The organism is Mesorhizobium sp. B2-3-5 (genome assembly GCF_006442395.1).
Taxonomy (GTDB): domain Bacteria; phylum Pseudomonadota; class Alphaproteobacteria; order Rhizobiales; family Rhizobiaceae; genus Mesorhizobium.
On sequence record NZ_VFVX01000035.1, the window covers coordinates 1 to 55,791 of the forward strand.

Genomic DNA, 55,791 nt, shown 5'->3' on the forward strand with positions numbered 1-55,791 from the left:
CACCTTCTCCCACAAGGGGAGAAGGCAAGGCGCTGCGTCACCCGCCGGCCTTCACCTTCTCGAACATCTTGGCGACATCGTCATTCTGCTTCATCGGGCCGGTGAAGATCGTGCTCTTCAGCATGACTTCCGGATCAGACGGCAGTTGCAGCTTTTCCAGTTCCTCTTTCGGCACGCCAGCAAAAGCGGTGCCGAGCGAGCTGCCATAGCCGTAGGACTGGATCAGGAACTTGCCCGACTCGGCGTCCAGCCGGCTGTTGATGAAGTCATAGGCGAGATCGACGTTCTTGGCGTCCTTGAGCATGACGAAACCGCAGGCCCAGGTCAGCATGCCTTCCTTCGGCTTCATGAACTCGACCGGCACGCCCTGCTTCTTCAGCGAGGTGGCCGATGCGTTCCAGGTCATGGCGGCGACCAGCTGACCACTGGCCAGCGCCTGCTCGACCGACGTCATGTCGGTGGTGTAGCTCGACAGCAGCGGGCGCTGTTCGCGCAGCTTTGCCGCGACCTTGTCCATCTGCTCCGGGGTCATGTCGAAGGGGTTCACGCCGGCGAGCAGTGCCGCCACGATCGGCGTGTCATGCACGGCGTCTATGGTCGCCATGCGGCCGGCATATTGCTTGTCCCACAGAAGTTTCCAACTCGCTTCGGGGTTCTTCACCAGATCGGTGCGGTAGAGGATCGAGGTGTTGCCCCAGTCCCACGGCACCATCCAGACCTTGCCGTCGCCCGCCTGCAAATCGGGCAGGTTCTTGAACACGGGGAAGATCGAATCCCAGTTCTTGATGCGCTTGGTATCGATCGGCTGCAGCAGGCCTTCCTTGTTCCAGCGCGCCACCTTGTCGTAGCAGGGATGCGCGATGTCGGGGCGGAAACCTGCCTTGACCTTGGTGAAGGCATCGTCATCGTCACCGAAGATCGAGGCCTCGACGCCATCGGGATGGGCGGTAAGGAAGCTCTTGTTGAAGTCGGGCAGCTCATACCCCGACCAGGTGAAGTACTGCAGCTTCTCGGCGGCCAGCGCCACGGTCGACGACAGTGCGAGCGCCAGTGCGGCAAGGCCGGCCCGGGCCTTGTGTCCGGCTATCGATTTCAGGTGGAATGCCATTTTCGTTCTCCTCTTCCTTGTTGTGGTTGGCGTGTTGTGATCAGGCTGGATTGACGGATGTCCGGCGCACCGAACCGAGCCCGCGATGCCGCAGGATCTCGGCGGTACCGGCGATGATGAAGGACACGGCCAGGATCATCGTCCCAAGCGCCATGACGGTGGGCAGAGACCGTGGGAAGCGCAGCTGGCTCCAGATGTAGAGCGGCAGTGTCGGCTCGGTGCCGGCAAGGAAAAAGACGACGATGAATTCGTCGAAGGAGATCAGGAAGGCGAGCATGAAGGCCGACAGCACGGCGGGCAGGCTGAGCGGCAGCATGACGCGCCGGAACGTCGTCCAGTCGGAGGCGCCAAGGTCGAGCGCCGCCTCGCGGACGGTCTTGGGGATGGCGGCGAAGCGGCTGCGCATGACGACCACGGTGGTCGGCAGCGCCACCAGTATATGGCCGAGCACGATAGCGACACGCGACGGTCCCAGGCCGACGAGGTTGACCAGGATCAGCAGCGATATGCCGACGATGACGCCGGGAATGAGGATCGGCAGCCGTGCGATGGCGCTGATGGTGGCGGCCAAGGGCGAGCGGCCGTAGAGGTCCATATAGGATATCGTGATGCCGCACAGCGTGGCGCCGAAGGCCGCGATGGCGCCGATGACGAGACTGTTCAGGAGCGCGCCGGACAGGGCGGAATTGCCATAGAGCGTCGCGTACCACTGCAGCGTGAAGCCCTGCAGCGGAAACGCCGCCTGGATGGAATCGTTGAAGGAAAACAGCGGGATCAGCAGGACGGGGAGATAGAGAAACACCAGGTAGGCGAGCACATAGAGGCCAAGGCAGCGGCCATTTCGTTGCGTGCCGAGGCGTTCCACTCTCATGTGCGGCTGCCAAACCTGCGGTCGGCGCCGCGTGCGACCAGCACCACGACCAGGATGACCAGCATGACGCAGACCGACAGTGCCGCGCCGAACGGCCAGTCATTGGCCTTGCCGAATTGCGACTGGATCAGCGTACCGATCATGGTGCTGGCCGGTCCGCCGACCATGGCCGGCGTGACATAGTCGCCGACCGTCGGCACGAAGACCACGAGGGCCGCGGCCAGGATGCCCGGCATCGAGTTCGGCAGCACGACCCGGCGAAAGGACGTGAACGGCCGCGCGCCAAGGTCAGAAGCGGCCTCGATTAGCGATTTCGGAATGGTCTCCAGCGCCACATAGATCGGCAGGATGGCGAAAGGCGCATAAGCGTGGGCAAGCGTGACGACGACAGCGGCCGGCGTATTGAGAAACTCCAATGTCGGCTGGGACCAGATACCGCTCTCGATCAGCGCCGAGTTCAGGACGCCGTTATAGGCGAGCACGATCTTCCAGGCGAAGACGCGCAGCAAGTAGCTGGTCCAGAACGGTAGTGTCACCAGGAACAATAACAGGCCACGCCGCCGCCCGGCATGGAACGCAAGGTAGTAGGCGACGGGATAGGCGGTGACGACCGTGGCCAAGGTCACCAGCCCGGCAATGATCAGCGAGCGCAGCGTCACCGTCCAGTAGAGCGGATCCGAAACCACCGTGACGAAATTCGCCAGGCCAAAGCCGCTGCCCAGCAGCGAACCGTCATTGCCGCGGAAGGCAAGGAAAAGCACGAGGCCCAGCGCAAACAGGATCAGCAGGAAGGTGACCAGCGCGCCCGGCAGCAGCATGGCGAACCGGAAGCCTGACGAAGACCGGGCCTCGGACACCCGTGCCGCAACTAGGGTCGACATCGACCGGCTCACCCAAGTTTTGAAATTACCAAAGAGTTTTTCATATTCGTGAAACTGTCAAGTGAAATCCCACAAGTGGATTTGTGACCGGCATCCACCGAAACCGTTTCGACAAAGTTTGAACGGGCCACATGAAATACCCAGAGGTTTCATATTCTTGAAAAGAACCAGTCGAGTTTTGACAGTGACCGCCGCAGACCCCCTTGTCGGAAAGCCGGAATTTCATGGACAAGACAGCTGTCTGAAATCGCCATCGAACGGGATAGACCTTTGGACGGAATCCGGGGAAAGTGCCGCGCCGACCCGGCAAGCCCGCATTTCGATGATCAGAGGACCGCACGCATGACGAACCCGACGCATCTGCCTATTGAGGGCCTTTTTGTCGGCCGCGCCAGGAGCAGCGATGCCTCGCATCCTCTGGTGGTCACGGTGCGGGATGGTACCGTCTTCGACATCACATCGAGCGCGGCACCGACGGTGCGTGACGTCTGCGAGATGGCCGAACCAGCAAGCCACGTCCGTTCGGCCAAGGGCAAGCCGATCGGCTCGCTCGACGATATCGCCGCCAACAGTTTCGAGGCCACGCGTGATCCGGCAAAACCATACCTCCTGTCCCCGGTCGACCTGCAGGCCATCAAGGCATCGGGCGTGACTTTTGTCGTCAGCCTGCTCGAACGGGTGATCGAGGAGCAGGCGCGCGGCTCGGCGGAAAAGGCCGACGCCATCCGCGCCGACATTGCCGGGCTGATCGGCCATGACCTTTCGAAGCTCAAGCCCGGTTCGCCCGAAGCGATGGAGATCAAGGCCAAGCTGATTTCGCGCGGCGCCTGGTCGCAATATCTGGAAGTGGGCATCGGCCCGGATGCGGAAATCTTCACCAAGTGCCAGCCGATGGCCTCGGTCGGCTTCGGCGCCGATGTCGGCCTCCATCCGGTATCGACCTGGAACAATCCGGAGCCGGAGATCGCCATGATCGCTGCCAGCAGCGGCAGGATCGTCGGCGCCACCATCGGCAACGATGTCAATCTGCGGGACGTCGAGGGGCGTTCGGCGCTGCTGCTCGGCAAGGCCAAGGACAACAATGCGTCGGCTTCCCTCGGTCCTTTCATCCGCCTGTTCGACGACGCATTCTCGATCGATGACGTGAGGCGCGCCGTCGTGCGCCTGAAGGTCGAGGGCAAGGATGGATTCTCGCTGGAAGGCGCAAGCTCGATGGCCGAGATCAGTCGCTCGCCCGAAGAACTGGTCGCCGCCGCCATGGGTCCGCACCATCAATACCCGGATGGGCTGGCGCTCTATCTCGGTACCATGTTCGTGCCCTCGAAGGATCGCGGCGAAAAGGGCAAGGGCTTTACCCACAAGGTCGGCGACATCGTCACCATCTCGTCGGAAAAATTCGGCGCGCTTGTCAACCGGGTGCGGCTGTCACCCGATTGCCCGCACTGGACCTACGGCGCCAGTCATCTGATGCGCGATCTCGCCAAGGCCGGTCTCATCTAGCTGTGGCGCAACCGGCCTGCCGAACGGTCAGGACGGTTGCTCGGCTGAGCCTCGACGCCAACCATCCCGCTGCCCGGAAAAATCACCGCAACTGATGCAATCTGATGGGTCCGTTGATGGCGCCCGGTCAGCCGCCAACTACATCTGCAGATGGAGGCTTGCCATCCGTCGAAAAAGGGAATGCTCTTGGGCATCCGAGCGGCGCTGGCAAAAGACGGCTGAAGCCGGAACAAGGGACGGATCATCTTCAACCGGGAGGAAATCAAATGCTGACGAGACTAAGACTTGTGCTCTACGGCCTGCTGGTCGCGCTGACGGTCCTACCGGCAGCCGCGCAGGCCAAGACGTTCTACTGGATTTCACATGGCGGCCCGGCCGATCCGGTCTGGACCTACTTCCTTGCCGGCGCCAAGCAATGGGCCAAGGATACCGGCAACACCGTCAACACCTCGTTCCACAATGGCGACGTCGCCTCCCAGCAGGAAGCGGTTCGCGCCGCGATCTCGGCCAAGGCCGACGGCATCGTCACCACCAGCCCCGATCCGGGCAGCCTCGTCGAAATCGTCAAGGAAGCCCGCACGGCCAACATCCCGATCATCAACTTCAACACGCCCGATCCCAAGGCCAACTTCAATGCCTATGTCGGCGGCGACAACGTCACCTTCGGCAAGCATTGGGCGCAGTACCTGGTCGACAAAGGGCTGGTGAAGAAGGGCGACTTCGTCTGGATGCCGGTCGAGATCCCCGGCGCCACCTATGGCGTCCAGGAGGAGGAAGGCATCAAGAGCGTCTTCGGCCCGCTCGGCGTCACCTATGAAGTAACCGAGGCGACACTCGACCAGGCCGAGGTGATCAACCGCATGGTCGACTACCTCACCGCCCACAAGGGCAAGGTGAAGGCCATCATCGGCCTCGGCGACCTCGTCACCGGCTCGATCAAGCGGGTGTTCGACCAGGTCGGCATCAAGCCCGGCGAAATTCCGGTCGTGGGCTGGGGCAATTCGCTCGACACCACGCAGGAAGTGCTGAACGGCTACGTCAATGCCGGCCAGTGGCAAGACCCGCAGGCGACCAGCTATGTCGCGTTGTCGCTGGCCAACATGGCCGCCAGCGGCATTCCTCCAGGCTTCAACGTCATCACCGGCGCGCTCTATGAAAAAGACACCGCCGGGGTCTACGACAAGATCCTGTCCGGCAAATAAACCCGCGATCCCTGGCGCCGCGCTCTTCTTGAAGCGCAGCGTCAGGAATCTTCCCTGCGCCGCGAGTTGTCCCACCTGCGGTGGGAATCGCGGCACCTTCCAAACATGTCGCGGGTTGCCTGTGGAAAATCATTCGCTCATCCAACGCCTGATCGCGCGGCCGGAATTCGGACCCCTCGTTCTACTGGTCGTCGAAATCGCCGTTTTCTGGAGCATCAATCCCGATTTCCTGTCGCCGCAGAACATCTCCAACACGCTGGCCTTCACCGTCGAACTCGGCCTGATCGCGCTGGCGATGACATTGCTGATGACCTCAGGCGAATTCGACCTGTCCGTCGGGTCCCTGTTCGGCTTCTCGCCGGTGCTGATGTGGACGCTGTTCAATGGCGGCGTCACCTCGCTGGAGATGGGCTTCGTCGTCGCGCTGGTGGTCGCCGCCCTCATCGGCCTGGTCAATGGCTGGTTCGTCACGCAGCTCAAGATCCCGTCCTTCCTGGTGACGCTCGGCATGCTTTTGGTGGTGCGCGGCAGCGCCCTTTTCATCACCGACGGCTTTCCGCAGCGGACCTGGAGCGCCGAGGGCAGCTGGCTGGCGGAAGCGCTGGTCGGCGACTTCTTCATCGGCCCGTTCCGCATCTACATGTCGCTGTTCTGGTTCATCGCCGCGGCGATCGCACTTGGCTATGTGCTGACGCAAAGCCGGACCGGCAACTGGATCCAGGCGGCGGGCGGCAATCCCAACGCGGCGCGCGCTCGCGGCGTCAACGTCAACCGCGTCAAGGTCGGCCTGTTCATCCTGTCCTCGGTCATGGCCTCGCTTGCCGGCGTCATCTCCTCGCTGCGCACGTCCGCCGCCAACCCAAACAGCGGCACCGGCTACGAACTCGAGGTGATCGCCATGGTGGTCATCGGCGGCACGGCGCTCACCGGCGGGCGCGGCACCATCATCGGCACGGTGCTCGGCATCTTGATCCTGCGCGTGATGCGCAACGGCATCGTGCTGATTGGCGTGCCCGGCCTTGCCTACAACATCTTCATCGGCGCGATCATCCTTGGCATGATGGCGCTTCATTCATGGCTGGAACGCCGGCATCAGGCAGGGACTTGAACCATGGCTGAACCGCTCATCCGCATGCAGAACATCCGCAAGTCCTACGGCCGCGTGCAGGCGCTGGTGGATGCCAATTTCCACGTCAACGAACGAGAGATCGTCGGCCTGCTCGGCGACAACGGCGCCGGCAAATCGACGCTGATCAAGGTGCTGTCCGGCGCCGTGCCGCTGACCAGCGGCGACATCTTCATCCGCGGCAAGAAGGTGAACTTGCGCAGCACCAGCGACGCGATCGCCAACGGCATCGAGACCATCTACCAGGACTCCGCACTGGTCACGCAATTGTCCATCGCCCGCAATCTGTTCCTGGGGCGAGAGCCGATCAAGCCGCCGCGCTTCCTCAACCGCATGGACCAGGAGGCGATGAACATGGTCGCCCGCGACCTGCTCAAGCAGGTTGGCATCTCCAAGAACATCCCGCCGACGACGCCGATCGGCTCGCTTTCCGGCGGCGAGCGGCAGGCCGTGGCGATCGCGCGCGCCATGCATTTCGACAGCGACCTCATCATCCTCGACGAGCCGACCAACAACCTTGGCGTGGCCGAAACACAGGGCGTGCTGAGTTTCGTGCGCAACGCACGCGATTCCGGTCATTCCTGCATCTTCATCGCGCACAACATCCACCATGTCTTCCAGGTGGTCGACCGCATCGTCGTCATGCGCCGGGGCAAGGTGGTCGCCGACGACATCGATCCGAAGAAGACCAGTGTCGCGGAAGTCGAACGGATCATCACCGGCATGTCGGACAAGGAAATCCGGGACGCCATCGCCGACGGCAAACCGGCGCACTGAGGACGGCAGAAGCCGTCCTGTCGAAAACCGTCGAATGCGAATACGGATGATGGTGGGCAATCATCCGTCCGCTCAGATCGCATCGCTTCTCACATCACCCGTCTGGCGCGCCAACGCGTCGGCGCATAGGGTTGCGGCATGAAGGCTACCGTCACCGATATCGCCAGGAACTGCGGGCTCTCGACGGCGACAGTCGACAGGGTGCTCAACAATCGGTCCGGAGTGAGCGCCGCCAACCGGCAGCGCGTCATGGAGGCCGCCAAGCAGCTTGGCTATTTGCCGGTCGCCGATCAGGTGACGCTTCCCTCCAAGCCCGCAAACCTCGAATTCTTCCTGCCGATCGGCAGCAACGCCTTCATGCAGGATTTGGCAAGGCACATCGAGGACTATGCGTCGCGCCTGCCGCTGGTCGCGTCCTGCCGGATCCACAACCTCGCCGGCATCTCGCCGAACGCATTGCAGACAGCCGTGGAAAACCTGTCGCTGAGGGCCAATGGCGTCGGGGTCATCGCCATCGACCATCCATGGACCCGCAACATCCTGGGCGACATTGTCGAAGCCGGCATCCGCCTGGTGACGCTGGTATCGGATATTCCGGCCGCCCCCCGCTCGGCCTATGTCGGCATCGACAACCGGGTGGCGGGGCGAACGGCGGCCCTGTTGATGGGGCGTTTCCTCGGCGGACGCGAGGGTCAGTTGGCCATGGTCGTCGGCTCGCGCTCCTATCGTGGGCATGAAGAACGCGAAATGGGTTTCCGCTCGGTGCTTGGCGAGGAGTTTCCCAACCTGACCATCAGCAGTGCCGTCGAGATCAACGACGAACCGGATGCCAGCTACGCCGAGACGATGAAGGCGCTGCACGACGAACCGGAACTGCTCGGCATCTATTGCGTCGGGGCCGGACGCTCCGGTGTTGCGAAAGCCATCCGGGAGGCGCGGCCCAATCGCAAGCCGGTGTTCATCTGCCACGATCTGACCAAGGAGACGCGCGACTACCTCGTCGACGACCTCGTCGACGTCGTCATCGACCAGAATGCCAGGCTGATCGCGGAACAATCGGTCATCCGCCTGCTCGGCTCCATTGCGTCATCGGCACCCTATCTGACCCGGAAATTTATCGAGCCGCGGCTGATTTTTAGGGAAAACGTGCCGGTGCAGTGAGGTCGCACCCGAATATCAGGGGCGACACGGCAAATCTGCACAGCAGCTATGCACGATTCACAGTTGCCGAATCATTGGGCAATTCGTAGCTTCTGGTTGTCGGCCATCTACTCCTCCCAGATGCGATGCCGACGCTGAATGGGGTGCACCTCCTCCCGCGCCACATTCGAAATCGAGCCCGCTGCCACCTCCTCCCGGCAGCGGGCTTTTTTCGTCCAGCCGGCGGGAAGTGCGGTAGCACCCGGGCCAACAAAGGCGCCAGGCGTCGCCGCCGATGCGATCGGGAAATGACCGATAGCCGCGACGAATTTCAGCCGGCCGCAGCGCCCCGGAAGGAAACGATCAGTCCTTCCGCCATGCGCACGAATTGCGTGCTGGGGCCTTCGGTGCCGACGGTCTGCACGCTGACACGCGCGCCCTCGAACAGCAGCGACAGCGTATCGGCGAGAAGCTCGGCCTGGCCGATGCCGGCATCGCGGCACAGTCCGACCAGGCGTTCGCGCTGGGCTTCCTTGAGTTCCTTGATCACGCGCCTTGCCGGATGGTCCGGCTCGGTCAGCTCAGCGGCGGCGTTGGCCATGTCACAGCCACGGCCGTCGGTATTTAGCATGGCGGCCGCCTTTGAAACCCAGGCGTGAAGCTGCGCGAGCTTGTCGCCCGGATGCTCCGCTTCGAATGTTTCCCACATCGCACCGGCCTTGGCCGCATTGGCGCGCAGGCACTCGACGATGAGATCGTCCTTGGATTCGAAGTGACGATAGAGCGTCATCTTGTTCGTGCCGGCAGCTTCAGTGATGGCGTCGACGCCGACGCCCTTGATGCCGTGCTTGTGGAACATGTCGCGTGCCGTCTCCAAGATCCGATCCCGGGGACGAGAGCGCTCCACGACGCCGTCTGTCATCATGATCTCCTTTCGTTTCCAAAAAACCCTCGGCCACCTCTTGACTAGGGTGTTACCGGTCTGTAACTTCCAGAATGTTACTTACTGGTAACACCTATATCGTCCGCCGTCAATAACAAGGTCGTGATCTGGTCCTACCAGATCGAGACAGACGAAAAGATTGCCAATCATGCGGCCTCGGCCGGTGAAGAGATGAAAAACGGTTCGCGAGCATGGGCTGCGAATCGACAGACAAGGAGCCGGCCAATGTCACAGCGCCGCGATCTTACCATAGATGAAGCCGTCCGGGATCCGATGATCCGGCTGGTCATGAAAGCCGATGGCGTCGACCCGCGCGCCCTCGAAACGATGCTGCGATCGCTCGCCGATGCGCAGAACCGGGACGAACCGCTACTCCGCACGCTGGACAATACCGGGCGCCGCCAGCGGCTGTCCACCGTTGCCCGCGCATTCGGCAGGGCAAGAGCAGCAGGCGAGGCGTGTGTGTCGTGGTAAATTTCTTCATCCACCGTCCGATCTTCGCCTCCGCGATCGCCATCATCATGGTGCTCGCCGGGACGATTTGTTATTTCCTGCTGCCGGTCTCGCAGTTTCCCGACATCACGCCGCCCCAGGTCGTCGTCAGCGCCCATTATCCGGGCGCCAGCGCGCAAGTGGTGGCCGATACGGTGACAACGCCGCTGGAGCAGCAGATCAACGGCGTGCAAGGCATGACCTACATGTCGTCGACGAGCTCGAATGACGGCTCCTCGACCATCACCATCACCTTCGATGTCGGTTATTCCTTGAGCACCGCCGCCGTCGACGTCCAGAACCGCGTCTCGCAGGCGGCTTCGTCGCTGCCGGCGATCGTCAACCAGGGCGGCGTGACGATCAAGAAGCAGAACCCGAACTTCGTGCTGATCGTCAACCTCACCTCGCCCGACAATTCCGTCGATCCGGTGGCGCTTTCGAATCTCGCCTATCTGCAGGTTGTCGATCCGCTGAAGCGCTTGCCCGGCGTCGGCGACGTGCAGATCTTCGGCGAGCGGCGCTATTCGATGCGTGTCTGGCTCGATCCGGACAAGCTCGCCAACCTCGGCATCACAGCCGTCGACGTGCAGAACGCCATTTCCGAGCAGAATGTCCAGGTGGCGGCCGGCAAGATCGGCCAGTCGCCCGCCCCTGCCGGCACCGCCTTCGAGATGCAGGTCAACGCCGTCGGCCGCCTGAGCGATCCGAAGGAATTCGGCGACATCGTCGTGCGCGCCAACACGACCAGCGGCTCGCTGGTGCGGCTGCGCGACGTTGCCCGCATCGAGCTCGGCGCTCTGCAATATTCGTCCTCGGCCTTCTTCGGCAAGGACCCGACGGTGGTGCTCGCCGTCTACCAGATGCCCGGTTCCAACGCGCTCGACCTTCAGCAGCGCGTCAAGGATAAGATGCAGGAGCTGTCGACCCGATTCCCGAAGGGCGTCTCCTACGCCATGCACTACGACACGACGCGCTTCGTCTCGGCGTCGATGCATGACGTGCTGATCACGCTTGGCGAAGCCCTGGTGCTGGTCGTCGCGGTGGTGTTCGTGTTCCTGCAAAGCTGGCGCACGACCATCATCCCGACCATCGCCATTCCGGTGTCGCTGGTGGCGACGCTCGTGGTCATGGAGATGCTGGGTTTCTCTCTCAACATGCTGTCCCTGCTCGGCATGGTGCTGGCGATCGGCCTTGTCGTCGACGACGCCATCGTGGTGGTGGAGAATGTCGAACGACAGCTCGAGGCCGGACTGAGACCGCTGGCGGCAACCAAGGCCGCCATGGCCGAAGTCACCGGGCCGATCATCGCCACGACAGCCGTGCTGATGGCGGTGTTCATACCAGTCGCCTTCATTCCCGGCGTCTCGGGGCGGCTCTACAATCAGTTCGCATTGACGGTGGCGATTTCGGTCGGCATTTCCGCCTTCAATTCACTGACGCTGAGCCCGGCGCTCAGTGCCGCCTTCCTGCGCCACCGCCAAGGCACGCAGTTCGTGCTGTTCCGCTGGTTCAACACCGGCTTCGACAGACTGTCGCATGCCTATGCCCACGGCGTGCGCCTCCTCGTCCGCTTGCGCTGGATCATGCTCGGCCTGTTCGCGGCCGGGCTTGTCGCCACCTATTTCGTGTGGCAGCGCCTGCCCTCGACCTTTCTTCCGGTCGAGGACCAGGGCTATTTCTTCGTCGTCATCCAGTTGCCGGACGGCGCCTCTCTGGAACGCACCGACGCGGTGGCGCAGAAGGCACGCGACATCCTGCAGGCGACGCCCGGCGTCGACATTGTCGGCTCGATCAGCGGCCTGAACTTCCTGACCAGTGCCGCGCAATCGAATTCGGCCGTCGAATTCGCCATCCTGAAGCCGTGGGAGGAGCGCGGCCCCGACCAGAGCGCCTCGAAACTCGTTGCCGACGTGCGGATGAAGCTTCTGCAGATTCCGGAAGCCTTCGCGCTCTCCTTCGATCCGCCGTCCATCCCTGGCATCGGTACGACCGGCGGCTTCGAATTCGTCGTCGAGGACCTCACCGGCCGGGGCAGCAATGCGCTCAACGACGCAACGCAGGCCGTGATAGCCGAGGCGCGCAAGCAGCCCGAGATCAATCCGCAGCAGCTGTTCTCGCCCTTCTCGACCTCGACGCCGCAGTTCAACTACGACCTCGATCGAGCCAAGGCGAAGCTGCTCGGCCTCAACCTGCCCGACGTCTTCAACACGCTGCAGATCTATCTCGGCTCGCTCTACGTGAACGACTTCAACCTGTTTGGCCGCACCTTCCGGGTGACCATCCAGGCCGACAAGGATGCACGCGCGGGTGCGGCAGACATTTCGCGGCTCTATGTGCGCAATGCTTCCGGCGGCATGGTGCCGCTCAGCACCCTTGGCAAGCTGGTACCGTTCGTCGGTCCGGAGACCGTGCCGCATTACAACAACAACGCCTCGGCCACGATCAATGGCGGCGCCGCGCCCGGCTTCTCGTCCGGTCAAGCTGTCGCTGCCATGGAACGGGCGGCCGCCACCGCGCTGCCCAGGGATTTCGGCTTCGAATGGACCGGCATCACCTTCCAGGAACTCAAGGCAGGATCGATCGCGTCCGTCGTCTTCGGGCTCGCCATCGTCTTCGTCTTCCTGATCCTGGCGGCTCAATATGAGAGCTGGGCGATGCCGTTCATGGTGCTGCTGGCGGTGCCGCTCGCTCTGTTTGGCGCGTTCGCCGCACTTTGGGCGCGAGGCATGCAGATCGACGTCTACTCGCAGATCGGCTTCGTCATGCTGATCGGCCTGGCGGCCAAGAACGCGATCCTGATCGTCGAGTTCGCAAGACGGCGGCGTGAGGAAGGCTTGAGCATCGTCGAGGCGGCCATGGAAGCCGCGCGGCTCAGGTTGCGGCCGATCCTGATGACCGCCTTCGCCTTCATCCTCGGCGTGCTGCCGCTGATGTTCGCCACGGGTGCGGGGGCGGCAAGCCGCCAATCGATCGGCACCACCGTGTTTGGCGGCATGGTCGCCGCGACCATCCTGTCGCTGGTGTTCGTGCCGGTCTTCTACGCGGTCATCGAACAATTCCGCGAACGCCGTGGCGGTGATGAGCCTGCCGCCACGCACACTGAACCAACCGCCGAACACGCCTTCCCTCCCCTGGCGCAAGCGGCCGAATAAGATTGGAGACTGATCATGCGTAAATGGAAAATCGCGTTGGGAACGGCTGTCGCGCTGGGCGCGATCTCCGTGGCGAGCGTCCACCTGCTCGACATGGGTAACCTCAGATTGGGCGGCGCCACGGCGGGAGCGGCAACGCCAACTCCAGCGGCGTTCGTTATGCCGGTGCCGGTGGCAAGCGTCGTGAAGAAGACGATCCCCATCTATCTCGACTACGCCGCCCGCATCGAGCCAATCCGCAGCATCACCTTGCAGGCCAGAGTGCCGGGTTATCTGCAAGAACAGACGGCGCAAGACGGCGCCGATGTGCGGCAGGGCGATCTGCTCTACAAGATCTCGCCCGACGACTTCCAGGCCGCGCTCGACCAGGCGAACGCCCAGGTTCAGCGCGACACGGCGACGCTCGATTATGCGCGGTCCAATCTCGGCCGCGGCTCCGAACTGGCCAAGAGCGGCTATCTGGCCAAGGACAGCTTCGACCAGCGCACCAGCACCTTGCGCGAGGCGCAGGCGGCGCTGGCGCTCAACCAGGCGGCCGTGCGCACGGCCGAGCTCAATCTGAGCTATTCGGAAATCCATGCGCCATTCACCGGCCGCCTGGGCCGCAATCAGGCCTCGGTCGGAACGCTGGTCAGCGTCGCCGGCACGGTGCTGAACACGCTGGTGCAGCTCGACCCGATCTACGTCACCTTCAATCCGAGCGAGACGGACCTGGCGCAGATCGAGGAAGCTCGCGCATCGGGGCCGATCGAAGTCGAAGTCCTGCTGCCGGGCGCCACGGAAGCCAGCCAGAAGGGTCAGCTGACCTTCATCGACAACACCGTCGACCACTCGACCGGCACGATCACGGCCCGCGCCACCATCGGCAACGCCAAGTTCACCTTGCTGCCGGGCCAATATGTGCGCGTGCGGCTGCACGTCAAACAGCAGCCCGACGCGCTGATGGTTCCTCAGGTCGCGCTCGGCTCGAGCCAGCTCGGCAAATATCTCTATGTCGTCGGCAAGGGCAACACGGTCGACCAGCGGCTGGTTTCGCTCGGACCGACCAGCGGCGACCAGATCTCCATCCTGAGCGGTGTCGCCGAAGGCGACCAGGTGATCACGGGCAATCTGCAGAAGATCGGACCCGGAATGCTGATCTCCCCACTGCCACAGAAACCGGCTACCTGACTTCCCCCGCAGGCCCGGTTTCCGCGCGGCGCCCTCGACCCTTTCTCAGGTCGTGGGCGCCGTTTTCACGAGCAGGCCGACAAGAGCGGCCACGCCGGCGCGGTCGGCCTTGGCTGGCGGCATGAAGGCGCAATAGGGATGACCAAGGCGCACCGAGACCGACGACAGCGCGATCAGGCGCCCGACGTCCAGATCGGCCTGCGCCATTATCCGCTGGCCAAGGGCAATGCCGAGGCCGAGCCTCGCCGACGCGATCGCCAGGCTGGACAGGCCGACGCGACGGCCATGCGACGGGTCTGGCGAGCGGTTGCCGCCGGATGCCGCGAACCAATCCGCCCAGGTCGGATGCGAGGCATAGTTCGGACCCCAATTGGTGTGGATGAACAGGCTCTCATGCAGATCCACCAGACCTGTGTCGCCATTGCCATGCCGGTGCCAGAACTCTGGAGCGCAGACCGGCAGCAGATCATCATGGACAAGGCGGACCATCCGCAGGCCGGGATAGTGGTAGTCGCCATAGGAGATGCGCAGATCGACACCTTGGCGCGTCAGGTCGACCGGATCGTCTTCCGCCCGCACGTCGATCGCCATGTGCGGGAAAGCTTCAAGTAGTGCGGCCAGTCTCGGCGCAAGCCACAATTCCGCCAGCGAGAACGGCACGCTGACCACAAGCCGTGTTCTCAAGCCGCCTTCCAGCATTCGCTGGCCGATGGCGGCAATGTCGCCCAACGCCCGCGCGGTCTGCGGATAGATGGCATGGCCGGCATCGGTCAGCGTGATGCGGTTGCCGGTGCGCACGAACAATTGCTTGCCGAACCAGGTCTCGAGATTGCGGATCTGCTGGCTGACCGCCGCCGAGGAAACGCCAAGCTCACTCGCGGCCAGAGTGAAGCTGCCGGCGCGGGCCGCGACCTCGAAAGCCCTGATCGCATTCAGCGGCGGCAGGCGGTCCACGTCAGGCTCCATAAGTTTTTCTTGGCCATTCCTAATAATTTTCGGCGTTGAGGGAAAGAATTTTTTGCCGTCTTCTGTGCCCGACCGATGGAGCACGCGACATGAAAGACATTCTCGATCTCGACTGTTATCCGCTCGACCGCGAAGGCAGCGCCGGATGGAACCGCCTCGTAGAGCGGTCCATCGCAGCGCTCGAAGCCGATGGCATGTTCAATCTCGAAAGTTTCTTGAGGCCCGGCGTCGCCGAGCAGGCGGTGCGGGAAATCAAGCCGGTGATGGACACGCAATCTCATGTCCACAAGCGGATGCACAACATCTACTTCAAGCCCGATATCCCCGAACTCGCGCCCGATCATCCCGCGCTGCGCAAAGTCGAAACCATCAGCCACACTGTCTGCGCCGACCAGATACCCGGCAGCACGGTGATGGCGATCTACGAGTATGAACCGCTGGTGCGGTTCCTGGCCGCGACGATGGGCAAGGAGAGGTTGCATGTCATGCAGGATCCGCTGGCCCGCGCCAATGTCATGGCCTATCGCGCCGGCGAGGCGCTGAACTGGCATTTCGACCGCTCCGAATTCACCACGACGCTGCTGCTGCAGCAGGCGCAACGCGGCGGCGACCTGGAATACCGCACCGATCTCAGATCGGACGACGACCCGAACTACGAGGGCGTCGCCAAGCTGCTCGAAGGGCACGATCCCGAGGCCAAGATCCTGCGCATGAAGCCGGGAACGCTCAATGTCTTCCGCGGCAAGAACACCGCGCACCGCGTCACCACTGTCGAAGGCGAACGCGAACGCATGATCGCGGTGTTCTCTTACTATGAAAAGCCGGGGGTGGTGTTCAGTGCCGAGGAACGGATCGGCTTCTACGGCCGGGCCGCCTGAGCCGCTCCAGGCACATGCGGATCGGATTGTCGGCAAAATTGAAGAATCCGAAAATGACGCCTTGTTAGATTGTCGACAACCTGATTGTCTTCCCTTCTGTTCTCGCTGGAGCGGCCGAATGGTGAAGACGGAGTTCAGCCCGATTGCCGATACGACGCGCCGCGCCGAAATCGTGGCGCTGCTGCGGCGCGCGATCCTGACCGGCCAGCTAGAACCCGGCCAGAAGCTCAACGAGCTCAGGATTTCCGAACAGATGCGGGTCAGCCGTGCGCCGTTGCGTGAGGCGATGCGCGAACTGGTGCAGGAAGGCATCCTGACCAGCATTCCCTACGCCGGCACCTTCGTCATCGACGTCACCGCCAAGGACATCGACGATGCCTATTCACTCAACAAGGTGCTGGACGAGTTCGCCATCGAACGGACCTGGAAGCTGCGCGACCAGCGTTTCTTCGATGAGCTCGACCGGCGCCACGAGGCGGTGAAGCAGGCGACGCGCGACCGCGACACCACAAGGCAGATCGAAACCGCGCTGCAACTGCACGGCCTGATTCACGAATGGGCCGATAATTCGGTGCTCCTGGAAACATGGCAGCGGCTGACCAGCCGGCTGCAGATGTATTTCGCCCTGCACCAGCAGGCACGCAAGGAAGCCGTGCCGGCCGAGGATGTCCATGAGACGTATGTGCGGCTGCTCAAAGGCGACGACATGCACGCTGCCCAGCGTCACGCCCGCGAGCATATCGACCTCGATTTCGAAGAGCTTCTAGCCTATGCGCGCGGCCTCGAAGCGCGCACGCCGAAAGGCTCCTGATCATCGCCCCTCATCGCTGAAAACGGACACCAAAGTGCAGATCGAAACCATCAAAGCCTATCATGTCGTGCAGCCCTTCGTTGACGGCCCCTACCGCATGTCCAAGGGACGCGTCGCCGATGCCTTCGACGCGGTGATCGTCGCCGTCACCTCCGACAGCGGTTTGACCGGATGGGGCGAGATGGCGCCGCTCGGCAATTTCTACTCGGCCGCGTTCCCAGCGGGAACACGCGCGGGCGTGCCGGAAATCGCGCCACATCTCATCGGGCAGGATCCGCGTGGACTGGCCAGCATCGGCCGGCTGATGGACACTGTGTTCAAGGGCCATCCCTACATCAAGTCGGCGCTCGACATGGCCTGCTGGGACCTCGCGGCACGCGCCGCCGACGTGCCGCTGGTCACGCTGCTCGGCGGCAAGGAGAGCGACACGGCCGAACTCTACAAGGTCGTCACGCACGGCACGGTCGATCAAATGGCGGCGCTGGCCAAGCGGATCGTCAAGGACGGCTTCCATCGACTGCAGGTCAAGGTCGGCGGCAATGTCCATGAAGATGTCGAGCGCGTCACGGCCGTTGCCGCTTCGGTGCCGAAAGGCACCGTCATCTTCTGCGACGCCAATGCCGGCTGGACGCCCTACCAGGCGCGCCAGTTCGCCGATGCCACACGCGCCATCGATTACACGTTCGAGCAGCCCTGCACGACGATCGACGAGAACATGTCGGTGCGCCGCATGCTCGACAAGCCGATGGTGCTCGACGAATCCGTCACCTCGCTGGAGGAGATGCTGGAAATCCATCGCCGGGGCGCGGCCGACGGATTGACGCTGAAGATTTCGCGGCTCGGCGGTATCACCAAGACCCGATTGATCCGCGACGTTGCCGTCGACCTCGGCTTCATGATCACGGTCGAGGACACTGGCGGCGCCGAGATCGATACTGCAGCGATGGCGCACCTGTCGCTATCGACGCCGGAGGAGCGCCGGCTGCATGCCATCGCCTTCCATGAATGGGTGACGGTGCGCACCGCATCGAACATGCCGCCGGTGACAGGCAGCCGCATGGGCATTCCGGACGGGCCGGGCCTTGGCATCGACGTCGTTCCCGAGCTCCTCGGCAAGCCCTTCTTCGAGATCGGCCGCTGAGATGAAGATCAGGCGCATCAAGGCAACGCCGATCAACTACCGGCTGGAAGCCCCTTACGTCTGGGTCTTCGGCGAACTCGACGGCTTCTCGCCGACCATCGTCGAGGTCGAGACCGAGGATGGGCTTGTCGGTCTCGGCGAGGCGCCGACGCCGGCCGCGGCCACGATCATCAATGACGTGCTTGCCCAACGACTGGTCGGTCGCGACGCTTTCGACATCGCCGGCGCCGAGCATGTCTGCCTGCCCTTCTGGGCCGGCGTTCAGTCGATCAACGACCGCGCCCGCATCATGGCCTTCGGCGCCATCGAGATGGCGTTGTGGGACCTGCGCGGCAAGGCGTGGGACCAGCCGCTCTATCAGCTGCTCGGCGGCGCGGTGCGCAAGGCCATTCCCTTCACCGACTATTTCTCGCTGCGCGGCGACGGCCCTGATGTGAAGGGCGAGACGACGCCGGAAGAGGTCGCGGACTATTGCGTCGAACTTCACGAGCGTCACGGAACGACCTTCTTCGAGGGCAAGTTCTCGACCGAAGACCCGAAAGTCTCCCTGAGGATGGTCGAGCTGATCCGCGAAAAGCTTGGCGACGATGCGATGATCCGCATCGACTCCAATCAGGCCTATTCGCTGGCGACCGCCAGGCGGCTGGCGCGGCCGCTGGAGGAACTCGGCGTGCGCAACTGGGAGGATCCGGTGGCCACGATCGAGGAAATGCGCGAACTGCGCCGTCATTGCTCGATCCCGTTCTCGACCCACAACATCGACATTGCGCGTGCCATGGACCTCAAGGTGCCGGACGCCTTCGTCGGCAACCCGACGGCGCATGGCGGCATCGGCCGCATGCTGCGCTTCGTCGGCGCCTGCGAGCACGCGGCCATCGACTACTGGTGCTATAGTGGTGACACGGGCATCGGCAGTGCCTGCTACCTGCATCTGTGCGCCGCGCTCGGCTGGATCAGGGAGCCCAACCAGTCGCTGTTTCGCATGCAGCCGATGGACATCATCGAGGAAGGGCCGTTTTCGCCGAAAGACAACGTGGTGGCGGTGCCGGAAGGACATGGCCTCGGCGTCACGCTGTCACAGGAGAAGCTTGCCGCCTGCCATCGCGACTTCGTCGAGAACGGGCCATGCAACAAATATCACGATCCGGAGAAGTCCGGCACTTACCGCAGATTGCCACTGAACTAGAAGGACGCTGAAAGCAAGGAGGACATATCGGAGGAAAAGGCGGCCACGGCTTCAATCGGGTCGCCTGGCCGACAGAAAATGCATCAAGAAAATCTGACCTTTCCGCCCCACGGAGCGGATGGACCAGTCAGAACCGCATGCTACAGTCCGTCGACCGATAGTGATGAATGCCTGGACAGGAGAACTCCACGGAACTCGTCAACTGGAATGCTTCGCCAACCACAACAACTGGGGAAAGGGCTTAGAACCCATGAGCAAGAACCACCGCATTCTCGATCTGATCCGCCGTAACCGTTCGCCGCTCGAAAACCATCTCATCGATGGCCTCGTCGACGGCCGCGTCAGCCGCCGCGACTTCATCCGCCATGGCAGCCTGCTCGGCCTGTCGCTGCCGCTGCTTGGCGGCATCACCACGGCCGCCGGCTTCGGCGGCATGCCATCGCTGGCGCGCGCCGCCGGTGCGGCTGGCGCCACACTCCGTGTCGGCAGCAGCGTGCCGGCCGCCGCCATCGACCCCGTCACCATCGCCGACGCCGGCGGGCTTCTCGTCATGCAGCAGGTCGCCGAATTCCTCTGCGTCGACGGTCCCGACCTGGTGCTCAAACCGGCCCTGGCCGAAAGCTGGAAGCCGAACGACAACGGCTCGGTGTGGACTTTCAAGCTGCGCAAGGGCGTGAAATTCCACTCAGGCGGCGAGATGAAGGCCGAGGACGTGGTGGCCAGCATCGACCGCCTCGCCGATCCAGCCAATTCGTCCAACGCGCTGTCGGTGTTCACCGGCATCTTGTCGAAGGGCGCCAGCAAGAAGGTCGACGACTACACGGTGGAATTTCATCTCGAAGCGCCCAACGGCAACTTCCCCTACATGCTGTCGTCCGACAATTACAACGCCGTCATCATCCCGGCGAGCTACAAGGGCGACTATGAAAAGAGCTTCGACGGCACCGGGCCGTTCAAGCTCGAGAAATACACGCCGAAGGTCGGCGCTTCCTTTGTGCGCAATGAGGACTACTGGGGCGAAAAGGCCCTGCCCGCGCGGACGGAGTTCACCTTCTTCACGGATATACAGCCGCAGATCCTGGCGCTGCAAGGCGGCCAGATCGATATCATCAACCAGATGCCGGTGCTCGCCGGCGTCGCTCTCCTCAACGATCCGAGTGTCGACATCATCAGCCTGAAGTCTTCAGCGCATCAGCAGTTGCACCTGCGCTGCGACGACGGCCCGATGAAGGACCCGCGCGTGCGCCGTGCCATCGCGCTCAGCATCGACCGCAAGAAGCTGGTCGCGGGCCTGATGAAGGGACGCTCCTCACCGGGCAATGACAGCCCGTTCGCCCCCGTTTATCCATCGACCGACCAGAGCGTGCCGCAGCGCGAGCAGGACATTGCGCAGGCCAAGCAGTTGATGGAAGCTGCCGGCGCCGGCAAGGGCTTCAAGATGACGCTCACCACCGAGCGCTATCTGGAGATCCCGGAATACGCGCAGCTCATCCAGAACTGGGTCAAGGAGATCGGCATCGAGCTGGAGCTCAACATCCTCGACCAGAGCGCCTACTACGGAGACGCGGTGTTCGGCAAATCGAACTGGCTGGATTCGGCGATGGGGATCACCGATTACGGCCACCGCGGCGTGCCCAACGTCTATCTCGCCGCTCCCCTGAAGAGCGACGGCACCTGGAACGCCGCGCATTTCAAGAACAAGGACTACGACACGCTGGCGACCAGCTACATCGCCGCGCTCGATCTCGAGGCGCAGAAGGCGACGGCGGGCAAGATCCAGAAACTGCTGCTCGAGGAAACGCCTGTCATCTTCGGCTATTTCTACGACTACCTGACGGCAACGGCGAAGGGCGTGGCGGGCGTGCAGCCTACCGCCATGTCGCAACTGTTCCTCGAAAAGGCATCGAAGGCCTGAGCGCGAGGAGACAAGCCCATCCCGCAACTGCCAGTCCCATCGGGGGCTGGCGCTTTCGCGGCCAGGCCGAGGCAAGGCGTTGCACGCCGGCCTGACGCGGACCCTCGCCTACGGGACGATTGATCGTTGACCGATCTGATGGAGTCCGAGACCCTGCTCACCACCATGCATTGGGGAACATACGAAGTCCGTGCCGAGAACGGCAGGCTCGTTGGCGTCGAGCCATGGAGCGGCGACCCCGATCCATCGCCGATCGGCAAATCCATGCTCGGCACGGTACAGGGAAACCTGCGCGTGGCACGTCCCGCCGTGAGGCGCGGCTGGCTCGAGGGAAACAGGTCCACCACCAACGGCCGGCGGGGCAGCGAGCCCTTTGTCGAAGTGTCGTGGGAAACGGCACTGGACATCGTGGCGGCCGAACTGGACCGGGTTCGCGTCGAGCATGGAAACAGTGCAATCTATGGGGGATCCTATGGATGGGCGAGCGCGGGAAGATTCCACCACGCCCAGAGCCAGGTGCACCGCTTCCTCAACACGATCGGCGGTTATACCAGTTCGGTGCTGAGCTATTCCTATGGCGCGGCCGAAATCATCCTGCCGCATGTGCTTGGCGGGACCGACGGCCTGACGGGCAATCATTCCACTTGGGACGGCATCGAGCAGCATAGCAAACTGATCGTCGCCTTCGGCGGGCTGCCTTGGCGCAACGCGCAGATACAAGGCGGCGGCGCGGCGCGCCACGAGGCTGCGGACGCCCTGCGCAAAGCCGTCGGCAATGGCGCCCGCCTCGTCAATGTTTCGCCGGTGCGCGACGACGCGCCGCGCAATGTCGATACCGAATGGCTGGCGCTTCGGCCGAACAGCGACACGGCGCTGATGCTGGCCTTGTGCCATGTCCTCGTCAGCGAACGCCTTCATGACGAGGGTTTTCTGGCGCGCTACTGCACCGGTTTCGAGATCGTTCGCGCCTACATCCTCGGGGAAAGCGACGGACGACCGAAGGACGCGCCATGGGCTGCCGCCCTGAGCGGCGTGGCCGAGGACCGGATCGTCGCCCTGGCCAGGGAAATGGCAGTCAAACGCACTATGTTGATGGTCAGCTGGTCGCTGCAGCGGGCCGACCACGGCGAACAACCTTACTGGGCCGCGATTACGCTTGCCGCACTGCTTGGCCAGGTCGGGTTGCCGGGCGGCGGATTTGGCTTCGGTTATTCGTCGACAAATGGCGCCGGCAGACCGGAGATGGGATTTCGCTGGCCATCCGTTCCGCAAGGCAAGAACCGCGTCCCGGACTTCATTCCCGTCGCCCGCGTGGCCGACATGCTGCTTAATCCAGGCGGGTCGTTCGAATTCAATGGCGCCGCGATGTCCTATCCCGATATCAGGCTCGTCTACTGGGCCGGCGGCAACCCGTTCCACCATCATCAGGATCTGAACCGTCTCGTCGAGGCATGGCAACGGCCTGAGACGATCATCGTCCACGAGCCTTTCTGGACGGCAACAGCACGCCATGCCGACATCGTGCTGCCGGTCACCACGCCGCTGGAGAGGAATGACCTCGCTTTTTCGAACCGTGAAAATCTGGTGGTCGCCATGAAACAGGCCATCGATCCGGTGCAGGAGGCGCGCGACGACCACCGGATCTTTGCCGAGCTGGCAGCGAGGCTTGGCGTGCGCGAGGCCTTCACGGAGGGGCGGGACACCGAGGAATGGCTTCGCCTGCTCTATGACCAGGCCAGGGAGAATGCGGGCGCCATCGGCGTCGACATGCCGCCTTTCGAACGCTTCTGGCATGAGGGTCACGCCGATCTCACCCGTCGCGTCACCTCGCAGACATTGCTGGGCTTATTCCGCTCGGACCCCGAGCGCCACCGTCTGGCGACCCCGTCTGGACGCATCGAGTTGTTTTCCTTGAAGATCGATGGTTTCGGCTATGACGACTGTCCCGGCCACGCGGTGTGGCAGGAGCCCAGGGAATGGCTGGGCAGCGACCTTGCGGAGCGGTTCCCCCTGCATCTCCTGTCGCCGCAGCCTGCGGACAAGCTCCACAGCCAGCATGATCATGGCTCGGTCAGTCGCGCGGGCAAGGTGTCGGACCGCGCACCGCTGTGGATCAATCCGGCCGATGCCGCGGCGCGCGGCGTACAGGACGGGGCGGTCGTCCTCGTTTCCAACGATCGCGGGTCGTGCCTGGCAGGCGCGGTGCTGACGGACGGCTTGATCCCTGGCGTGGTTCAGCTGCCGACCGGCGCATGGTTCGACCCTGCCGAGCCAGGACAGCCGCACAGCCTGGAAAAGCATGGCAACCCGAACGTGCTGACACCAGACCGGGGCACGTCGCGCCTTGCCCAGTCACCGACCTGCAATTCGACACTGGTTCAGGTGTCGCTGTTTGCCGGGGTCATTCCAGCGGTGACAGCCTTCGATCCGCCTGTCACAGTAAGTTCACCGAACCGCCTGGACGTGGCCGGGCCGAAACCTCGTTCATAAGGAGCCGATGCCATTCTCTCCTTCTTCGCCCGGCGTGTGTCGCTGTCGCTGATCACATTGTTCTTGCTCAGCATCATGGTGTTTCTGGGCGGCCAGGTGCTGCCCGGCAATGTCGGACGCGCCATATTGGGTCCGTTCGCCGACCAGCGGGCCGTGGACGCGCTCAACCACTCCCTCGGAGTCGATCGCCCGCTCCTCACCCAATACGCGACCTGGATCTGGAACTTCGTCCGGGGCGACATGGGCACCTCCTACATCTTCCGCTCGCCGGTGGCGCCGTTCGTCATCGACGCGCTCGGCAATTCGATGAAGCTGGCGGCGGTCGCCTTCGTGCTGGTGGTGCCGATCGGCATCCTGGGCGGCGTCATTGCGGCGCTCAACCTCAACCGGCCGCTCGACCGCATCATCAGCCTCGGCGGCCTGTCGGTGACCGTGCTGCCGGAGTTCGTCACCGGCATCATCCTGATCCTGATCTTCGGTGTGTGGCTGCGCTGGCTGCCGATCTCTGCGGCATGGCCCAAGGATGCCGGCTTCTTCACCCAGCTCTACTACCTCATCCTGCCCGCTTTGCCGCTGTTCCTGGTGTTGTTCGGCTATATCGCGCGCATGGCGCGCTCCGGCATGATCGAGGCGCTCGATTCTGATTACACGCGAACCGCCGTGCTGAAAGGCCTGCCATGGCGCACGGTGATCTGGCGCCACGTGCTGCGCAATGCGCTCTTGCCGACCATCACCGTCATTGCCACCCAGACCGGCTATCTCATCGGCGGTCTGGTGGTGATCGAGACGCTGTTCCGCTACCAGGGCATCGGCTCGCTGATCTTCACCGCCGCGCGCGGCAAGGACTTTCCAATGCTGGAATCGGGCATCCTCACCATCGGCATCGTCTATGCCGTGGCGACCTTGATCGCCGACTTCCTCTATTCCGTGCTCAATCCACGCATCCGGCTGGGGACAGACCAATGAGCGCCGTCCAGACCACCTCTCCCGTACGACAAGACGACACGCGCCGGCGCAGCCCGGCGGCGGAGGTCCTGTCCTCGCTCATGCGCTCCGGCACCTTTTTGACCGGTCTGGCCATCGTCCTGTTCTGGGTCGCCTGCGCGCTGTTCGGCGAACATTTCGCGCCCTATGATCCGCTTGCCGACGACATCATCAACGCGCTGTCGCCGCCTTCGGCCGAACACTGGTTCGGCACCGACCAGATCGGCCGGGACGTCTTCTCGCGCGTCATTGTCGGCTCGCGCGATATCCTGACCGTCGCACCGCTCGCCACCTTGCTGGCGACGATCGCCGGCACCGCGCTTGGCCTGCTTACCGGTTACTTCCGCGGCGTCGTCGACGATGTCGTCAGCCGCATCCTGGAAGCCTTCATGGCCATCCCCGTGGTCATCGTGGCGCTGCTCGCCATCGTCGCACTCGGCACCTCCAAGACCACCGTCATCATCGTCATCGGCCTGAGCTTCGCGCCGATCATCGCCCGCACGGTGCGCTCGGCGGTGCTGGCCGAGCGCGAACTCGACTATGTCGCCGCCGCACAGCTCCGGCACGAGAGCGCCTTCCACACGATGTTCGTCGAGATCCTGCCCAACGTCATCCCGCCGATCCTGGTCGAGACCACGGTGCGGCTGGGCTATGCCATCTTCGCCGTCGCCACGCTCTCCTTCATGGGCTTCGGCATCCAGCCGCCCTCACCCGACTGGGGGCTGTCGATCTCCAGCAATTACGGCATGATCGGAGGCGGCTTCTGGTGGACGGTGCTGTTCGACGCATTGGCCATCGCCTCGCTGGTGATCGGTGTAAACCTGGCCGCCGACGGCGTTCATGGAGCCTTCAATGACTGAACCCGCCAAGGCCCACAGCACGAAGACAAAGAACGCCAAGACCCAGAGCAAGGCAAAAAACGCGCTCGAACTCAAGGACCTGTCGGTCGCCTACCGCGTCGCCGGGCGCAACCGCGCGGTGCTGCGCAATCTGAGCCTCACCATCGGCCAGGGCGAGGCCTATGGGCTGGTCGGCGAATCCGGCTGCGGCAAATCCACCGTCGCGCTCACCGTCGTGCGCTATCTGCCCAGGAACGGTTCGATCACCGGCGGCGCCATCTCGCTCGACGGCAAGGACATCATGAAGCTCGATGCCGAGGCGCTGCGGCGTACCCGGGCCGAAAGCGTCTCCATGGTCTACCAGGATCCAGGCAAGGCATTGAACCCGTCGATCCGCATCGGCCGGCAGATGACCGAGATTTTCGAGCTTGGCGGCATTACTGGCCAGGCAGCCACCGATCAGGCGATTGCCATGCTGAACCGCGTGCGCATCTCCGATCCGGCAAGCGTCATGCAGCGTTACCCCCACCAGCTGTCGGGCGGCATGCAACAGCGCGTGGCGATCGCCATGGCGCTGGCCAACGATCCCTCCATGCTGATCCTCGACGAGCCGACCACCGGGCTCGATGCCACGGTCGAGGCCGAGGTGCTCGATCTTATCGCGCAACTGCGGCAAGAACTCTCGGCCTCGATCCTGTTCATCAGCCACAACCTCGCCGTCGTCTCCAATATGTGCGACCGCGTCGGCGTGCTCTATGCCGGCATGCTGGTCGAGGAGGGACCGACGGAGGTCGTCTTCAACGATCCCCGCCATCCCTATACCGTCGCCCTGCTGCGCTGCCTGCCGCGCGGTGGCCAGCGCAAGGACCAGGGCCGGCTCGACACCATTCCCGGCTTCCTGCCCGGCATTGGCGCCACGATAACCGGCTGTGCCTTCGCCGACCGCTGCGCGCTGTCGACCGAGCGCTGCCGCACCGAACTGCCGCCCCTCTATGATCTGAGTGACGAGCGCGGCAAACGCTTGTCACGCTGCCACTATCACGACAAGGCGCAAGCCCTGCCGCGCGCCACACCCAGCGATGTGGCGCCCGCGCCAAAGCCTGCGGCCCAACCTGTGTTGCGGGTGGCGGGAGTGAACAAGACCTATGCCAGCCATGGCCATCCCTTGCGCGCCGTCAAGGACGTCTCGCTTGATCTCAGGCCCGGCGAGACGCTGGGGCTGGTCGGCGAATCCGGCTCGGGCAAGACCACCTTTGCCAGGCTGCTGCTCGGCCTGGTGCCGCCCGATGATGGCGGCACCATCGAACTCGAGGGCAAGGCGTTGGCGCCGAAGCTGGAGAACCGCGGCGACGACCAGGTCAAGGCGATGCAGATCGTCTTCCAGAATCCGGATTCAGCACTGAACCGCTCGCATTCGATCCGCCACATCCTTGGCCGGGCATTGAAGCGGCTGGCCGGCCTGTCCGGCAAGGCGCTGGAGACTCGCCTCGACGACCTCGTCCGCTCGGTGCGGCTCACCGACCGGCATCTGGCCGTCAAGCCGCGCCAGCTGTCGGGCGGCTTGAAGCAGCGCGTCGCCATCGCCCGCGCCTTCGCCGGCGATCCGCGCATCGTCGTCTGCGACGAGCCGACATCGGCGCTCGACGTCTCCGTGCAGGCGGCGATCCTCAACCTGCTCGCCGATCTGCAATCGAAGGAAGACGTCAGCTACATCTTCATCTCGCATGACCTTGGCGTGGTGCGTTATCTCTCCGACAAGATCGCCGTGCTCTATCTCGGCCGCATCATGGAGCTCGGGCCGTCGGAGCAAGTCTTCTCCGGGCCGCACCATCCCTATACAGAAGCGCTGCTCTCGGCCGTGCCCAAGCTCGATCAGACCGAGACGGCGCGCATCCGGCTCGACGGCGAAATCCCCAGCGCCGTCAACCCGCCCTCGGGCTGCGTCTTCCACACGCGCTGCCCGCGCAAAATCGGCCCGATCTGCGAACAGCAGGAGCCACCGCTCGCCGAGGCGCAACCCGGACATTCCATCCGTTGCCACATCCCCTATTCGGAACTGGCGAGACTGCAGAAGGGTGTCGTCATCGAAGCAGCGTAGCGGCATTTCCTGCTCGCCATGCCGGCCCGTCACATCCGCCCGGTCATGCCCAGCGAGCGGTCGCCTTCCGAAAAACCCTGGTCGCTGCGCCAGTCCCCGGCCAGCGTGCGCAACCCGGTGAGCGCGACATCCAGGACATCCGAGGAAACCGGGTTCGACGGATAGGCAAGATAGATCGGCCGCTGGAACACCGGCGTGTTGTCGATACGCCGCATCTCGCCGCGCTCGATATGGCCGCTGACAGCGCTGAGCGGGAGATAGGCCGCCGCTTGCTGCGACAAGACATGCTGCAGCCCGATGAAGACCAGCCCAGCCGAAATCGCCGGCTTCACCATGCCGGCAAAGGCACGGTCGTGCTCGATGCGGAATTCCAGCCCCCAGTCCATCAGGATGTAATTTTCGGTCCATGGCTTCGTCTGCCTGGCATGCTGGACGAGCACGACCTGATCGACGGCGAGCGTCTCATAGACGATGCCTGGATGCGGGCGTGGCAGATAGAGGATGCAGATGTCGAGCAAGCCTTCCGCCAGCTGATCGATCGCCAGATCCGGGAAACTGCCTTCGAGCCGCAGCGCCACGTTCGGCCGTTCGGCACGCATCCACTCGACCCATGGCGAGATGATACGTTCCCACAAATAGGCGGGAGCGGTCAGCCGCAGCAGGCTCTCATAGCCATCGGGAACGGCGATGTCCTGCCTGGATTGCTCCCAGGTTCGGGTGATGGAGGATGCGTGCGGCAGGAACTGCCGGCCGGCCGGCGTGAGCGTCACACCATCGCGATCCCTGACGAAAAGCCGGCGCCCCAACTGCTCCTCCAGCCCCCTGATTCGCGCGCTGACGGTGGATTGGGCGAGGTTGAGCCGGCTGGCCGCGACGGTGAAGCTGCCATGTTCGGCAACCTCCAGGAAACTGCGCAGGTTCTCGGTATCCATGAATCACTCCTGCATCGAAAATTTCGATGGACCCCATCAAAAAATATCGCTTTCCGGTCGCGGTCAACAATGACCTAAATGGCCAATCCCCCAAGGGCAAGCGAGGAATGCAGCCATGCCAAGGCATTTCAGGATGATCGACGCCGCTCGCAGAAACCTCACCGCGATCGAAAATTCCGCTGTCGACGAATTGCTGGCCGGCAGGCTCGACCGTCGCGGTTTCCTGCGTCATGGCAGCGTGCTTGGCCTTTCCCTGCCGTTCCTGGGCAGCCTTGTCGCCGCTGCCGGTCTCGGCACGCAGCAAGCCCGCGCCGAGGGCATGCCGGGCGGCACGGTGCGCGCGGGCGTCGCTACGCCGGGCGGCGCGATCGATCCCGTCACCTATTATGACAGCGGCAGCTACCAGCTGGTTTTCCAGACCGCCGAATTCTTGTGCGTCACCCAGCCCGACCTCACCTTGAAACCGGTGCTGGCGGAAAGCTGGTCGCCGAACGAGGATGGCAGCGTGTGGACCTTCAAGCTGCGCAAGGGCGTGAAATTCCATAATGGCGAGGACTTCAAGGCCGAGGACGTCGTCGCGACCTTCGACCGGCTGGCCGACCCTAACGGCGCTTCCAACGCCCTTTCCGTGTTCAAGGGCCTGCTGTCGAAGGGCGGCACGCAGAAGGTCGACGATCACACCGTCGCCTTCCATCTCGACGCGCCTAACGGCAGCTTTCCCTATTCGGTGTCGATCGACAATTACAACGCCGTCATCCTGCCGGCGAGCTACAAGGGCGACTACGAAAAGACCTTCGAAGGCACCGGACCGTTCCGGCTGGAAAGCTATACGCCGAAGGTCGGCGCGACCTTCGTGCGCAACCCCGATTATTGGGGCGAGAAGGCGTTGCCCGACCGGCTAGAATTCAAGTTCTACGGCGACGTGCAACCGCGCATCCTGGCATTGCAGGCCGGCGAGGTCGACGTTCTCGACGCCGTTCCGCTCGACGTCAGCCAGGTGGTGCTGAACAGCCCCGACATCACGGTGCTGCGCGTCGCCTCGACCGCGCACCGGCAGCTCCACATGCGCTGTGACATGGCGCCCTTCACCGACAAGCGTGTGCGCCAGGCGCTGGCGCTGTGCATCGATCGCTCCAAGCTGGTCGATGGCCTGTGCCGCGGTATGGCAGCGACCGGCAATGACAGCCCGTTCGCGCCGGCGTTTCCGGCCACCGACAAGTCGGTGCCGCAGCGCACGCAGGATATCGCCACGGCCAAGCAACTGCTCGAGGCGGCGGGGCTGGCCGGCGGCTTCGACATCACCCTGACGACGCTGCGCTATTCCGACATTCCAGGCTACGCGCAACTGTTCCAGAACTTCGCCAAGGAGATTGGCGCGCGCATCTCGCTCAACATCGAGGACCAGGACAAATATTACGGCAAGGCGGTGTTCGGCCAATCGGACTGGCTGGACAGCCCGCTCGGCATCACCGACTACGCCCATCGCAGCGTGCCCAATGTCTTCCTGAAAAGCCCGCTGGTCAGCGACGGGCCGTGGAACGCGGCGCATTTCAAGAACCCGGCCTATGAGGGCATGGTCACCTCCTATCTCAAAGCGCTCGACATCGGCGCGCAGCGCGCGGCCGCGTCCGACATTCAGAAACTGCTGCTCGACGAGACGCCGGTCATCTTCAGCTATTTCCCCGATCTGCTGGTGCCGGTGCGCAAGAATGTCAGCGGCCTGCCGCCAATCGCCGCCGGGCTGCTGCTCGATCGTGTGTCCCTGGGATAGAGGCTTGACTTGGACAACCCGCTTTTCGGGCGGTGAGGCTATCCGGCAGAAGGGTTGCGAAGAGCGATGGGGGCCATCGTTCCAGCAGCTGGATGCAGGAGAAACCCGCCGCCCGGAACCCCTCTCCGATACAACAGCTCAATCCGAAGCTCATCTCACTTTTGGCCAACACTCGATGACAAAAGAAAAGAAACGGGAGACTACCATTCGCAAGCCTCATCTGCGCGGCCGCGGGCCGCATTTCCCCCTGCTCGACAATATCGTCCAGTACGAGTTCGAGCCGGGATATGTCGCCTTCACCATGCCGATGCAGAAGCGGCTTCGCGTGCAGGTGGGGTCAATGGTCGTCGCCGATACGACCAAGGCGCTGGTGCTCTACGAATCCGACCATTTGCCCGTCTATTATTTCCCGATGAGCGACGTGCGCGAGGAGTTCCTGCTGCCAAGCACGACGACGACCGAGAGCCCGTTCAAGGGCGTCGCCACGCATTATTCGCTCAACACTGGCATCACGCTGGTCGAGGATGCCGCCTGGCGCTATCTCGATCCGGTCAAGGGATCTCCGCTGCTGACGGACTACATGTCCTTCTATTGGCCAAAGATGACGCACTGGTATGAGGAGGACGAAGAGATTTTCGTCCACGCCCGCGACCCGTTCCGAAGGGTCGACTGCCTGCCCTCGTCGCGGCGGGTGCAAGTCATCCTCGATGGCGAGCAAGTTGCCGATTCACGCCGTGGGGTGTTTCTGTTTGAGACCGGTCATCCGGTGCGCCACTATCTGCCGATCTCGGACACGCGGCTCGATATGTTCGCGCCAAGCCGCTACGTTTCGCGCTGCCCCTACAAGGGCATCTCCAACTACTATCACGTGACGACAGCCAAGAAACGGCATGAGAACCTCGTCTGGTATTATCCGGAGCCGGTGCACGAGGCGGAGCGTGTCAAGGGACTGGTCTGCTTCCACCACGAACTGGTCGACAAGATCCTGATCGACGGCGTCGAAGTTCCGAAGGAAGCCACCGCTGCCTCGAACGGTTATTTCTGAGCGAATGCGCCCAACCTCGCCTGCAGTCTGAAATTCCGACACGGCGAAGCGTTAGTCGTTGCGCCGCATGAACGTTGGTATATATAATTTCATCCCATGAAACGGCCTTGGCGAGATGGGGCTCGCCGGGCCGACAGCCGAGATCATGGGACCGTGATGGCTCGCACCTCGCAGGGCGCCGCAGGACTGGCAATCGATCCGCGGACGATCGCTCCCGCAGCGATGCATCGGCCATGACACTGGCCACCTCGGCAGCATCCGTCACCACCGAAATCGAGCATCATCGCGCCTGCGCCGGCCTTGGCTGCGGCATGGCGGCAGAGGCCTTGCGCAACGATCATTTTTTTTCAGACAATCAAGAAAAGACGCAAGAAGGGAACGACCAATAACCATCACAGCTTGAAGGAGAACAAGCAATGCCACTTCGCAGTGTGATTTCGAAATTCTCAATGGGAGCCCTGGCACTTGCCGCGGCAAGTGCCATCAGTCCGATCGCCAATGCCGCGGCACCGGAATCCAACGACCCGATCAAGATCGCGCTGTTCGACTGGACCAGCGTCAACCTCAACGCCAAGATCCTCGGCGGCATCCTCGAAAAGCTCGGTTACACGGTCGAATATCCGACCGCCGACTACCTCTCCAGCCTGACCACCGGCCTCACCAATGGCGACCTCGATGTCGGCCTGGAATTCTGGGACACGACCGCCGGCGAGGCGATGAAGGCGTCCGACGCCACCGGCCAGACAGAGCGGCTCGGCAAGCTCGGGCCGAAGGCCAAGGAGGAGTGGTGGTTTCCCGAATATATGAAGGAAAAGTGCCCGACCTTGCCGGACTGGCATGCGCTGCTCGACGCCACTTGCGCGGCATCGTTCTCGACCGCCGAGACGGCACCGAAAGGACGCTATCTCGGAGGCCCGGTCACATGGGAAGGCTTTGATGACGAGCGCGTTGCCGCGCTGAAGCTGCCCTTCACCGTGATCCATGCCGGCACCGATGCCGCGATGTTCGCCGAGCTCGAGTCGGCCTATCAGCGCAAGGCGCCGATCATGCTGTGGATCTACTCGCCGCACTGGGCGCCGGCCAAGTACAAGGGCGAATGGGTGCAATTCCCCGAATATACGCCCGAATGCTACAACGACCCCAAATGGGGCGTGAACCCCGACGCCAAATATGACTGCGGCAAGCCGCATGGCGAGATCTGGAAGTACTCCTGGAACGGCATGAAAGACAAGTGGCCTGTCGCCTACAAGGTGGCCAAGGCCTACACGATCGACACCGACGAGCTCAACAAGATGAGCGGCGAGGTCGACCTGAATGGCAAGCCGATAGAGGATGTCGCTGCAGCGTGGATCGCCGCACACGAAGCCGACTGGAAAGCCTGGGCGCAGTGATCGTTCCGACTGGAAAGTGAGACCCGGCCGTTGATCGGCCGGGCCTCGGCTGTTGATGTTCCACAAGGACGATTGGATGACGGACAGGACTGAACAGGGGGCGACGCAACCGGACACGGGGAGCCGTCCGGTAAAACTCGCCTGCCGCAATGTGTGGAAGCTGTTCGGAGCGAACGCGGCCAATTTCATCCGCCAGCGCGATGGCAAGGCCAGCATGGCCGATGTCGCCGCGGCCGGACTGGTCGGCGCGGTGCGCGCCGTCGATCTCGAAATACGCCAGGGCGAGATCTTCATCATCATGGGCTTGTCCGGCTCGGGCAAGTCGACGCTGGTGCGTTGCATGTCCAGGCTGGTCGAGCCGAGCCACGGCAAGGTCGAGTTCGAAGGCAAGGACCTGCTGAAAATCTCCGACGCCGCGCTCATCGAGTTGCGACGCCATCGCATGGGCATGGTGTTCCAGAATTTCGCCTTGCTGCCGCATCTCAACGTGCTCGACAACATCGCCTTTCCGCTCAGCATCCAGGGCCAGGATCGGACGACGCGCGAGGCGCGCGCCCGCGAAGTCATCGAGCTTGTCGGCCTGCGGGGCCGCGAGCATTTCTATCCCCGCGAACTCTCCGGCGGCCAGCAGCAGCGCGTCGGCATCGCCCGCAGCCTCGCCACCAAACCCGAGATCTGGTTCCTCGACGAACCGTTTTCCGCGCTCGATCCGCTGATCCGCCGCGAGATGCAGGACGAGTTGATGCGGCTGCAGACCATGCTACACAAGACCATCGTCTTCATCACCCATGATTTCGACGAGGCGATAAGGCTCGCCGACCGCATCGCTATCATGAAGGATGGCGAGGTTATCCAGATCGGCACGCCGGAAGAGCTCGTGGTCAACCCGGCGACCGACTATGTCGCCGAGTTCACCCGCGATGTCGACCGCGCCAAGGTGATCTCGGCGCGCAGCCTGATGCGCGCCTGCGAAGGCGCGGAGCATGGCGGCGTGGTCGCGCCGGATGCCAAGATCGCCAGTTTCTCGGCCGACATCGTTTCAGCCGGCAAGCCGTTCGCGGTGGTCAACGGCACCGGCAAGCCGATCGGCGAAGTGACGCCGCAAGCCGTCATCGATCTGTTGGCCGGCATCGAGCGCGCGGCAGCCGGCACATGACAGTAACGGCAAGCGCCAGCAAGGTGAGACAGCCGGTTCAGCGGTGGCTCGTCATCTGGGCGCTCGCACTCACCGCCGTGCTCATGATGTTCCTGCTGCAAGACACCATTCCTTGGGCGGTGAACTATCCCGCCGGCGCAGTCGTCCCCGTCGCCGAGTGGGTCAGCGCGCTGATGGGCTGGATCAAGTCGAACCTTTCCTGGCTGACCCGTTCGATCACAGCGGTGCTCGGCGTGCCGCTCGATTTCGCGCTCGATCTCTTGGCCAAGAATTTCAAGATCGGTCATGGCGCGGACGCCTATGTCCTGCCACGCCTGTCCTGGGCCGGCGTGTGCGCCGCCGCCTTCCTCGCCGGCCATGCCGTGGGAGGTCGGAAACTCAGTCTGCTGGTGGGCGGCTGCTTCCTCTACATCGCGCTGTTCGGCCAGTGGACCAGCGCCATGCTCACGCTGGCGCTGATCTCCATCGCCGTGCCGTTCTGCATCGTCACCGGGCTGTTGGCCGGCATCTGGGCGTGGCGCAAGCCGTGGGCCGAAAGGCTGGTGGTCTCCCCTGCCCTCGACCTGATGCAGACGATCCCGACCTTCGCCTATCTCATCCCGATGCTGCTTCTGTTCGGCAACAGCCCGGTGTCGGCGATGATCGCCACCGCCATCTTCGCCACGCCGCCGATGGTGCGCGCCACGATGCTGGGGCTATCGCGCGTGCCGCTCGAGATCGGCGAATTCAGCGACATGGCGGGATGCACCGCGCGGCAGAAACTGTGGCGGGTGCTGCTGCCCTCGGCGCGGCCGACGCTGATGGTCGGCGTCAACCAGGTCATCATGCTGGCCCTCAACATGGTGATCATCGCGTCGATGATCGGCGCCGGTGGCCTGGGTTACGATGTGCTTCTGGCGCTGCGCGCGCTGAAGGTCGGCGAGGCGATGGAAGCAGGTCTCGCCATTGTCGCGCTGGCCATCGCGCTCGACCGGCTGAGCCAGGCCATCGCACACAAGCAGGCCAGGGGTCATATCCGTCAAGAGACGACCCCAGGCGTCTGGCGGCGCCACCCCAATCTGTCGTTGGCCATCGCGATCCTCATCGCGACGACCCTGCTCGGCCTGTTCCTGCCGGCCTTCGCGGCGGTGCCCAAGGCGATCACCTTCACCACCGCCCCGCTGTGGAAAGCGGCGGTGAACTGGGTGACGATCAACTTCTTCGACACGATCGAGGCGTTCCGCGTCGCGCTTATCCTCAACGTGCTCAACCCGGTGCGCGCTTTCTGCGAGGGTTTCCCGTGGCTGGGTGCCGTGTTCCTGCTCGGCCTTGCCGGCTATCAACTCTCAGGCTTGCGCCTGGCGGCGCTCGTCGCGGCGCTGACCGCCTTCTGCGCCGTGACCGGACTCTGGGAAAAGACCATGGCGACAGTCTATCTCTGCGGTATCTCGGCCTTCATCGCCTGCCTGATCGGCATCCCGATCGGGTTCGCGGCATCGCGCAGCGACCGCTTCGAGAAGATCGTAACACCCATCATCGACACACTGCAGGTGCTGCCGTCCTTCTGCTTCATCATTCCAGTGGTGATGCTGTTTCGCGTTGGCGACGTCACCGCGATGATCGCCACCGTCGCCTTCGCCGTGGTGCCGGCCATCCGCTACACCAATCACGGGATAAGGCAGGTGCCGCCGGCACTGATCGAGGCGGCAAAGGTGTCCGGCTGCACGCCGCGCCAGACCTTCTTCCGCGTGCAATTGCCGCTGGCGCTCCCCGAGATCATGCTCGGCGTCAACCAGACCATCCTGATGGCGCTGGCCATGATCATCATCTGCGCCATGGTCGGCACACGCGACCTTGGCCAGGAAGTGTTCATCGCACTTTCCAAGGCCGATTCCGGCCGCGGCATCGTCGCTGGCCTGGCCATCGCCTTCATCGGCATCGTCGCCGACCGGCTGTTCAATGCCTGGACGGCGAAGGCCCGGGCAAGGCTGGGATAGGCGGGAAGATGCGTCGCGGCTACTCCGCCGCGACGCCCTTCACTTCGAGATAGCTCTCCATCGAATCGTCGAGCGCGTGCAGCCACGGCGTATGATGCAGCGGCGCCATGGTGCCGGTCATCAGCGAGCGGTAGGCGTGGTCGCGGAAGCTCATAATGTCTTCCGCCTTGTGGTGCTCCCACTCCATGAAGGTCCGGTTGACCGCCTCGACGTCGAAGCCAGGATAATCGGTCTGGTCCATCAATTCCTTGGTGTAGTCGCCCTGGAACCAGATCATCTGCTCGGCGTCTTCCAGCGTCTCTTCACGCGCCCGCCACTTGGCGCCATGCTCGGCCATCGCCCTGGCGGAGGGCAGCTTGATGCGGCCCATGATGACGTCGCGTGCGTACCAGGCCTGCGCATCGAACATATTGAAGGTGTAGAACTGATCCTGCATGCCGATATAGAAGAGCTTCGGATTCTTCTCCCAGACGACGCCCTCATAGAGATCCAGCGGCCACATGCGGTTGGCGGTCTTGAGCTTCAAGTCATCCGTGAGGAACGGGAAGGAATGCAGGTAGCCGGTGCACAGGATGATGGCGTCGACATCCTTGGTCGAGCCGTCCTTGAAATGGGCCGTCTTGCCGACGACCTTCTGCAGCAGCGGCACTTCCTTCCAATTGTCAGGCCATTTGAAGCCCATCGGCTTGGAGCGGTAGCTGGAGGTGATCGACTTGGCGCCGTATTTGTAGCATTGCGAACCGATGTCCTCGGCCGAATAGGAGCGGCCGATGATCAGGATGTCCTTGCCCTTGAACTCCATCGCGTCACGGAAATCGTGGCTGTGGAGAATGCGGCCGTTGAAGGTCGAAAAACCCTCGAAATAGGGAACGTTGGGCACCGAGAAATGCCCGGAGGCGACGACGACATTGTCGAACTCTTCCGAATAGGTGACGTCGTTGGTGCGGTCATGCGCGGTGACGGTGAATTTCTTCGTCTCGTCCGAGAACGTCACCATGCGCACCGGGCTGTTGAAGCGCACCCATTTGCGCAGGCCCGACTTCTCGACGCGGCCCTTGATGTAGTCCCACAGCACGGCGCGCGGCGGATAGGAGCCGATGGGCCGGCCGAAGTGCTCCTCGAAGGTGTAGTCGGCGAATTCCAGGCATTCCTTCGGCCCGTTCGACCAGAGGTAGCGGTACATCGAGCCGTGCACGGGGTCGCCATGCTCATCGAGGCCGGTGCGCCAGGTGTAGTTCCACAAGCCGCCCCAGTCGGCCTGCTTCTCGAAGCAGACGATCTCGGGAATATCGGCGCCCTTGTCGGCGGCCGACTTGAAGGCCCTGAGCTGTGCCAGACCGGACGGTCCGGCTCCGATGACGGCAACGCGAGTGTTCATTTCCGGGCCTCCACTTTTTTGATTTCCCCAGCGAAACAAATTTCACTGACAGTGACAGTAATTGGCCCTTTGGTGCTGTCAACAGCCAACTGCGGGAACGGCGTTCGCGCGCGATGAATTCCTGGCGAAAAAACCGCGGCGCCTGCAATCATGGGACCGGCACATGCGACACAAGATGGCTTGCCGTCGCGGTTGCGCTCCTGTATCGGCACCTGACATGTTCACCTTGGGTGAAATAAATCCTTGGGGGTTCGGGAGACATGGCGAAGAAAATTTCCGCTTCCAGGACTGGTCCCAGTTCCGCGAGCGCCAAGCCAAAGCCGCAGCCGAGGGTCTCGGCGGACGGGAAGACCATCCGCGCGCCGCTGACGCAGAACCCCCATGCCATTCGTGACACCCGCGAGAAAGTGCTGGAGGTCGCGATCGGCCGCGAGGTGCGGGCGTTCCGCAAGAAGCTCGGCATCACCGTCGCCGACCTGGCTGTCGCCACCGACATTTCGCTCGGCATGCTGTCCAAGATCGAGAACGGCATCACCTCGCCGTCGCTGACCACCTTGCAGGCTCTGTCGCGAGCGCTGGGGGTTCCCGTCACTGCCTTCTTCCGCCGTTTCGAGGAAGAGCGCAGCGCCGTCTTCGTCAAGGCTGGGGAAGGGCTCGACGTCGAGCGGCGCGGCACGCGCGCCGGCCATCAGTACAATCTGCTCGGCCATATCGGGTCCAACACCAGTGGTGTGGTCGTCGAACCCTATCTGATCACGCTGACCGAAGATTCGGACGTGTTCCCGACCTTCCAGCATGAGGGCATGGAATTCCTCTACATGCTCGAAGGCGAGGTCGTTTACCGGCACGGCAGCAATCTTTATCCGATGAAGCCCGGCGATAGTCTGTTCTTCGACGCCGACGCGCCGCACGGGCCCGAACAGCTGACACAGCTGCCGATGCGCTATCTGTCGATTATTTGTTATCCGCAGAATAGTGCGGGGTGAGCGGAATTGATCTCCCCCCTTGAGGGGGAGATGGCCGGTAGGCCAGAGGGGGTCGGTTCGACTGGAGGCTGAACGTTCTACGGCGGACGAGGTTAGCGCTCCACGCGCGGCGCCCCCCTCTGTCGCCTTCGGCGACATCTCCCCCTCAAGTGGGGAGATTAGCAGCTCAGCGGCCAGCTCTAATCCGGCCCAAACCCCGGGCTCGTCGGGCTGCCGTCATCGAGCTTCGACAGCCACTCGACCAGCGTCGGTCGATAGCGCGTCAAGCCCTTGTAGGTGGCAAGCTCCTCGGGCAGGTCGCGGATCACCCGATGCAGGCGCCGTGCCCATTTCGGCTGCGTCACCAGTTCGTCCATTTTGATCAGGTAGCAGCGGATCGGGAAGACGATGCCGTTGGAGCGCGGCAGCCGCCAGAAGCTCTGCAATTCGACGCGCAGATGCACCTTATCGCCGACATTCTCGGGCGTGACCGTCGCCCGGTCCGACCCCCATTTGTGGTAATTTTCCGGGCTCGTATCGAGACGGGGATTGATGGTCATCGTCCAGTTGAGGCGCCGTGCCGGCTTGCCCTGCTGAATGTTGGTGAGGAACTTCAGCGCGCGCGTGAAAATCCCCTTCTCATGTGCCAGCGGCACCGGCGCGTGCCACTCGAAGAAGTTCATGCCGATGTCGAAATCGAGCGACCAGTCGGCCTGGGTGGTGACCATGCCGGCATCCATCCACAGATTGCCGTCGCGCTGGTCGAGGATGCAGAAATCGCCCTGGCTCTGCCGGGTGATGTATTCCATCGGACCATAAGGCAGCGTCGAGGTGTCGCCGAAGGTGAAGGTGTCGTCGATGCCGAGCGGCCTGTTGATCCAGCGCCAGCGGTCGCCGTCGCGCGTCAGCGTGAAATGCTCGGGATAGCCCAGCGCCTGCTGCTCCATCAGGAGTTCCAGCAGATCCCAGCCGGCTAGCGTCATGTGCGGCAGCGACTGGCAGCGCAGCGGGTCCTCGGCCAGCACCAGCGCGCGATCCTGCATCTCAGCGACATAGTGCTCATCGACGTCGATCAGGTTTTCGAGCACGCTGCCCTTCGGGCCGACGACATGCGGCTCGATGTTGACCGCATACATGTAGCTGTCTTCGTGGAACGGGAACGGAAACCGCCTGATGTGCTCCGGGCTGTTCCTGAAGGTGAAGTCGTCGCGGAACGTTTCCTTGCGAAAGGTGATTCCCAAGCTCGCCTCCTTATCTTTCCAAGACCAGCGATTTGCCTTCGAAGCGCGACACGCACGGCATGATCTTGCAGCCGGAACGGTGGTCTTCCTCGCTCAGCCAATGGTCGTTGTGGATGAACTTGCCGTCATACGAAATGACATTGGTTTCGCACTGGCCGCAGACACCGCCACGGCAGAGATAGGGTGGATCGACGCCAGCCGCCTCGATCGCCTCGAGCAGGCTCTGCTGCGAACCTACGCGGATCGTCTTGCCGCTGACGGCAAGTGTCACATCGAAGGGCAGACCCGGCTGGGGTGCCGCGAAATGCTCGAAATGCACGGCCTCCGAGGGCCAGCCCAAGGCGGCCGCGCGGTCGCGCACCCAGTTGATCATGCCGGCGGGACCGCAAACATAGAGATGCGTGCCGAGCGGCTGCGTCGACAACAGACGGTCGAGATCGATGCGCTCGTCGCGGTCGTCATGGTAGAGCCGCACACGGCGGTCGTAACGTTCCCTCAGCACATCGGCATAGGTGCCGAGCGAGGCGGTGCGGCAGGTGTAGTGCAGCTCGAAATTCCCGCCCTCCCCCGCCAGCTGCGCGGTCTGCGCCATGAACGGCGTGATGCCGATGCCGCCGGCCAGCATCAGATGCTTCTTCGCCCTGAGGTCGAGCGAGAACAGATTGACCGGATAGCTGATCACCATCTCCAGGCCCGGCTTTACGTGCCTGTGCATGAACAGCGAGCCGCCGCGGCCGACATCGTCGCGCCGCACCGAGATCGTGTATTCGCGCGTGTCGAGCGGCGAGCCCATCAGCGAATAGGGATTGAGCCTGGTGCGCTCGCCGTCCCGCATTTCGACCACGACATGGGCGCCGCCGGAGAAAGTCGGCAGGAGCTCGCCGTCGCGCCGGCGGAAATGGAAGCGGGTGACGAGGTCGTTCACCGGAACGACATCGCTGACCACCACATCGAGCTTGGTTGTGCCGGTGCTCATGGGAAGGCCTCCTCCATCGGAGGAATTTCGCTGCGATCCTCGGCATTGATGCACACGCCCTGGAAGGCGGCGAGGCGCCTGGAATAATGATCGCGCACCAGAAGCAGCAGGCCGCAATGCGAACAGGTGGCGGGCTGCGTCGTCACATTCTCGGTGATGCCCTTGCAGTGCACGCATTGCATGCGCCGCGCCAGCGAGCCGCGATGCTCGGTCTGCACGGAGGTATGATCGATGCCGGCTTCGAGCGCCACCTGCATGGCCTGGCCGATCAGCCCTTCGGTGCCGCTGAGATAGAGGCGCAGGCCCATATGTGCATTGCTCAGCGTCTGCTTCAGCCTCGGCAGCAGGCTGGCGAAGGACGGCGCCCGGTGAAACTGCGCCGGCCTCAGCGATTCCAGCGCGGCGATGTGTTTGCCGTCAGGACCGGGGATGAAGACGATCTGGGCGTCGTCGAAAAAGCCGGCCGGCGCTTTCGCGGCCATCTCGGATATAGCGAGCGCCCCCTCCGCATCGGCGATGAAAAGATGGTGCTTGCCGGGCTGCGGAGAGAGCGTTCCGTAGACCGGCCGGCTGATGATGCTTTTGGCTGCCATTTAAGTCTTCGTGCCTCGAACCCCTCGCTGCCGATTATGCCTCAGCCTTTCGCCGTACGCTTGATCTTCTTGGGATCGTCGAACGGCAAGGGCTGCGCGGTCGCCTTGATCGAACCGCTCTTGTTGCGGATTTCGAGTTTGGTGTCCTTCACCGCGCAGTCGACATCGAGCCGGGCGATGCCCATCGATTTCTCGACCAGCGGCGAATACATGGCGCAGGTCACCACGCCGACCTTTTTGCCGTCGCGATAGACAGGAGCGCCTTCATCGGCCGGTTCCTTGCCGTCAAGCAGCACGCCGTAGATCTTGAAGCGCTCCTTGCCTTTCAGGCGATAGTGTTCCTCGGCACCGCGAAAGCCCGTCTTGCCGGGGCTGACGGTGAAGTCGAGGCCGAGTTCCCAGAGCGTATCGCCGGGGCCTTCGTTCTCGAACGGGTATTTCTGCGAATTGTCGTAGGGGTAAAACAGCAGGTAGCTCTCGACGCGCAGCATGTCGAGCGTGGTGAAGCGGCACGGGATGATGCCGTCGCTCTTGCCCTCTTCAAGAATCCTGTCCCAGATCGTGCCGGCATCCTGGCCCCGGCAGAATATCTCGTAGCCGCGCTCGCCGGTGTAGCCGGTGCGCGAAATCATGACGGGAAAACCGAACAACTGCGTCTGCATGTGGTGGAAATAGTTGAGGTCGCGAATGCCGGGCACGTGCTTGGCCAGATAGTCGACCGCTGTCGGCCCCTGCAGCGACAGGTCGTGCAGATTGTCGTCGAAACGCAGCGACACGTCACGGCCCGTTGCCGCCCGCTGCAACTCCTCATGGCCGGTGCCTGAGCCATGCACGACCATCCAGGCGTTCGGCCCGGTGCGGTAGAGGATGCAGTCGTCGGTGAACTTTCCCGCCTCGTTCAGCATGCAGGCATAGGCGGACTTGCCGGGATAGATCTTTTCGACGTCGCGCGTGGTGGCGAGATCGATGAGATGCGAGGCGTGCGGCCCGGTGATATGGACTTTCTTCAGGCCGGAAACATCCATCAGCCCGGCCTTGGTGCGGATGGCGATGTATTCCTCGTCGGCATCCTTGTCGTAGGTCCAGGCGGTCCCCATGCCGCTCCAGTCTTCGAGCTTCGAACCCAGCGCGCGATGGCGATCCGCCAGGGTCGAAAATCTCCAGGATGCCGTCATCCGATCGTCCTCCGTCCGATAGTCGTTGATGTTCCCTGCCCCTTTGCACAGCGGCTGGGGCTTTGCGCGAATATTGACCGCAAACGAGGGAGACCCGCAATCCCCTGAAAGCAAATAATTTCATTGTCAGGCAAAATTCATTGCCCTGGCCAAGCGGTTAACTCTGCGTAAATTCATCTTGACAATTCCGGAAATCGGGCTGATTTTGTGAAAAAAATTTCACTCTCTTGAAAGAGAGCGGCGAGCGGCAACTTCGGAACCGGGCGCCGGAAAAAGGGGAAAAAACCGATGTCAGACCTGCAGCAGCGCATCGAAGCGCTGTACCGTTCCGATTTACGCGGCTCCGCGCTCCTGATCATCTGCCTGTGGGCGACGATCCTGTTCGTCCTTTCCATGACATGGCCCTACATCCCACACGGCGGCATCAAGGCCGTCGTAGCGGTTGCCGCCGCCGCCGTGCTGATCTTCAACACGGCCGCCATCCTGGCGATGGTCAGGCATTACAAGGAAGACAAGGAGTTCATCTACGGGCTCGACATCAAGAACGCGGACGCGTTCCGCAACCGCAAGTCCTGAGAGGTAGGAGCCATGTCCCGCTATACGCCGCCGGAGCAGAGCAAGACCGGGCAGATCTTCGATATCGTCGTCGTGGTGGTGGCCATATTCGTGGCGCTATGGCTGCCGCTGAAGCTCGGCCTCGCCGGCGCGGCCAAATCCATCGACGCGCTCGACGCCAAGACCTGGGAAGCCCTCGGCCAGAATCCAACCATGGCCTCGATCTGGGAAAAGCTGGGCTACACGCCGGAAACGGCGCATGACGTCATCCAGAACCGGTTCCACTATGTGATCGACTGGCCGACGCTCATCATCATGGCGATCGTGCTGATCGCCTATTTTGTGTTCCTGTTCCGCGCATCCGACCGGGAATATCGCGACGTCATCAACGAGAAATTCGAAGACAAGTAGACCGGGGAAGCATCATGTGGATAGCACTCTCTTATGCATGCTGGGGCATCTCGATCGTGCTCGCCCTGTGGATGCTCTTCGACTGGTTCAAGGTCGACACGACCTACAGCGAGGGCGTTCTGACCTCATCGCGCGAAGGCGAGCTTGAGGCCGTTTCCGAAAAACACCGTATCTGAGTGGGGATTTGAACGATGACGGTCGCGGTTGAAACGGCAGGAACGGCGGTAAATGGCGGCGACAGGGTTTCGCTGCTCAGGGTGCTCGGCCCGGCCCATGTCTGGGCGCTCGGCGTCGGCATCGTCCTGGTCGGCGAATTCACAGGCTGGAACTTCTCCGCCGACAAGGGCGGTACGCTGGCGGCGCTTATCGTGTGCTGGGTCGTTGGCCTGCTCTACACATCCGTCGCCATGATCGATTCCGAGGTCACGTCGACCGTTGCCGCCGCGGGCGGCCAATACGCCCAGGCAAAACACATCGTCGGGCCGCTGATGGCCTTCAACGTCGCGCTGTTCCTGGTTTTCGCCTACACGATGCTCGAAGTCTCCGATGCGATCCTGCTCGGCGACACGATCGTCGCCAAGGCGGGGATCGATGGGCTCACCCACAATTCCTTCATCGCCGCCACCATCGTGGTGCTGGCATGGCTCAACTATCGCGGCGTGCTGATGACGCTCAACGTCAACTTCGTCATCACCGCGATCGCCTATATCTCGATCGTGATCCTGTTCTTCTCGGTCAGCCCGTGGACGCAAGGCGCGGTGCTGAAGCTCAACGAACTGGTCACGCCTGGCAATGCGCTCCCCTATGGCTGGATCGGCGTCATCGCAGCCTTCCAGTTCGGCATCTGGTATTATCTCGGCATCGAGGGTACCACGCAGGCCGCCGAGGAAGTGCGCTCGCCGGCACGCTCGCTCCCCTACGGCACCATGGCGGGCATGATCACCCTGCTCATCGCCGCCGCCATGACCTGGTATGTCTGCGCCTCGCTGATGCCATGGGAATATCTCGGCATCACGCCCTATCCGCTTTGGGACGCGGGCAAGCTGACCGGCAGCCCGCTGCTCGAAAACCTCCTGTTCGTCGCGACGCTGCTTGCCGCCATCGCCTCCGCCAATGGCTGCATCAACGATGCCGCGCGCGCCTGGTTCTCGCTTGGCCGCGACCGCTACCTGCCGAGCTGGTTCTCGGCCGTGCATCCTAAATATCGCACACCCTACCGCTCGATCCTGTTCCTGTTGCCGATCGCGCTCGCCTTCGCCTTCATCGCCGACCTCAACCAGGCGATCACCTTCTCGATCCTGTCTGGCGTGCTGCAATACACGTTCATGAGCATCAACATCATGATGTTCCGCAAGAAGTGGCCGCTGGGTTCGATCCGCCGTGGCTACACGCATCCTTTCCATCCGCTGCCGGCCATCGTGCTGTTCTGCCTCTGCGTGGTCACCTACTTCGCCATCTTCCTCGGCTTCGGTTCGCAACTGATCGCGATGATCGCGTTCTACTTCCTGATCTCGGTATGGTTTCATTTCTACCGCTACAAGTTCGTGCGTCGCGGCGATCAGTTCTCCATGCCGTGGCCGAAGCCTCAGGGGTATTGATGGAAGAAGGCCCGTCCGGATCCCGGGCGGGCATGGCATGACAAGGTGTCCGAGGTGACGTCAGCACTGCTCGCCGGGGCGATTGCCCTGGCTCTCGTCCTTCACCTGATGTGGCTGGTGCGCGCCAGCCGCAACAGGGCTTCGGCCGCACTTGCGGTCGAACAAGCCAGCCTTCGTTGCGTCATTTCGGATGCAGCCAATGTCTCGGACGGCACCGCCGGCATCGTCACCTGGGAAGGCTCATGGAACGGCCGGCGCGTTCAGGTGCGGACCATCGTCGACACGCTGGCGACGCGAAAGCTGCCGGTTCGCTGGTTATCGATCTCGATCCTCGAAAAGGTCGCAGTCCCCGCCGCTTTCGATATGATGATGCGCCCAGGGTCGCCGACGACGTTCTCCAATTTCGACCACCTGGAACATACGCTGCCGAGGGCCCCGGGATTTCCGGCGGAAGCAGTGCTGCGGACAGACGGCAGGGGCGCACGCTTTCCGCAGGGCCTGATTGCCAGCCATCTCGATCTCTTTTGCGACGGACGCGCCAAGGAGCTGCTCATCACACCCAAGGGCGTTCGTATCGTCTGGCTCCTGGCCGAGGCGCAGCGCGCGCGTTACGGCGTGTTCCGGCAGGCCGATTTCGGCGGTGCAATGCTCGATCCGGCGCTGGTCGAAAGGTTGCTCACTTCGATTTCGGCGCTTCGCGACGCTATCAACCATGCTGAAAGGCAGGCTGCATGACCAGCACAACCAAAGCGCCCGCTCCACCGAACCCGTATCTGGTTCTCGGCGCGGCAATCATCCTGCCGGCAAGCGGACACGTCATTCTCGGTGTGCCGGTGCGCGGCCTGCAGTTCATCTTCTTCATGGTGATCCTGGCGTGGGTGACGACGAAGATCGCGCCGCCGGACGCCAGCTTCGTCGGCCGCCATGCGGGTGGTCTCCTGATCTATGCGCTGTCGATACTCGACGCCTACAAGATCGCCCGCATCCGCACCGCCAAACGGGTTCACAGCGAACGCCACCAGGACGATACCGCCGGTGGCGGTGCGCAAGCAGATATATAACTACAGGAATATTTTTTTCATCCCATTGAATTCCCGGAACTCATTCGGTACATCTCCAGAGAACAAAGGTCGGAGGCTGACATGTGTGGAATCGTCGGGCTGTTTCTGAAGGACAAATCGTTGGAGCCCAAGCTCGGGGCGATGCTGTCGGAGATGTTGGTATCGCTCAGCGATCGCGGCCCGGACAGCGCGGGCATCGCCATCTATGGCGCCCCATCCAGCAACGAAGCCAAGATCACCATCCAATCGGCGAAACCAGGCAGCGATTTTCGCGACCTCGATACCGAGCTCGCCAAGGCGCTCGGCGTGCCAGTGAGCATCGCGGTGAAGTCGACCCACGCCGTGGTCAGGACCCGCCCCGACAAGATCGACGAGGCCCGCGAGGCCATCCAGACGTTGCGTCCCGACGTCCGCGTCATGGGCGCCGGTGACGTGGTCGAGATCTACAAGGAGGTCGGCCTGCCCGAAGCGGTCGTCGATCGCTTCGATGTCCGCAAGATGACCGGCACGCATGGCATCGGCCACACCCGCATGGCGACCGAATCGGCGGTGACGACGATGGGCGCGCATCCATTCTCGACCGGTGCCGACCAGTGCCTGGTGCACAATGGCTCGCTCTCCAACCACAACAATGTCCGCCGCGAGTTGATCCGCGAAGGCATGACCTTCGAGACCGAAAACGACACCGAGGTCGCGGCCGCCTACCTTTCCTCGCAGATGGCGCATGGCAAGAATCTCGGCGAGGCGCTGGAAGGCACCCTCTCCGACCTCGACGGCTTCTTCACCTTCGTTGTCGGCACCAAGAACGGTTTTGGCGTCGTGCGCGACCCGATCGCCTGCAAGCCCGCCGTCATGGCCGAGACCGACCAGTACGTCGCCTTCGGCTCGGAATATCGCGCGCTGACCAAACTGCCCGGCATAGACAATGCAAGGGTCTGGGAGCCCGAGCCCGCAACCGTCTATTTCTGGGAGCATTGAGTTCATGACGGCAACCTCCAAGGCAACGCTCGACCAAGCCCATGCGCGCGTCTTCGATCTCGACGTCATGTCGCTGCGCGAGCTGAACCAGGCACTGCACAGTCTGGGCCCCGGCTCGAACGAAACGGCATGGGAAGTGCTGAACCCGAAGGGCAATCATTCGGTCGCCGTCGGCGTCGACCAGCCTGTCAGCATCGATGTGCGCGGCAGCGTCGGCTATTATTGCGGCGGCATGAATTCCGGCAGCACCATCACCGTGCATGGCTCGGCGGGACCCGGTGTCGGCGAGAACATGATGTCGGGCTCGATCACCGTGAAAGGGGACGCCAGCCAGTATGCCGGCGCCACCGGCAAGGGCGGCCTTTTGATCATCGAGGGCAATGCCTCGTCGCGCTGCGGCATCTCGATGAAAGGCATCGACATCGTGGTCCATGGCAATATCGGCCACATGTCGGCCTTCATGGCGCAGTCCGGGAATCTGGTGGTGCTGGGCGATGCCGGCGATGCACTGGGCGATTCCATCTATGAGGCCAGGCTCTTCGTGCGCGGCAAGGTCGACAGCCTCGGCGCCGACTGCATCGCCAAGGAGATGCGGCCCGAGCATCTGGAGTTGCTGCAAGGCCTGCTCGACCGTGCCGGCGTCACCGGGGTCAAGCCGTCGGAGTTCAAGCGCTACGGCTCGGCGCGCACCCTCTACAATTTCAATATCGACAACGCCGACGCGTATTGAGGCAGCATGACCTATCGCAACCCGCCGACAACGCCCCGCAAATCCGCGACCTTCGACGACTACACACTTTCCGAAATCCGCCGCGCCGCGGCGACAGGCATCTACGACATCCGTGGTGCCGGCGCCAAACGCAAGCTGCCGCATTTCGATGACCTGCTGTTCCTTGGCGCCTCGATCTCGCGCTATCCGCTGGAAGGCTATCGCGAGCGCTGCGACACATCAGTCGTGCTCGGCTCGCGCCACGCCAAGAAGCCGATCGAATTGAAGATCCCGATCACCATCGCCGGCATGAGCTTTGGCTCGCTCTCGGGCCCCGCCAAGGAAGCGCTCGGTCGCGGCGCGACGCTGTCGGGCACTTCGACCACGACCGGCGATGGCGGCATGACCGAGGAAGAGCGCGGCCATTCCAAGCAACTGGTTTATCAATATCTGCCGTCGCGCTACGGCATGAACCTGCGCGACCTGCGCCGCGCCGACGCCATCGAAGTCGTCGTCGGCCAGGGCGCCAAGCCCGGCGGCGGCGGCATGCTGCTCGGCCAGAAGATTTCCGACCGTGTCGCCGAGATGCGCACGCTGCCGAAGGGCATCGACCAGCGCTCGGCCTCGCGCCACCCCGACTGGACCGGGCCGGACGATCTCGAGATCAAGATCCTTGAATTGCGCGAGATCACCGATTGGGAAAAGCCGATCTACGTCAAGGTCGGCGGCGCCCGCCCCTATTACGACACCGCGCTCGCGGTGAAGGCCGGTGCCGATGTCGTCGTCGTCGACGGCATGCAGGGCGGCACGGCCGCGACCCAGGAAGTGTTCATCGAGAATGTCGGCCAGCCGACGCTCGCCTGCATCAGGCCTGCGGTGCAGGCGCTGCAGGATCTCGGCATGCACCGCAAGGTGCAGCTGATCATCTCCGGCGGCATCCGCAACGGCGCCGATGTCGCCAAGGCGCTCGCGCTGGGCGTCGACGCGGTCTCGATCGGAACGGCAGCCCTGGTCGCGCTTGGCGACAACGACCCCCGCTGGGAGGCGGAGTATAACGACCTCGGCACCACGGCCGGCGCCTATGATGACTGGCACGAGGGCCGCGACCCCGCCGGCATCACCACGCAGGATCCCGATCTGATGAAGCGGGTCGACCCGGTCGCGGCGGGACGGCGGTTGGCCAATTACCTGAAAGTGATGACACTGGAGGCTCAGACCATTGCGCGCGCGTGCGGCAAGAACAGCCTGCACAATCTCGAACCCGAGGACCTCGTCGCACTGACGATCGAGGCAGCCGCGATGGCCGGCGTCCCGCTGGCCGGCACCAATTGGATACCGGGGAAGAACGGTTTCTGACAAAGACTACCCAGATCACATAGCGAGGAAACTACATAATGGGGAACGATCTCGCCGCATTCGCCAAGGAGAACGGCGTCAAATACTTCATGATTTCCTACACCGACCTGTTCAGCGGGCAACGCGCCAAGCTGGTGCCGGCACAGGCCATCGCCGATATGCAGAAAGACGGCGCCGGCTTCGCGGGGTTCGCCACCTGGCTCGACCTGACCCCAGCGCATCCCGACATGCTGGCGGTTCCGGATCCGGATTCTGTCATCCAGTTGCCGTGGAAACCTGAAGTCGCCTGGGTCGCCGCCAACTGCATCATGGACGACAAGGATGTCGACCAGGCGCCGCGCAACACGCTGAAACGGCTGATCGCGGAAGCCGCCAGCGACGGCATGCATGTGAAGACCGGCGTCGAGGCCGAGTTCTTCCTGATCTCGCCCGACGGCAAAACCATCTCCGACGAATACGATACCGCCTCGAAACCCTGCTACGACCAGCAAGCGGTGATGCGCCGCTACGATGTCATCGCCGAGATTTGCGACCACATGCTGGCGCTCGGCTGGGGCGCCTACCAAAACGACCATGAGGACGCCAACGGTCAGTTCGAGATGAACTGGGCCTTCGACGATGTGCTGGCCACCGCCGACAAGCACTCCTTCTTCAAGTTCATGGTCAAGTCGATCGCGGAGAAGCATGGCCTGCGCGCCACTTTCATGCCCAAGCCCTTCCAGGGCCTGACCGGCAATGGCTGCCATGCTCACATCTCGGTGTGGGACAAATCCGGCAAGACCAACGTCTTTGCCGACAATTCGATGGAACTCGGCCTGTCGGCCAAAGGCAGGAACTTCCTCGGCGGCATCATGAAGCATGCCTCGGCGCTCGCGGCGATCACCAACCCGACGGTCAATTCCTACAAGCGCATCAACGCGCCGCGCACGATTTCGGGCGCGACCTGGGCACCGAACACGGTGACCTGGACCGGCAACAACCGCACCCACATGGTGCGTGTGCCCGGCCCCGGCCGCTTCGAGTTGCGCCTGCCGGATGGCGCCGCCAATCCCTATCTCTTGCAGGCGGTCATCATCGCGGCTGGTCTCGACGGGATCCGCTCGAAAGCCGATCCGGGCAGGCGCTACGACATCGACATGTACCAGAACGGCCACACGGTGAAGGGCGCGCCGAAACTGCCGCTCAACCTGCTCGACGCGCTACGCGAGTTCGACAAGGACAAATCGCTAAAGGCGGCGCTGGGTGAGGAATTCTCGTCGGCTTATCTAAAGCTGAAGCACCAGGAATGGAATTCCTATGCTTCGCACTTCACGCAATGGGAGCGCGACCACACGTTGGACATATAACCGTCCAGCGGTGCGAGCGGCCTCGGAATGACCTGATGAAATACTCGATCTTCTCGCTCGCACATGCCGCCCTTTCCGGCCACAAGAACTGGCAGCGCACCTGGCGCGACGCCACCCCGAAGGATCGCTACGACGTGGTGATCATCGGCGGTGGCGGCCATGGCCTGGCCACCGCCTGGTTCCTCGCCAGCGAGTTCGGCATCAAGAATGTCGCCGTGCTGGAAAAGGGCTGGATCGGTTCCGGCAATGCCGGCCGCAACACCACGATCATCCGCTCCAATTACGGGCTGTCCGGCAATACCGGGTTCTACGAATTGTCGATGAAGCTGTGGGAGCGGATGGAGCAGGATCTCAACTACAACGCCATGGTCAGCCAGCGCGGCGTCATCAATCTCTACCATTCGGACGCCCAGCGCGACGCCTATGCGCGGCGCGGCAACACAATGCGCATCAACGGCATCGACGCTGAACTGCTCGACCTCGCCGCGGTCAAGAAGATGATGCCGTTCCTGAACTTCGACAATGCGCGCTTTCCCGTGCAGGGCGGGCTGCTGCAGCGGCGCGGCGGCACGGCCCGGCATGACGCCGTGGTCTGGGGCTATGCCCACGCCGCGAGCGAACTTGGCGTCGACATCATCCAGAATTGCGAGGTCACTGGTTTCGTCAGGGATGCCAACGGCAAAGTCACCGGCGTCGAGACCTCGCGTGGCAGGATAGGCGCCGGCAAGGTCGGCATGGCGGTGGCCGGTTCTTCGTCGCGCGTCGCGGCGATGGCTGGCCTGCGCCTGCCGATCGAAAGCCATGTGCTGCAGGCCTTCGTCTCCGAAGCGATCAAGCCGCTGATCCCCAATGTCATGACCTTCGGCGCCGGCCATTTCTATGTCAGCCAGTCGGACAAGGGCGGCCTCGTCTTCGGCGGCGATATCGACGGCTACAATTCCTACGCCCAGCGCGGCAACATGCCCGTGATGGAGGATGTCTGCGAAGGCGGCATGGCGCTGATCCCGATGATCGGCCGCGTGCGGCTGCTGCGCCAGTGGGGCGGCATCATGGACATGTCGATGGACGGCTCGCCGATCATCGACAAGACACCGGTGGATGGCCTCTATCTCAACGCCGGCTGGTGCTATGGCGGCTTCAAGGCGACGCCGGGATCGGGCTTCGTCTTCGCTCATCTTCTGGCTCGCGACGAGTCGCACAAGGAAGCGGCGCGCTTCCGCCTCGACCGGTTCCGCACCGGCGCCATGATCGACGAAAAGGGCCAGGGCGCCCAACCGAACCTTCACTGAGGACGGTCAGGAAACCATGCGCATTGTCTGTCCCTTCTGCGGCGAACGCGAACTCGGCGAGTTCACCTATCTCGGTGACGCCAAGCCGGTGCGGCCTGTGGCCGGCGCCCCGGAAGACGAGGTTTTCGACTACGTCTATCTGCGCGACAACATCGCCGGCGTGATGGAGGAGAACTGGTACCATGGCGGCGGCTGCCGGGCGTGGCTGAAGGTCACCCGCAACACGCTGACGCATGAGATTTCTTCGGTTGAGCCGGCGGCTGGTGCCGGTGCGAGGCAGGTTGTGAAATGAGATTTCCCGTCAATCTCGGCGCTGCCCCTCACCTGCCTGCCGGCATCCTCTCCCCGTATAGGGACGGGGAGAGGGGCGCTCTCGCCACCGGTTTCGCCAATCGTCGGCATTCTAGGAAGGAAGCCGGCGTTGCAGCCAGCCCCCTTCTCCCCGTCTCTATACGGGGAGAAGTGCCCGGCAGGGCGATGAGGGGCAGTGCTACCCTCTCCTATGAAGCCGAATTGAGTGAGGGCCGGGCATCGTGAATTCCAGCCAATCCCATCGCCTCACATCCGGCGGCCTCATCGACCGCTCGGCGGCGCTGAACTTCCGCTTCGACGGCAAGAGCTTCGCCGGCTTCCAGGGCGATACACTCGCCTCGGCTTTGGTCGCCAATGGCGTCAAACTCGTCGGCCGCTCGTTCAAGTACCACCGTCCGCGCGGCATCCTGACCGCGGGTTCCGAAGAGCCCAACGCGCTGGTCGAATTGCGTACGGGCGCAAGGCGCGAGCCGAACACCAAGGCCACGACCGCCGAAATCTATGAAGGGCTCGAGGCCGCCAGCCAGAACCGCTGGCCGTCGCTGCGCTTCGATGTGATGTCGGTCAATCAATTGTTCGCGCCGATCTTCGTCGCCGGCTTCTACTACAAGACCTTCATGTGGCCGGCGAAGTTCTGGGAAGCGGTCTACGAGCCGGCGATCCGCCGCGCCGCAGGCCTCGGCCGCGCCGCGGGCATCGCCGATCCGGACCACTACGACAAAGTCTGGGCGTATTGCGACGTGGTGATCGCCGGCTCCGGTCCAACGGGCCTCGCGGCGGCGTTGGCTGCCGGCCGCACGGGTGCCCGCGTCATCCTGTGCGAAGAGGATTTTGCGCTCGGCGGACGCCTGCTCTCGGATGGCGGCACGATCGACGGACTGCCGGCGGCGGAGTGGCTGTCGCGAACGCTGGCTGAACTCTCGGCAATGCCCGATGTCCGCATCATGACACGCACGACGCTGTTCGGCGCCTATGACGGCGGCACCTATGGCGCGATCGAGCGTGTGAACGACCATCTCCCCTCGCCGCCTGAGCATCAGGTGCGCCAGCGGCTGTGGCGGATCGTGGCCAAACGCTGTGTGGTCGCGGCTGGCGCCATCGAGCGGCCGATCGTCTTTGCCGGCAACGACACGCCAGGCGTGATGATGGCCTCGGCGATGCGCAGCTATGTCATGCGTTATGCCGCGGCGCCTGCAAGGCGGGTCGCGCTGTTCACCAACAATGAGGACGGCTGGCGCACGGTCGAGACCGCCCTCGGCGCGGGATTGCAAATCGCGGCGGTGATCGACGCACGGCACGACATATCGCCGGCCCATCGTTCGCTGGCATCCAAGGGCGGATTCCCGGTGCTGCACGGCTCCGTCAGCGGTGTCGACGGCGGCAAGGACGGCGTCCGCAAAATCGCTGTCTCACTCACCGGCGGTGCGCGCGCCGAAGTCGAGGCCGACGGCCTCGCCGTTTCGGGTGGCTGGAACCCCGCTGTCGGGTTGACCTCCTATCATCGAGGCCGGCCGAAATGGCGTGAGGATATCGCCGCCTTCGTGCCCGACGGCGCGCCGCCCGGCATGGTGGCCGCTGGCGCCGCCACCGGTTCCTTCGGCCTTGGCGCCTGCCTGCGCGAAGGGTTTGCGGCAGGCACTGCCGCGGCGCACGATGCGGGGCGTAGCGGCAGTTCCGGCTCGATGCCGGTCTCCGACGACGAAGCCTTTTCGCTGACGCCGCTTTGGCATGTTGCCGGCAAGGGCAAGGCCTTCGTCGACCAGCAGCATGACGTCACCGCCTCCGATGTCGAGCTTGCTCAGCGCGAGGGCTTTGAATCGGTCGAGCATCTGAAGCGCTACACCACACTCGGCATGGCGACCGACCAAGGCAAGACCTCCAACGTCGCCGGCCTCGCCATCATGGCAGCGGTAAGCGGCCGCTCCATTCCCGAGACAGGCACGACGATCTACCGGCCGCCTTACGTGCCCGTCGCCATAGGCGCCTTTGCCGGCCATCACCGCGACGAGACCTTTCATGCGACGCGGCTGACGCCGTCGCATCACTGGGCGGCCGAACAGGGCGCGGTCTTCGTCGACACCGGCCTGTGGAAACGCGCGCAATGGTATCCGCGTGCCGGCGAGAAGGACTGGCTGGAATCGGTTACCCGCGAGGTCAAGGCGGTGCGCTCAGGCGTCGGCTTCTGCGATGTCTCGACGCTCGGCAAGATCGACGTGCATGGCCCGGATGCCGGCGTCTTCCTCGACCGCGTCTACATCAACACCTTCTCCAACCTTGCCGTCGGCAAGGCGCGCTACGGACTGATGCTGCGTGAGGATGGTCTGGTCTACGACGACGGCACGACGTCGCGGCTGGCCGAGGATCACTATTTCCTGACCACCACGACCGCCAAGGCCGGGCTGGTGATGCAGCATCTCGAATTCTGCCGGCAGGTGCTGTTTCCGGAACTCGACGTGCAACTGACCTCGGTATCCGATCAGTGGGCGCAATTTTCGATTGCCGGACCCAAGACCCGCGATCTGCTGAAGGAGATCGTCGATCCGGCCGAGGATCTCTCCAACGAAGGTTTCCCGTTCATGGGCGCGCGCGAAGTGGCGTTGCGCGGCGGCATCAAGGCGCGGCTGTTCCGCATCTCCTTCTCCGGCGAGATGGCGTTCGAGATTTCCGTGCCGGCTCGCTACGGCGAAGCCATGGCGCGCAATCTGATGCTGGCCGGCAAGCCTTTCGGCGTCACGCCTTACGGCACCGAGGCGCTCGGCGTGATGCGGATCGAGAAGGGCCATGTCGCCGGCCCCGAGCTTAGCGGCACGACGACGGCCGCCGACCTTGGCCTGGGTAAGATGATGTCGACCAAGAAGGACTTCATCGGCCGCGTCATGGCCGGCCGCGAGGCGCTGGTCGCCCCGGACCGACAGGTCGTGGTCGGCGTCAAGCCGACCGACAAGGCGAGCCGGCTGCGCTCCGGCGCACACATCATCCCGAAGGGCCAGACACCCGGCCCGAGCAACGACCAGGGCTATGTCACCTCGGTCTGCTTCTCGCCGACATCAGACCAGTGGATCGGGCTCGCACTCGTCGAGCGTGGCCGTGAGCGCATCGGCGAGATCGTGCACGCGCATGATCCATTGCGCGGTGAGGACTATGATGTCGAACTCTGCAACCCCGTCTTCTACGACCCGGATGGAGGGCGCCAGCGTGGTTGAGTTTTCCTGGGACGTCCGCAGCCCGCTCGAACGCGCGCTCGTCGCTGGACCGTACGGCGCACACGGCGATGCCGGTGTGTCGCTGACCGAGATCCGCGATTTCGACCTCGTCCAGGTGATGGCGCGGCGCGGCAAGGCGGCCGAAATGGCGACAGCCGCCAAGGGCCATTTCGGTGTCGCCGCTCCAGAAACGCCCAAGGCAGTGCGGACGGCGGATGCCACATTGATCTGGTCGGGACCGGACCAGTTTTTCGTCCTGTCGAAGGGCGGCAGGCATGGGATGGGCGCGCTGGCGCCGGGGTTTTCCGGCTCTGCCTCGCTGTCTGATCAATCACATGCGCGGGTGCTGATCAGCATTTCCGGTGCCAAGGCGCGCATGATGCTCGCCAAGCTGTCGTCGATCGATCTGCACGCCGAGGCGTTCCCGGCCGGTGCGGCCGCCGCGACCTCGATGGATCACACCAGCGTCACTCTGTGGCGCGGTAATGATCGGACTGATGGCCAGGCGGTGTTCAACGTTCTGGTGTTCGCGACATTTGCCGAGAGCCTGTGGCACACGATGCTGGACTCGGCCGCCGAGTATGGAATCGAGATCGCGTATTCCGAGGATTTGGCGTAACGCTGCGCTCTTCCTTCTCCCCCTTGTGGGAGAAGGTGGATCGGCGCGGTAGCGCCGAGACGGATGAGGGGTGTTCCAGCGGAGT

At 63.3% G+C, this 55,791-nt stretch carries 49 protein-coding genes; 38 read left to right on the forward strand and 11 right to left on the reverse strand.

Going from position 1 to position 55,791, the window contains the following annotated elements; genetic code table 11:
• Window positions 1-37: 37 nt before the first annotated feature.
• The 3 genes from FJ958_RS26650 to FJ958_RS26660 are packed head-to-tail and all read right to left on the reverse strand — an operon-like array spanning window position 38 to window position 2,860.
• Complete coding sequence (locus tag FJ958_RS26650; RefSeq protein ID WP_140747495.1) at window positions 38-1,108, reverse strand: ABC transporter substrate-binding protein; 1,071 nt, start codon at window positions 1,106-1,108, stop codon at window positions 38-40.
• A 40-nt stretch (window positions 1,109-1,148) separates the two neighbouring features.
• Window positions 1,149-1,979: an ABC transporter permease gene (locus FJ958_RS26655; protein ID WP_140747498.1), complete on the reverse strand. Its 831-nt coding sequence runs from the start codon at window positions 1,977-1,979 to the stop codon at window positions 1,149-1,151.
• Window positions 1,976-2,860, reverse strand: a complete 885-nt coding sequence (locus FJ958_RS26660; RefSeq protein ID WP_140747501.1) for an ABC transporter permease — start codon at window positions 2,858-2,860, stop codon at window positions 1,976-1,978. Before FJ958_RS26660 ends, FJ958_RS26655 begins: the two co-directional genes overlap by 4 nt.
• Before the next feature lie 342 nt (window positions 2,861-3,202).
• On the opposite strand from FJ958_RS26660, the gene FJ958_RS26665 reads away from it, so the two are divergent.
• From FJ958_RS26665 to FJ958_RS26685, 5 genes are all read left to right on the forward strand, one after another.
• The gene (locus tag FJ958_RS26665; RefSeq protein ID WP_140747504.1) at window positions 3,203-4,360 is read left to right on the forward strand and encodes a fumarylacetoacetate hydrolase family protein; all 1,158 of its coding nucleotides are present in this window, start codon (window positions 3,203-3,205) and stop codon (window positions 4,358-4,360) included.
• Between the two features lie 266 nt (window positions 4,361-4,626).
• Complete coding sequence (locus FJ958_RS26670) at window positions 4,627-5,562, forward strand: substrate-binding domain-containing protein (RefSeq protein ID WP_140607295.1); 936 nt, start codon at window positions 4,627-4,629, stop codon at window positions 5,560-5,562.
• A 121-nt stretch (window positions 5,563-5,683) separates the two neighbouring features.
• Window positions 5,684-6,670 (forward strand): ABC transporter permease, encoded by a 987-nt coding sequence (locus FJ958_RS26675; protein WP_140747507.1) that lies wholly within the window; start codon window positions 5,684-5,686, stop codon window positions 6,668-6,670.
• Window positions 6,671-6,673: 3 nt separating this feature from the next.
• Window positions 6,674-7,465, forward strand: coding sequence for an ATP-binding cassette domain-containing protein (locus tag FJ958_RS26680; RefSeq protein WP_140747510.1), 792 nt, complete (start codon window positions 6,674-6,676; stop codon window positions 7,463-7,465).
• Between the two features lie 138 nt (window positions 7,466-7,603).
• Window positions 7,604-8,626 carry a LacI family DNA-binding transcriptional regulator gene (locus tag FJ958_RS26685; RefSeq protein ID WP_140747513.1) on the forward strand — a complete coding sequence of 341 codons (1,023 nt, stop codon included), beginning with the start codon at window positions 7,604-7,606 and terminating at the stop codon, window positions 8,624-8,626.
• A gap of 310 nt (window positions 8,627-8,936) precedes the next feature.
• On the opposite strand, the gene FJ958_RS26690 is transcribed toward FJ958_RS26685, so the two are convergent.
• Window positions 8,937-9,527, reverse strand: coding sequence for a TetR/AcrR family transcriptional regulator (locus tag FJ958_RS26690; RefSeq protein ID WP_140747516.1), 591 nt, complete (start codon window positions 9,525-9,527; stop codon window positions 8,937-8,939).
• A 246-nt stretch (window positions 9,528-9,773) separates the two neighbouring features.
• Between FJ958_RS26690 and FJ958_RS26695 the strand changes: the two genes are divergently transcribed.
• Genes FJ958_RS26695 through FJ958_RS26705 form a run of 3 tightly spaced genes read left to right on the forward strand, consistent with a single transcriptional unit; the run spans window position 9,774 to window position 14,362 of the window.
• Window positions 9,774-10,022 (forward strand): hypothetical protein, encoded by a 249-nt coding sequence (locus FJ958_RS26695; RefSeq protein ID WP_140747519.1) that lies wholly within the window; start codon window positions 9,774-9,776, stop codon window positions 10,020-10,022.
• Complete coding sequence (locus FJ958_RS26700) at window positions 10,016-13,192, forward strand: multidrug efflux RND transporter permease subunit (RefSeq protein ID WP_140747522.1); 3,177 nt, start codon at window positions 10,016-10,018, stop codon at window positions 13,190-13,192. Before FJ958_RS26695 ends, FJ958_RS26700 begins: the two co-directional genes overlap by 7 nt.
• Window positions 13,193-13,207: 15 nt before the next feature.
• The gene (locus FJ958_RS26705; RefSeq protein ID WP_140747525.1) at window positions 13,208-14,362 is read left to right on the forward strand and encodes an efflux RND transporter periplasmic adaptor subunit; all 1,155 of its coding nucleotides are present in this window, start codon (window positions 13,208-13,210) and stop codon (window positions 14,360-14,362) included.
• Between the two features lie 45 nt (window positions 14,363-14,407).
• On the opposite strand, the gene FJ958_RS26710 is transcribed toward FJ958_RS26705, so the two are convergent.
• Window positions 14,408-15,328 (reverse strand): LysR substrate-binding domain-containing protein, encoded by a 921-nt coding sequence (locus FJ958_RS26710; protein WP_246679773.1) that lies wholly within the window; start codon window positions 15,326-15,328, stop codon window positions 14,408-14,410.
• Window positions 15,329-15,417: 89 nt separating this feature from the next.
• Between FJ958_RS26710 and FJ958_RS26715 the strand changes: the two genes are divergently transcribed.
• From FJ958_RS26715 to FJ958_RS26755, 9 genes are all read left to right on the forward strand, one after another.
• A complete protein-coding gene (locus tag FJ958_RS26715; RefSeq protein WP_140747528.1) occupies window positions 15,418-16,206 on the forward strand; it encodes a 2OG-Fe(II) oxygenase in 789 nt (262 codons plus the stop codon).
• A 118-nt stretch (window positions 16,207-16,324) separates the two neighbouring features.
• On the forward strand, window positions 16,325-17,017 hold the full coding sequence (locus FJ958_RS26720; protein ID WP_140747531.1) for a GntR family transcriptional regulator: 693 nt from the start codon (window positions 16,325-16,327) through the stop codon (window positions 17,015-17,017).
• 34 nt (window positions 17,018-17,051) lie between these two features.
• Entirely contained in the window at window positions 17,052-18,158 is a 1,107-nt protein-coding gene (locus tag FJ958_RS26725; RefSeq protein ID WP_140747534.1) for a mandelate racemase/muconate lactonizing enzyme family protein, read from the forward strand.
• A gap of 1 nt (window position 18,159) precedes the next feature.
• On the forward strand, window positions 18,160-19,344 hold the full coding sequence (locus FJ958_RS26730) for a mandelate racemase/muconate lactonizing enzyme family protein (protein ID WP_140747537.1): 1,185 nt from the start codon (window positions 18,160-18,162) through the stop codon (window positions 19,342-19,344).
• Window positions 19,345-19,594: 250 nt separating this feature from the next.
• A complete protein-coding gene (locus tag FJ958_RS26735; protein ID WP_140747540.1) occupies window positions 19,595-21,259 on the forward strand; it encodes an ABC transporter substrate-binding protein in 1,665 nt (554 codons plus the stop codon).
• 138 nt (window positions 21,260-21,397) lie between these two features.
• Window positions 21,398-23,749, forward strand: a complete 2,352-nt coding sequence (locus tag FJ958_RS26740; protein ID WP_140747629.1) for a molybdopterin guanine dinucleotide-containing S/N-oxide reductase — start codon at window positions 21,398-21,400, stop codon at window positions 23,747-23,749.
• A gap of 12 nt (window positions 23,750-23,761) precedes the next feature.
• On the forward strand, window positions 23,762-24,715 hold the full coding sequence (locus FJ958_RS26745; RefSeq protein ID WP_140747543.1) for an ABC transporter permease: 954 nt from the start codon (window positions 23,762-23,764) through the stop codon (window positions 24,713-24,715).
• Entirely contained in the window at window positions 24,712-25,593 is an 882-nt protein-coding gene (locus FJ958_RS26750) for an ABC transporter permease (RefSeq protein WP_140747546.1), read from the forward strand. The genes FJ958_RS26745 and FJ958_RS26750 overlap by 4 nt, the downstream gene beginning before the upstream one ends.
• Window positions 25,586-27,670: an ABC transporter ATP-binding protein gene (locus FJ958_RS26755; protein WP_140747549.1), complete on the forward strand. Its 2,085-nt coding sequence runs from the start codon at window positions 25,586-25,588 to the stop codon at window positions 27,668-27,670. Before FJ958_RS26750 ends, FJ958_RS26755 begins: the two co-directional genes overlap by 8 nt.
• Window positions 27,671-27,699: 29 nt before the next feature.
• Here FJ958_RS26755 and FJ958_RS26760 read toward each other — a convergent pair whose 3' ends face one another.
• Window positions 27,700-28,602, reverse strand: coding sequence for a LysR family transcriptional regulator (locus FJ958_RS26760; RefSeq protein ID WP_140747552.1), 903 nt, complete (start codon window positions 28,600-28,602; stop codon window positions 27,700-27,702).
• A 115-nt stretch (window positions 28,603-28,717) separates the two neighbouring features.
• Between FJ958_RS26760 and FJ958_RS26765 the strand changes: the two genes are divergently transcribed.
• The 6 genes from FJ958_RS26765 (at window position 28,718) to FJ958_RS26785 (ending at window position 35,941) form a co-directional block, all read left to right on the forward strand.
• Window positions 28,718-30,373 carry an ABC transporter substrate-binding protein gene (locus tag FJ958_RS26765; RefSeq protein ID WP_140747555.1) on the forward strand — a complete coding sequence of 552 codons (1,656 nt, stop codon included), beginning with the start codon at window positions 28,718-28,720 and terminating at the stop codon, window positions 30,371-30,373.
• Between the two features lie 175 nt (window positions 30,374-30,548).
• The gene (locus FJ958_RS26770) at window positions 30,549-31,418 is read left to right on the forward strand and encodes a DUF427 domain-containing protein (RefSeq protein ID WP_140747558.1); all 870 of its coding nucleotides are present in this window, start codon (window positions 30,549-30,551) and stop codon (window positions 31,416-31,418) included.
• Window positions 31,419-31,651: 233 nt separating this feature from the next.
• Window positions 31,652-31,807: a hypothetical protein gene (locus tag FJ958_RS31705; RefSeq protein WP_181176529.1), complete on the forward strand. Its 156-nt coding sequence runs from the start codon at window positions 31,652-31,654 to the stop codon at window positions 31,805-31,807.
• A gap of 27 nt (window positions 31,808-31,834) precedes the next feature.
• Entirely contained in the window at window positions 31,835-32,809 is a 975-nt protein-coding gene (locus FJ958_RS26775) for an ABC transporter substrate-binding protein (RefSeq protein ID WP_140747561.1), read from the forward strand.
• A 76-nt stretch (window positions 32,810-32,885) separates the two neighbouring features.
• The gene (locus FJ958_RS26780) at window positions 32,886-33,965 is read left to right on the forward strand and encodes a glycine betaine/L-proline ABC transporter ATP-binding protein (RefSeq protein WP_140747564.1); all 1,080 of its coding nucleotides are present in this window, start codon (window positions 32,886-32,888) and stop codon (window positions 33,963-33,965) included.
• Window positions 33,962-35,941: an ABC transporter permease subunit gene (locus tag FJ958_RS26785; RefSeq protein WP_140747567.1), complete on the forward strand. Its 1,980-nt coding sequence runs from the start codon at window positions 33,962-33,964 to the stop codon at window positions 35,939-35,941. The genes FJ958_RS26780 and FJ958_RS26785 overlap by 4 nt, the downstream gene beginning before the upstream one ends.
• Window positions 35,942-35,960: 19 nt before the next feature.
• Here FJ958_RS26785 and FJ958_RS26790 read toward each other — a convergent pair whose 3' ends face one another.
• Entirely contained in the window at window positions 35,961-37,319 is a 1,359-nt protein-coding gene (locus FJ958_RS26790; RefSeq protein WP_140747570.1) for an NAD(P)/FAD-dependent oxidoreductase, read from the reverse strand.
• 260 nt (window positions 37,320-37,579) lie between these two features.
• Between FJ958_RS26790 and FJ958_RS26795 the strand changes: the two genes are divergently transcribed.
• On the forward strand, window positions 37,580-38,305 hold the full coding sequence (locus tag FJ958_RS26795; protein ID WP_140747573.1) for an XRE family transcriptional regulator: 726 nt from the start codon (window positions 37,580-37,582) through the stop codon (window positions 38,303-38,305).
• Window positions 38,306-38,484: 179 nt separating this feature from the next.
• Here the strand turns inward: FJ958_RS26795 and FJ958_RS26800 are convergent, their stop codons facing one another.
• From FJ958_RS26800 to FJ958_RS26815, 4 genes are read right to left on the reverse strand one after another with little or no spacing between them, the layout of a single operon-like run.
• On the reverse strand, window positions 38,485-39,525 hold the full coding sequence (locus FJ958_RS26800; protein WP_140747575.1) for a DUF3445 domain-containing protein: 1,041 nt from the start codon (window positions 39,523-39,525) through the stop codon (window positions 38,485-38,487).
• A 10-nt stretch (window positions 39,526-39,535) separates the two neighbouring features.
• Window positions 39,536-40,501 carry a PDR/VanB family oxidoreductase gene (locus FJ958_RS26805; protein WP_140747578.1) on the reverse strand — a complete coding sequence of 322 codons (966 nt, stop codon included), beginning with the start codon at window positions 40,499-40,501 and terminating at the stop codon, window positions 39,536-39,538.
• Window positions 40,498-41,094: a dimethylamine monooxygenase subunit DmmA family protein gene (locus tag FJ958_RS26810; RefSeq protein WP_140747581.1), complete on the reverse strand. Its 597-nt coding sequence runs from the start codon at window positions 41,092-41,094 to the stop codon at window positions 40,498-40,500. The genes FJ958_RS26805 and FJ958_RS26810 overlap by 4 nt, the downstream gene beginning before the upstream one ends.
• Before the next feature lie 41 nt (window positions 41,095-41,135).
• Window positions 41,136-42,269, reverse strand: a complete 1,134-nt coding sequence (locus FJ958_RS26815) for an aminomethyltransferase family protein (RefSeq protein ID WP_140747584.1) — start codon at window positions 42,267-42,269, stop codon at window positions 41,136-41,138.
• Between the two features lie 288 nt (window positions 42,270-42,557).
• On the opposite strand from FJ958_RS26815, the gene FJ958_RS26820 reads away from it, so the two are divergent.
• The 14 genes from FJ958_RS26820 to FJ958_RS26890 all read left to right on the forward strand — a co-directional run bounded on the left by FJ958_RS26820 (window position 42,558) and on the right by FJ958_RS26890 (window position 55,706).
• Complete coding sequence (locus FJ958_RS26820) at window positions 42,558-42,845, forward strand: hypothetical protein (protein ID WP_140747587.1); 288 nt, start codon at window positions 42,558-42,560, stop codon at window positions 42,843-42,845.
• A 12-nt stretch (window positions 42,846-42,857) separates the two neighbouring features.
• Window positions 42,858-43,235: a hypothetical protein gene (locus tag FJ958_RS26825; RefSeq protein WP_140747590.1), complete on the forward strand. Its 378-nt coding sequence runs from the start codon at window positions 42,858-42,860 to the stop codon at window positions 43,233-43,235.
• A 14-nt stretch (window positions 43,236-43,249) separates the two neighbouring features.
• Window positions 43,250-43,411, forward strand: a complete 162-nt coding sequence (locus FJ958_RS26830; RefSeq protein ID WP_140747593.1) for a hypothetical protein — start codon at window positions 43,250-43,252, stop codon at window positions 43,409-43,411.
• Window positions 43,412-43,426: 15 nt separating this feature from the next.
• Entirely contained in the window at window positions 43,427-44,833 is a 1,407-nt protein-coding gene (locus FJ958_RS26835) for an amino acid permease (RefSeq protein ID WP_140747596.1), read from the forward strand.
• Window positions 44,834-44,878: 45 nt separating this feature from the next.
• On the forward strand, window positions 44,879-45,568 hold the full coding sequence (locus tag FJ958_RS26840; RefSeq protein ID WP_181176530.1) for a hypothetical protein: 690 nt from the start codon (window positions 44,879-44,881) through the stop codon (window positions 45,566-45,568).
• A complete protein-coding gene (locus tag FJ958_RS26845) occupies window positions 45,565-45,894 on the forward strand; it encodes a hypothetical protein (protein WP_140747599.1) in 330 nt (109 codons plus the stop codon). The genes FJ958_RS26840 and FJ958_RS26845 overlap by 4 nt, the downstream gene beginning before the upstream one ends.
• An 81-nt stretch (window positions 45,895-45,975) precedes the next feature.
• On the forward strand, window positions 45,976-46,872 hold the full coding sequence (locus FJ958_RS26850; protein ID WP_140747602.1) for a glutamine amidotransferase family protein: 897 nt from the start codon (window positions 45,976-45,978) through the stop codon (window positions 46,870-46,872).
• Between the two features lie 4 nt (window positions 46,873-46,876).
• Complete coding sequence (locus tag FJ958_RS26855) at window positions 46,877-47,602, forward strand: GXGXG domain-containing protein (protein WP_140747605.1); 726 nt, start codon at window positions 46,877-46,879, stop codon at window positions 47,600-47,602.
• Between the two features lie 6 nt (window positions 47,603-47,608).
• Window positions 47,609-48,937, forward strand: a complete 1,329-nt coding sequence (locus FJ958_RS26860) for an FMN-binding glutamate synthase family protein (protein ID WP_140607331.1) — start codon at window positions 47,609-47,611, stop codon at window positions 48,935-48,937.
• Window positions 48,938-48,975: 38 nt separating this feature from the next.
• Window positions 48,976-50,283, forward strand: coding sequence for a type III glutamate--ammonia ligase (glnT, locus tag FJ958_RS26865; protein WP_140747608.1), 1,308 nt, complete (start codon window positions 48,976-48,978; stop codon window positions 50,281-50,283).
• Between the two features lie 35 nt (window positions 50,284-50,318).
• Window positions 50,319-51,572 (forward strand): sarcosine oxidase subunit beta family protein, encoded by a 1,254-nt coding sequence (locus FJ958_RS26870; protein ID WP_140747611.1) that lies wholly within the window; start codon window positions 50,319-50,321, stop codon window positions 51,570-51,572.
• A 16-nt stretch (window positions 51,573-51,588) separates the two neighbouring features.
• The gene (locus FJ958_RS26875; protein ID WP_140747614.1) at window positions 51,589-51,864 is read left to right on the forward strand and encodes a sarcosine oxidase subunit delta; all 276 of its coding nucleotides are present in this window, start codon (window positions 51,589-51,591) and stop codon (window positions 51,862-51,864) included.
• 241 nt (window positions 51,865-52,105) lie between these two features.
• Window positions 52,106-55,087, forward strand: coding sequence for a sarcosine oxidase subunit alpha (locus FJ958_RS26885; protein ID WP_140747620.1), 2,982 nt, complete (start codon window positions 52,106-52,108; stop codon window positions 55,085-55,087).
• The gene (locus FJ958_RS26890; RefSeq protein WP_140747623.1) at window positions 55,080-55,706 is read left to right on the forward strand and encodes a sarcosine oxidase subunit gamma family protein; all 627 of its coding nucleotides are present in this window, start codon (window positions 55,080-55,082) and stop codon (window positions 55,704-55,706) included. The genes FJ958_RS26885 and FJ958_RS26890 overlap by 8 nt, the downstream gene beginning before the upstream one ends.
• Window positions 55,707-55,791 lie beyond the last annotated feature (85 nt).

Coding starts and splice junctions, on each gene's coding strand:
- FJ958_RS26650 (WP_140747495.1), bottom strand. CDS start 1,108: ATGGCATTCCACCTGAAATCGATAGCCGGACACAAGGCCCGGGCCGGC.
- FJ958_RS26655 (WP_140747498.1), bottom strand. CDS start 1,979: ATGAGAGTGGAACGCCTCGGCACGCAACGAAATGGCCGCTGCCTTGGC.
- FJ958_RS26660 (WP_140747501.1), bottom strand. CDS start 2,860: ATGTCGACCCTAGTTGCGGCACGGGTGTCCGAGGCCCGGTCTTCGTCA.
- FJ958_RS26665 (WP_140747504.1), top strand. CDS start 3,203: ATGACGAACCCGACGCATCTGCCTATTGAGGGCCTTTTTGTCGGCCGC.
- FJ958_RS26670 (WP_140607295.1), top strand. CDS start 4,627: ATGCTGACGAGACTAAGACTTGTGCTCTACGGCCTGCTGGTCGCGCTG.
- FJ958_RS26680 (WP_140747510.1), top strand. CDS start 6,674: ATGGCTGAACCGCTCATCCGCATGCAGAACATCCGCAAGTCCTACGGC.
- FJ958_RS26685 (WP_140747513.1), top strand. CDS start 7,604: ATGAAGGCTACCGTCACCGATATCGCCAGGAACTGCGGGCTCTCGACG.
- FJ958_RS26690 (WP_140747516.1), bottom strand. CDS start 9,527: ATGACAGACGGCGTCGTGGAGCGCTCTCGTCCCCGGGATCGGATCTTG.
- FJ958_RS26695 (WP_140747519.1), top strand. CDS start 9,774: ATGTCACAGCGCCGCGATCTTACCATAGATGAAGCCGTCCGGGATCCG.
- FJ958_RS26705 (WP_140747525.1), top strand. CDS start 13,208: ATGCGTAAATGGAAAATCGCGTTGGGAACGGCTGTCGCGCTGGGCGCG.
- FJ958_RS26710 (WP_246679773.1), bottom strand. CDS start 15,328: ATGGAGCCTGACGTGGACCGCCTGCCGCCGCTGAATGCGATCAGGGCT.
- FJ958_RS26715 (WP_140747528.1), top strand. CDS start 15,418: ATGAAAGACATTCTCGATCTCGACTGTTATCCGCTCGACCGCGAAGGC.
- FJ958_RS26720 (WP_140747531.1), top strand. CDS start 16,325: ATGGTGAAGACGGAGTTCAGCCCGATTGCCGATACGACGCGCCGCGCC.
- FJ958_RS26730 (WP_140747537.1), top strand. CDS start 18,160: ATGAAGATCAGGCGCATCAAGGCAACGCCGATCAACTACCGGCTGGAA.
- FJ958_RS26735 (WP_140747540.1), top strand. CDS start 19,595: ATGAGCAAGAACCACCGCATTCTCGATCTGATCCGCCGTAACCGTTCG.
- FJ958_RS26740 (WP_140747629.1), top strand. CDS start 21,398: ATGGAGTCCGAGACCCTGCTCACCACCATGCATTGGGGAACATACGAA.
- FJ958_RS26750 (WP_140747546.1), top strand. CDS start 24,712: ATGAGCGCCGTCCAGACCACCTCTCCCGTACGACAAGACGACACGCGC.
- FJ958_RS26755 (WP_140747549.1), top strand. CDS start 25,586: ATGACTGAACCCGCCAAGGCCCACAGCACGAAGACAAAGAACGCCAAG.
- FJ958_RS26760 (WP_140747552.1), bottom strand. CDS start 28,602: ATGGATACCGAGAACCTGCGCAGTTTCCTGGAGGTTGCCGAACATGGC.
- FJ958_RS26765 (WP_140747555.1), top strand. CDS start 28,718: ATGCCAAGGCATTTCAGGATGATCGACGCCGCTCGCAGAAACCTCACC.
- FJ958_RS26770 (WP_140747558.1), top strand. CDS start 30,549: ATGACAAAAGAAAAGAAACGGGAGACTACCATTCGCAAGCCTCATCTG.
- FJ958_RS31705 (WP_181176529.1), top strand. CDS start 31,652: ATGACACTGGCCACCTCGGCAGCATCCGTCACCACCGAAATCGAGCAT.
- FJ958_RS26775 (WP_140747561.1), top strand. CDS start 31,835: ATGCCACTTCGCAGTGTGATTTCGAAATTCTCAATGGGAGCCCTGGCA.
- FJ958_RS26780 (WP_140747564.1), top strand. CDS start 32,886: ATGACGGACAGGACTGAACAGGGGGCGACGCAACCGGACACGGGGAGC.
- FJ958_RS26785 (WP_140747567.1), top strand. CDS start 33,962: ATGACAGTAACGGCAAGCGCCAGCAAGGTGAGACAGCCGGTTCAGCGG.
- FJ958_RS26790 (WP_140747570.1), bottom strand. CDS start 37,319: ATGAACACTCGCGTTGCCGTCATCGGAGCCGGACCGTCCGGTCTGGCA.
- FJ958_RS26795 (WP_140747573.1), top strand. CDS start 37,580: ATGGCGAAGAAAATTTCCGCTTCCAGGACTGGTCCCAGTTCCGCGAGC.
- FJ958_RS26805 (WP_140747578.1), bottom strand. CDS start 40,501: ATGAGCACCGGCACAACCAAGCTCGATGTGGTGGTCAGCGATGTCGTT.
- FJ958_RS26810 (WP_140747581.1), bottom strand. CDS start 41,094: ATGGCAGCCAAAAGCATCATCAGCCGGCCGGTCTACGGAACGCTCTCT.
- FJ958_RS26815 (WP_140747584.1), bottom strand. CDS start 42,269: ATGACGGCATCCTGGAGATTTTCGACCCTGGCGGATCGCCATCGCGCG.
- FJ958_RS26820 (WP_140747587.1), top strand. CDS start 42,558: ATGTCAGACCTGCAGCAGCGCATCGAAGCGCTGTACCGTTCCGATTTA.
- FJ958_RS26825 (WP_140747590.1), top strand. CDS start 42,858: ATGTCCCGCTATACGCCGCCGGAGCAGAGCAAGACCGGGCAGATCTTC.
- FJ958_RS26830 (WP_140747593.1), top strand. CDS start 43,250: ATGTGGATAGCACTCTCTTATGCATGCTGGGGCATCTCGATCGTGCTC.
- FJ958_RS26835 (WP_140747596.1), top strand. CDS start 43,427: ATGACGGTCGCGGTTGAAACGGCAGGAACGGCGGTAAATGGCGGCGAC.
- FJ958_RS26845 (WP_140747599.1), top strand. CDS start 45,565: ATGACCAGCACAACCAAAGCGCCCGCTCCACCGAACCCGTATCTGGTT.
- FJ958_RS26850 (WP_140747602.1), top strand. CDS start 45,976: ATGTGTGGAATCGTCGGGCTGTTTCTGAAGGACAAATCGTTGGAGCCC.
- FJ958_RS26855 (WP_140747605.1), top strand. CDS start 46,877: ATGACGGCAACCTCCAAGGCAACGCTCGACCAAGCCCATGCGCGCGTC.
- FJ958_RS26860 (WP_140607331.1), top strand. CDS start 47,609: ATGACCTATCGCAACCCGCCGACAACGCCCCGCAAATCCGCGACCTTC.
- glnT (WP_140747608.1), top strand. CDS start 48,976: ATGGGGAACGATCTCGCCGCATTCGCCAAGGAGAACGGCGTCAAATAC.
- FJ958_RS26870 (WP_140747611.1), top strand. CDS start 50,319: ATGAAATACTCGATCTTCTCGCTCGCACATGCCGCCCTTTCCGGCCAC.
- FJ958_RS26875 (WP_140747614.1), top strand. CDS start 51,589: ATGCGCATTGTCTGTCCCTTCTGCGGCGAACGCGAACTCGGCGAGTTC.